General features: G+C 60.4%; 42 protein-coding genes (1 of these 42 only partly in view). 32 read left to right on the top strand and 10 right to left on the bottom strand.

The window, feature by feature from the left end; genetic code table 11:
- Positions 1–556: 556 nt before the first annotated feature.
- Both AC1D10_RS31205 and AC1D10_RS31200 read left to right on the top strand, forming a co-directional pair.
- Positions 557–856: a DUF1236 domain-containing protein gene (locus tag AC1D10_RS31205; protein ID WP_477278645.1), complete on the top strand. Its 300-nt coding sequence runs from the start codon at positions 557–559 to the stop codon at positions 854–856.
- 171 nt (positions 857–1,027) lie between these two features.
- The gene (locus tag AC1D10_RS31200) at positions 1,028–1,231 is read left to right on the top strand and encodes a hypothetical protein (RefSeq protein ID WP_477278644.1); all 204 of its coding nucleotides are present in this window, start codon (positions 1,028–1,030) and stop codon (positions 1,229–1,231) included.
- 1,506 nt (positions 1,232–2,737) lie between these two features.
- Here AC1D10_RS31200 and AC1D10_RS31195 read toward each other — a convergent pair.
- Both AC1D10_RS31195 and AC1D10_RS31190 read right to left on the bottom strand, forming a co-directional pair.
- A complete protein-coding gene (locus tag AC1D10_RS31195; protein ID WP_477278643.1) occupies positions 2,738–2,938 on the bottom strand; it encodes a hypothetical protein in 201 nt (66 codons plus the stop codon).
- Positions 2,939–3,490: 552 nt separating this feature from the next.
- Positions 3,491–5,395, bottom strand: a complete 1,905-nt coding sequence (locus AC1D10_RS31190) for an EAL domain-containing protein (RefSeq protein ID WP_477278642.1) — start codon at positions 5,393–5,395, stop codon at positions 3,491–3,493.
- A 21-nt stretch (positions 5,396–5,416) separates the two neighbouring features.
- Here AC1D10_RS31190 and AC1D10_RS31185 point away from each other — a divergent pair, with 21 nt between their 5' ends.
- Positions 5,417–5,608 carry a hypothetical protein gene (locus AC1D10_RS31185; protein WP_477278641.1) on the top strand — a complete coding sequence of 64 codons (192 nt, stop codon included), beginning with the start codon at positions 5,417–5,419 and terminating at the stop codon, positions 5,606–5,608.
- Here AC1D10_RS31185 and AC1D10_RS31180 read toward each other — a convergent pair.
- The 3 genes from AC1D10_RS31180 to AC1D10_RS31170 all read right to left on the bottom strand — a co-directional run bounded on the left by AC1D10_RS31180 (position 5,605) and on the right by AC1D10_RS31170 (position 9,004).
- The gene (locus AC1D10_RS31180) at positions 5,605–5,778 is read right to left on the bottom strand and encodes a hypothetical protein (RefSeq protein ID WP_477278640.1); all 174 of its coding nucleotides are present in this window, start codon (positions 5,776–5,778) and stop codon (positions 5,605–5,607) included. The two genes, AC1D10_RS31185 and AC1D10_RS31180, sit on opposite strands and share 4 nt — an antisense overlap.
- Positions 5,779–8,269: 2,491 nt before the next feature.
- Positions 8,270–8,434: a hypothetical protein gene (locus tag AC1D10_RS31175; protein ID WP_477278639.1), complete on the bottom strand. Its 165-nt coding sequence runs from the start codon at positions 8,432–8,434 to the stop codon at positions 8,270–8,272.
- A 285-nt stretch (positions 8,435–8,719) separates the two neighbouring features.
- Positions 8,720–9,004: a hypothetical protein gene (locus tag AC1D10_RS31170; RefSeq protein WP_477278638.1), complete on the bottom strand. Its 285-nt coding sequence runs from the start codon at positions 9,002–9,004 to the stop codon at positions 8,720–8,722.
- Positions 9,005–9,366: 362 nt separating this feature from the next.
- Between AC1D10_RS31170 and AC1D10_RS31165 the strand changes: the two genes are divergently transcribed.
- Positions 9,367–9,588, top strand: coding sequence for a hypothetical protein (locus AC1D10_RS31165; protein WP_477278637.1), 222 nt, complete (start codon positions 9,367–9,369; stop codon positions 9,586–9,588).
- Between the two features lie 39 nt (positions 9,589–9,627).
- Complete coding sequence (locus AC1D10_RS31160; protein WP_477278636.1) at positions 9,628–9,816, top strand: hypothetical protein; 189 nt, start codon at positions 9,628–9,630, stop codon at positions 9,814–9,816.
- A 1,331-nt stretch (positions 9,817–11,147) separates the two neighbouring features.
- Here the strand turns inward: AC1D10_RS31160 and AC1D10_RS31155 are convergent.
- On the bottom strand, positions 11,148–11,456 hold the full coding sequence (locus AC1D10_RS31155; protein WP_477278635.1) for a DUF1236 domain-containing protein: 309 nt from the start codon (positions 11,454–11,456) through the stop codon (positions 11,148–11,150).
- Between the two features lie 1,023 nt (positions 11,457–12,479).
- Here AC1D10_RS31155 and AC1D10_RS31150 point away from each other — a divergent pair.
- The 10 genes from AC1D10_RS31150 (at position 12,480) to AC1D10_RS31105 (ending at position 22,235) form a co-directional block, all read left to right on the top strand.
- Entirely contained in the window at positions 12,480–13,235 is a 756-nt protein-coding gene (locus AC1D10_RS31150; protein WP_477278634.1) for a DUF4142 domain-containing protein, read from the top strand.
- A gap of 27 nt (positions 13,236–13,262) precedes the next feature.
- Complete coding sequence (locus tag AC1D10_RS31145) at positions 13,263–13,865, top strand: general stress protein (RefSeq protein ID WP_477278633.1); 603 nt, start codon at positions 13,263–13,265, stop codon at positions 13,863–13,865.
- Positions 13,866–14,060: 195 nt separating this feature from the next.
- Complete coding sequence (locus AC1D10_RS31140; RefSeq protein ID WP_477278632.1) at positions 14,061–14,291, top strand: hypothetical protein; 231 nt, start codon at positions 14,061–14,063, stop codon at positions 14,289–14,291.
- A 175-nt stretch (positions 14,292–14,466) separates the two neighbouring features.
- Entirely contained in the window at positions 14,467–15,471 is a 1,005-nt protein-coding gene (locus tag AC1D10_RS31135; RefSeq protein ID WP_477278631.1) for an aldo/keto reductase, read from the top strand.
- 149 nt (positions 15,472–15,620) lie between these two features.
- A complete protein-coding gene (locus AC1D10_RS31130; RefSeq protein ID WP_477278630.1) occupies positions 15,621–16,481 on the top strand; it encodes an FAD binding domain-containing protein in 861 nt (286 codons plus the stop codon).
- Positions 16,481–16,957 (top strand): (2Fe-2S)-binding protein, encoded by a 477-nt coding sequence (locus AC1D10_RS31125; RefSeq protein ID WP_379098996.1) that lies wholly within the window; start codon positions 16,481–16,483, stop codon positions 16,955–16,957. Before AC1D10_RS31130 ends, AC1D10_RS31125 begins: the two co-directional genes overlap by 1 nt.
- A gap of 1 nt (position 16,958) precedes the next feature.
- The gene (locus tag AC1D10_RS31120; RefSeq protein WP_477278629.1) at positions 16,959–19,223 is read left to right on the top strand and encodes a xanthine dehydrogenase family protein molybdopterin-binding subunit; all 2,265 of its coding nucleotides are present in this window, start codon (positions 16,959–16,961) and stop codon (positions 19,221–19,223) included.
- Positions 19,223–19,468 carry a MoaD/ThiS family protein gene (locus tag AC1D10_RS31115; protein WP_379099002.1) on the top strand — a complete coding sequence of 82 codons (246 nt, stop codon included), beginning with the start codon at positions 19,223–19,225 and terminating at the stop codon, positions 19,466–19,468. The genes AC1D10_RS31120 and AC1D10_RS31115 overlap by 1 nt, the downstream gene beginning before the upstream one ends.
- A 620-nt stretch (positions 19,469–20,088) precedes the next feature.
- A complete protein-coding gene (locus AC1D10_RS31110) occupies positions 20,089–20,991 on the top strand; it encodes a GGDEF domain-containing protein (protein WP_477278628.1) in 903 nt (300 codons plus the stop codon).
- Between the two features lie 353 nt (positions 20,992–21,344).
- The gene (locus AC1D10_RS31105; RefSeq protein ID WP_477278627.1) at positions 21,345–22,235 is read left to right on the top strand and encodes a LysR substrate-binding domain-containing protein; all 891 of its coding nucleotides are present in this window, start codon (positions 21,345–21,347) and stop codon (positions 22,233–22,235) included.
- Positions 22,236–22,372: 137 nt separating this feature from the next.
- Here the strand turns inward: AC1D10_RS31105 and AC1D10_RS31100 are convergent, their stop codons facing one another.
- Entirely contained in the window at positions 22,373–22,813 is a 441-nt protein-coding gene (locus tag AC1D10_RS31100; RefSeq protein ID WP_477278626.1) for a hypothetical protein, read from the bottom strand.
- A 544-nt stretch (positions 22,814–23,357) separates the two neighbouring features.
- Between AC1D10_RS31100 and AC1D10_RS31095 the strand changes: the two genes are divergently transcribed.
- The 10 genes from AC1D10_RS31095 (at position 23,358) to AC1D10_RS31050 (ending at position 34,329) form a co-directional block, all read left to right on the top strand.
- The gene (locus AC1D10_RS31095) at positions 23,358–24,371 is read left to right on the top strand and encodes an ABC transporter substrate-binding protein (protein ID WP_477278625.1); all 1,014 of its coding nucleotides are present in this window, start codon (positions 23,358–23,360) and stop codon (positions 24,369–24,371) included.
- A gap of 29 nt (positions 24,372–24,400) precedes the next feature.
- Positions 24,401–25,405 carry an ABC transporter substrate-binding protein gene (locus tag AC1D10_RS31090; protein WP_477278624.1) on the top strand — a complete coding sequence of 335 codons (1,005 nt, stop codon included), beginning with the start codon at positions 24,401–24,403 and terminating at the stop codon, positions 25,403–25,405.
- Between the two features lie 45 nt (positions 25,406–25,450).
- Positions 25,451–26,458 carry an ABC transporter substrate-binding protein gene (locus tag AC1D10_RS31085; RefSeq protein ID WP_477278623.1) on the top strand — a complete coding sequence of 336 codons (1,008 nt, stop codon included), beginning with the start codon at positions 25,451–25,453 and terminating at the stop codon, positions 26,456–26,458.
- A gap of 44 nt (positions 26,459–26,502) precedes the next feature.
- The gene (locus AC1D10_RS31080; RefSeq protein ID WP_477278622.1) at positions 26,503–27,510 is read left to right on the top strand and encodes an ABC transporter substrate-binding protein; all 1,008 of its coding nucleotides are present in this window, start codon (positions 26,503–26,505) and stop codon (positions 27,508–27,510) included.
- A gap of 45 nt (positions 27,511–27,555) precedes the next feature.
- Complete coding sequence (locus AC1D10_RS31075; protein WP_477278621.1) at positions 27,556–28,563, top strand: ABC transporter substrate-binding protein; 1,008 nt, start codon at positions 27,556–27,558, stop codon at positions 28,561–28,563.
- Positions 28,564–28,593: 30 nt separating this feature from the next.
- Entirely contained in the window at positions 28,594–29,604 is a 1,011-nt protein-coding gene (locus AC1D10_RS31070; protein ID WP_477278620.1) for an ABC transporter substrate-binding protein, read from the top strand.
- Positions 29,601–30,185, top strand: coding sequence for an SCO family protein (locus AC1D10_RS31065; protein ID WP_477278619.1), 585 nt, complete (start codon positions 29,601–29,603; stop codon positions 30,183–30,185). Before AC1D10_RS31070 ends, AC1D10_RS31065 begins: the two co-directional genes overlap by 4 nt.
- Positions 30,186–30,246: 61 nt before the next feature.
- A complete protein-coding gene (locus AC1D10_RS31060; RefSeq protein WP_477278618.1) occupies positions 30,247–32,805 on the top strand; it encodes a GAF domain-containing protein in 2,559 nt (852 codons plus the stop codon).
- 14 nt (positions 32,806–32,819) lie between these two features.
- Positions 32,820–33,167: a response regulator gene (locus tag AC1D10_RS31055; protein ID WP_245445640.1), complete on the top strand. Its 348-nt coding sequence runs from the start codon at positions 32,820–32,822 to the stop codon at positions 33,165–33,167.
- A 13-nt stretch (positions 33,168–33,180) separates the two neighbouring features.
- Complete coding sequence (locus AC1D10_RS31050; protein ID WP_477278617.1) at positions 33,181–34,329, top strand: response regulator; 1,149 nt, start codon at positions 33,181–33,183, stop codon at positions 34,327–34,329.
- Between the two features lie 157 nt (positions 34,330–34,486).
- Here AC1D10_RS31050 and AC1D10_RS31045 read toward each other — a convergent pair whose 3' ends face one another.
- The gene (locus AC1D10_RS31045; protein ID WP_477278616.1) at positions 34,487–34,861 is read right to left on the bottom strand and encodes a hypothetical protein; all 375 of its coding nucleotides are present in this window, start codon (positions 34,859–34,861) and stop codon (positions 34,487–34,489) included.
- 183 nt (positions 34,862–35,044) lie between these two features.
- Here AC1D10_RS31045 and AC1D10_RS31040 point away from each other — a divergent pair, with 183 nt between their 5' ends.
- The gene (locus AC1D10_RS31040; RefSeq protein ID WP_477278615.1) at positions 35,045–36,487 is read left to right on the top strand and encodes a LuxR C-terminal-related transcriptional regulator; all 1,443 of its coding nucleotides are present in this window, start codon (positions 35,045–35,047) and stop codon (positions 36,485–36,487) included.
- 28 nt (positions 36,488–36,515) lie between these two features.
- Here the strand turns inward: AC1D10_RS31040 and AC1D10_RS31035 are convergent, their stop codons facing one another.
- Together AC1D10_RS31035 and gloA2 are read right to left on the bottom strand one after the other, a co-directional pair.
- Positions 36,516–36,749 carry a hypothetical protein gene (locus AC1D10_RS31035; protein ID WP_477278614.1) on the bottom strand — a complete coding sequence of 78 codons (234 nt, stop codon included), beginning with the start codon at positions 36,747–36,749 and terminating at the stop codon, positions 36,516–36,518.
- A gap of 212 nt (positions 36,750–36,961) precedes the next feature.
- On the bottom strand, positions 36,962–37,345 hold the full coding sequence (gloA2, locus tag AC1D10_RS31030) for an SMU1112c/YaeR family gloxylase I-like metalloprotein (protein WP_477278613.1): 384 nt from the start codon (positions 37,343–37,345) through the stop codon (positions 36,962–36,964).
- Positions 37,346–37,512: 167 nt separating this feature from the next.
- Between gloA2 and AC1D10_RS31025 the strand changes: the two genes are divergently transcribed.
- From AC1D10_RS31025 to AC1D10_RS31000, 6 genes are all read left to right on the top strand, one after another.
- Positions 37,513–39,312, top strand: coding sequence for a winged helix-turn-helix domain-containing protein (locus AC1D10_RS31025; RefSeq protein WP_477278612.1), 1,800 nt, complete (start codon positions 37,513–37,515; stop codon positions 39,310–39,312).
- A 190-nt stretch (positions 39,313–39,502) separates the two neighbouring features.
- The gene (locus tag AC1D10_RS31020) at positions 39,503–39,802 is read left to right on the top strand and encodes a nickel-binding protein (protein WP_477278611.1); all 300 of its coding nucleotides are present in this window, start codon (positions 39,503–39,505) and stop codon (positions 39,800–39,802) included.
- A 133-nt stretch (positions 39,803–39,935) separates the two neighbouring features.
- Positions 39,936–40,094, top strand: coding sequence for a YjiS-like domain-containing protein (locus AC1D10_RS31015; RefSeq protein WP_477278610.1), 159 nt, complete (start codon positions 39,936–39,938; stop codon positions 40,092–40,094).
- 28 nt (positions 40,095–40,122) lie between these two features.
- Entirely contained in the window at positions 40,123–40,344 is a 222-nt protein-coding gene (locus tag AC1D10_RS31010; RefSeq protein WP_477278609.1) for a hypothetical protein, read from the top strand.
- Positions 40,345–40,750: 406 nt separating this feature from the next.
- Positions 40,751–41,422, top strand: coding sequence for an ankyrin repeat domain-containing protein (locus AC1D10_RS31005; protein WP_477278608.1), 672 nt, complete (start codon positions 40,751–40,753; stop codon positions 41,420–41,422).
- Positions 41,423–41,449: 27 nt separating this feature from the next.
- A protein-coding gene (locus tag AC1D10_RS31000; protein ID WP_477278607.1) for a YHS domain-containing (seleno)protein crosses the window boundary here: on the top strand, positions 41,450–41,685 show its beginning. 277 nt of this gene lie beyond the right edge of the window; only the first 236 of its 513 coding nucleotides appear in the window; the start codon lies at positions 41,450–41,452; the stop codon falls past the right edge of the window.

Below are 41,685 nucleotides of genomic sequence, written 5' to 3'. Positions count from 1 at the left end.
GCGTTGATAGGCCGAACCGCGCTTGCAAAGGCCGCGGCCCCTGCAATGCCAAACATTGCTGTCAAGAAGGATCGCCGATCCATAGAAAGCCTCCCAGTGTTACACAACTCTAATGTTACCAACTCTTAAGGCGCGCGGCCGGGAAAGGCAGGCTTTGCGCCCGGTACAATTGGGTTCGCCAACCGCCGTGCGGCTCGCGAACCCTATCAGCACAGGAAGGGACGTAGCTGCGCCGATCTGCAAAAAATGTCAGCCAAGCACTATTGCGACCACGAGAAAGATGACGGCGGTCCCGAATAGCGGTGCGAGCAACCAGCGCGCCTGGCTAACACTTCTATCCATCTGATTCCTCCGAGCTTTCCGGAGAAACAATAACCGTCGACGCATGCTGTTCCACGCAAGGGCACGCATAAGACCATTGCGTTTTGCGATCAGACTTAAGCCCTACGCGCCGCCAGACCGAAGCCCCAACCCCGGAACGTTTGAGGTTATCCCAAGTTCGGCTTGGAGGTCGGCTTAGGATGTCGTGGTGCGCCGGCCGCAAGAGGAGAAAGTCATGAAAATGCATCTTACGGGCGCTGCTGCGGCGTTGTTGCTCTTCGCTGGTGTCGGCGCGGTCGCTGCTGAGGAGGTGATCATCACGCCTGAGCAGGATACGGTCATCCATGAGTATGTGAAGAAGCAGCCTTTGGCATCGGTAAAGGTTCCCGGCGTTGAACTCAATATCGGCACAGCGCTGCCCGACACTGTCGAGCTGCATGAAGTGCCCGACGTCAAATACCGCTATGTCGTAATCGACAATCGGACGGTTCTCGTGGAACCGGGCACTCGCAAGATTATCAAGGTTTATGACTGACCACACCTATGGCTGCAGCCCGCCGCCTATGTGGTGGCGGGCTCCCCGCCGACGCCAGTTCAAGGGTGAAAGCCAGCTAGGCGCGCGCCGGCCATGCTTTCGCCACCCGGTCGAAGTCTAGTTGATATCGTCTGACCCATCGAGGCTCCCGAGCGGAAGAATGAATATCCCATGACTTCGACCGCAGCGTTGATCTGGTATCTGGTAATCTCCGGTCCGCAAGGCGGAATAGTCGTGCTGCCCAGCACCTTCGACAAGCGTGAACAATGCGCTGCCGCCATCGCCGAATATCAAAAGCAGCCAACACCGCCCGGTTGGTCGCTGCAGTGCATCCCGAGCGCCTCACCCTTTGCCGACAATGGGTCGGCGGAGTAAGTCGGCGGAGTAAGGAGCATCGGGGCCCCTTAGGGTGACCTTGTAGGGATACCCCACCGAGTGGAGTCTCCATCGCTATGTCCCACCCGCAATTCCTCGACCATCGATTGGAATGCCCCTACTGTCTCACAATAAGGCTGAGAATCCCGCACGACGCTCGCCCGGAGACGCCAATCGTTTGCGATGATTGCGGACAGTACCTCGGCACGTGGGATGAACTGCAGACCGACTTCGAGAAGCAAGGCGGCAACTCCGGGGTCTTCCGCCTCGAAAAGGGCCGTATTAGGCGGATCGATTAGTGACCGTTGCCAGCCCATTGCGGTGCGGCTTCTCAAAGACGCTCACGACGTGTCGCGTTCCTTCATTCGATGCTTCACTTTAGATTAGCAGGAGCGCATAAAGTTTCCAGCCGGCTGCGATGTTCGCGAGCATCCGGTCGGTTAGGCCCGGTGCCCCCGCCCCACCCAACAAGGTGCCGGGCCGCTCCGTCGAAACCCTCAAAAGGCCCCATTTGGGAAGCGACGGGTCCTCGCCCCAGCCCAATCTGTGGCTATTTAAGCTATTCTCATATTAGAGATAGCTCAACTAAGACTGAAGTCCCTAGTCCGGCTACTCAGCCGCAGCGGCAACACCCCCGTGCCACATAGTGAAGGGGGTAGCCGCCACGCAAAAGCCCGCGCTCTCGGCTTAAGCGCGGGCCGATCGGAGACCCGATCTTCAGCAGGCGATGGAGGGCACCACCTGCCGCAAGCGAAAAACCTTTAGAAGTCGCTAATGTTCCATCATCAAGGTCCGATCGAAAGTCGGCTTCCAACCACTGCCAGGTCGAAGGCCCGCCGACCATTTGCGAAGCGACGGCGAGATGGACGGGCGCGCGCAGGGCGGGATTGTACGAAACTTACAGCCTGAACGAGGCGCTTTGCCGCCGATCGGGGCCAGTCATCAGTCCCACAAGCGTCTGTATCAGAAAATCTTGGATTGACGGCTCTTGGCAGTGGCGCTGCTTTGGCGCGATCTGAGGAAAGGACAAGGCTTGCGCTTAGATCGAGGGTGCCAAGCGTAGTGACCCATTGCGGGCACATGGGCCTTATGCGATCGAGAGTCGGCTTAACATTTTTTCAACATGCCTATCTTAGCATCCTCTAATGCGCTTCTCGGTTCTGCTTTTTGGCTGGGCTGCATTCTTCGGTTGGGACTTTGCCACTAATCAAGGCGAGTTCACCATTGGTCTCGGTATGCGAGTTGCCCACCTAATCCACCTGTCCGGGCTTATGTAACGGTAGATCGAGCGGGCGCTGGATGCTCTGAGGTTCTACCAACAAAACCCACCGCTCGGCTTGTCGGTCTCCCCTGGTCAATGAAAGCCCGCGCCTCTGGCGGAGAACGCGGGCCGATCAGGGCAGTGCGTACCTGATCTACGGCAGGGATGGGGTGAAGCACCCTGCCGTAAGCGAGAAACTTTTAGAGGTTGCTTATGTTCCGTTAAGCCCGCTTCCTGGGCGCTAGCTAGTTGGGCGACATGTCGTTGCCGTCCTCATCCAGATCGTCATCCAGATCGAAAGTGAATGGCAGTACCTCTTCGTAAAGACTGTGGTACTCGATCACAGCGTGGTACTTCCGCAGTAGCAAGCGCGTTTCATCGCTGATGCCGGCGCGCTTCAACTCGTCCTGCGCATCGAGATACGCCTGCCTCAAACTCTTGGCCATGCCGCACTCCATGATCGCGCGTCGCACAGGAGATCCCTGCGGGTGAGGTCGGCGCCCCACCTTCCCGTAGAAAGCCCGCGCCACGGAGGGGACCAGATGACGCGGGCCTCTGCTGATGTATGCCCACCAGCCTTGCGACGGAGCCAAGCAGCGGCATCCGCAGCATCAAATCAACTACTCGAGACGGCTAATGTTCCATCAAGCGTGGCCTGCACCGGACCGAACCGAGCATCCTTGCCGGTAATCATCGCTGCTAGGGGATAGAAGCGATTGGACGATGCTCTTGTGAAGCCGTTCCGCCACCCTCAGAAAGCGGCCGATTTTACCTTGTGAAAGCTGCTTGTGAAGTTTGCTTCTGGCCATAGGCGAACTCCGTTGAAGGTCGCCGCAACGAGAGGATCATCTTCCTGGTATCGAGGGACCTGGCAAGGCGCGGTGCTATGGAAAAGCCCGCCGCCAAGGGCGGTGTTCCCCAAGATCTCCTATTGCCCGGCCCGACCGGGCTTTCTCTGCTCTCAGCCACAAGCCTTTACCTAGCTGAGGGCCTGCGATCTAGGCCGCTGAATGGACCAATGTCGCCACGGCAGTGCGACGAGGCTTCCTGCGGTTGAAGTAGTCCATAAAATCGAGGGCAGAAACTGGTTTCGAAAAGAGCCAGCCCTGTCCGAAGCCAACCTGGTGCTCGACCAGATAGTCGAGTTGTTCCTTGGTCTCTATGCCTTCGGCCACAATCAGCAGGTTGAGCGCTTTCGCCATTTCGATAATGTGTAGGGTGACCGCGCTCGTAGCCGTGTCTTTGCCGATCGTATCAACGAACGATTTGTCGATCTTAAGGGCGTCGAGGGGCAGCTTGGCAAGGTACTGGAGGCTCGAATAGCCCGTGCCGAAATCGTCGATCGCGACTGCGTGACCAAGCGCTCTGGCGCGAGTGATCGTCTGAACTGTAGGCTCCAAATCGAGGCATCCCCTCTCGGTTGCCTCAAGCCAAATCTGCTGCGGTTCGATACCGGTTCCATCCAATGCGGACTGCAGCACGTCAAGAACGCGGCCCGTCTTCATGTCCACAGCGGCAAAGTTGATCGCGATATGGAGGTCACGGTTCTCTATCAGTGCGGCGCCAAGATCGGCGATGACATTGGCGATGACCTGATCTGTGATCGGCAGGATCAGGCCTGTTTCTTCGGCGAGTGGAATGAACAGGTCTGGCCGCACCATTGAGCCGTCGGGACGTCGCCACCGCACCAATGCTTCGGCACCGGTGCAGGCACCAGTCTTGAGCTCCAGAATTGGCTGGTATTGGACCACAAATTCCCTATTCGCGACTGCGAGTGCAAGTTCACCTTCAGGGGACAAACGCTTGCGTGAGAAATAGACGACAATCCCCACTATGATCGCCGCCATTCCTGCACCGATGGGCAGCATAAACAGGAGTTCGCGCCAGAGATGCCGGCGGGTCTGTGCGCGGGGCAGCGCCGCTGCAGCCTGCCATTCGCCGTGCTTTGCGTGGGCTACGATAAAGTCATCGCTGAATGAAGATCGGCGCGCCTGATCGAAAAGGGTCCTACCCGCGTCATCATCAGCAACAACAAGGTTTCCGCTCTCATGAGCCACGGCCAGCTTCACCTCTGGGTCGCCGATGACATCGAACATACGCATCGGGTCGACCAGCACGTTGTAGCTGCCGAGTTGGACAGCCATCATCCGTTTGCCACGGGTGACACGTGGACTCATGTCTGTCGTAACCTCGATATCACCTTTGGTTCTGAAGGTTCCTGGCTCCAGGGCGACGTCGACGGTCGTCAGCCCCCAGGACGTGCAGCGAAGTTTGCCCGCTTCGAAATATCCGATTTCGTCGACGGCTCGTGCGTTCATGGTAAGGCGGCGCATCTCGGCGATGTGGTCGGAGGAGCACGGGATGTATCCGGAGGCACTTATGGTACGAAGCACCTGGGTCGCCTGATTGAACATGAAAACTGTTCTATCGATCGCCTGATCGGCGAGTTGGCTCAGCCGTTCCGTGTCATCTGCCACGGCTGCTTGCCACGAGAGGTAGACCGCGCCTGCTATCGGGACCGCGGTACCGAGTAATCCAAGTCCCACGGCGACAAAAATGACGCTTCTTGGGTGCATCGATACCGACCTCCCGCCGTAAGTCTGCGCCAACAAGCTTAAGAATACAGAAAACAAATAGCTAAATTCAGCGAGCCAGCCCCTTTGCGAATGTTCCGTCAAGCCGGTGGCTTCCGCTCGAAAGTCGGTTCCAGTCGCGGTACCGCTCCCGTAGCTGGCCTTCGGAGTCAGGAATGACGGTGAAGAACACGACCGGCTGGCGGTCACGCCCAGCGGTCTTGCAATCCGGCGAGCAGCCAGCGAGGGCACGGCAAAAATGTAGGGGCGTATGTCTTTTTTAATTGAAAGACCGATTTCGGCGGACTTATAAAAATCGACGTTTCCCATTGCTCTTGGAGGAGAATTGCGATGGACAGCGTAACCATGAATGGCAAGGTCCACCCTTGCGTTGAAGTGGTCGAAGCCTGCGGCGAATGGCACGTCCGCGTGGTGGGGCAAGACCAAGAAAGAACCCTGACATTCGAGCTGGAATCCTACGCCCTAGCCTTTGCGGAAGGCCAGCGGATACGCCTAGGGCTGGAAAAGTTCGTGCGGCTCTAGTGCCTCGGGTTCAACAGTTTGGCCTCACGCACCAGCGATGGCCAGTTGAGCCCCAGGAAGGCGATTAGCTCGATAGCTTGTGCTTCGGTAATGCCAGTTTCGGCCATGAGGCGTTGCACCACTGTAAAGCCTTGAACCGCGCTCGGCGGCGTTGCCACGGTTTGAATCATATTGGATGTCCCTTCCTATTGACCCAACGGCAACCGACAGGGATTGGTTCCGGCGCTACCCAGGCGTAGGGCCTACCCTTCGTCTGAATTCAAAGTAGCCGGAACCGGGTCGGCTTTGTGACCACGAGGTCCGTAACACGGACCCATCTGCTGCATCGCCGCGCAGGGTTACTCCGTGCCCAAGCGCCTTCTCTGCCGCCTCGAAATGCGTACGTGCCGTGGAGGGAACACGGTACCAAAACGCGCGGCTTTGAATATTAGCCATTTCTGATATAAGGCTTCCCCGTAGAGTGTGGAGTAAGGCGTATGTCTGACAAGTCTGTGTTCCCGGATAAGGAAGTTCAGGACTATCTCAAGAGCCGCCACGCGGCGACGAACGAGCGGTATGGGCCCGTTGCCAAGATCGAATGCATCCATTGCGGCCAGCCATTCGACCCTATGTCGGCAACTGCTAGCCACCTTGGCCTTTGCAACCACTGCTTCGACAATAGGACTACCCTTTCACTGGCCCTGTCCCGTTCCGCCGGATGAATGGCGCATCCTTGCCGGTGATATCCTTGACCGTCTTCAACAGCGCTTCATGCGTGCGTTGCAGCGCCCGGTAATGATCGCTGCTAGGGGATAGAAGCGGTTGGACAATGCTTCTGTGAAGCCGTTCCGCCTCCGTCAGTGCGCCAGCTTTGACTAGGGTCAGCAGCGGTTTGCTTGGCCCGGCCCCGCGCCCCTTAATTGTGGTTGTCCAACAAGAGGGCGAGCTTTCTGGTCGCGGCGCTTTCTACAATCAGCTCCTCCAGCCACCCATCGCCGGGACAAGTTGTGGGCGCCCGACGTCTAACGACGCGTATCGCGTCCGATATCGAAACTGGTGTGGTTTTCGCGTGATCATCCAGGTAACGGCCGACTTCAATCACGGCATCCGCATCGACGTTAGACGGCAATTCTCGCATGGCACCCCTCCCTGCAACGAACCCTCTGTCTCGGCCCTAAATGAAAAAGCCCGCCGCTCCATTTGCGAAGCGGCGAGGCCCCAATTGCCCCCTGCCGAGTGCGCACCTGATTGAGCTACGAGCGCGAACATCTTGGTAGGCTAAGGGAACAAGTGTCGTTTGATCAACTTGGAGATTGGGGGTAAGCGGCACCTGCAATGGAAGTAGGGCCGCGCATGCCGCATCTGCAGCAGCAATGCCTGTCCGGCCTACAGTCCCAACCTGCGGCCAGTTGGTTGATAGGGGAGACCTTCGGCAAATCATTTGGCATGAGAGGCCCGGACACAAACCGCTCGATCTCGGCCCATGAACGCAAAAAGCCCGCCACCTTGGGTTAGAGGGTGACGGGCTTCCAAAGACGCCAGCAGAGGGACATTAGCTGGCCGAGAACTAACTTTCTGCAGAAACATTAGTTTCATCTAAAATGCCAAAAGCCCGCCACCTTTCGGCAGCGGCAAAGATCTGGGAGTGCTGGGATCAACCAGCGCAAGGTCAACGAGCGGTGGAGGGGTCTATCGCGCTCGGTGTTCACTGGCATGTTACTTGGCGAACATATCTCACACCGCAATGGCATGCTAAGCGGGCTTTAAGGACGCGGTGCGGTGCGGACGGGAGATGGGGGCATCACCCGCACGTGCCAGGCTCAGGCGGGCTACCGCGTCCGATCCATTTCTCCGGAGCAGCGACAGGTAGCTCGAATTGAACGCTTGTCCCGCAGCGCCGGCCAAATAGAGGATTGTTGCCCTGCCGGGAGGATGTTCGAAGCCTTAGGACGAAGCTGTCAGGGACTTGGACCGCCGATAACAGGCACCCCACACTGGCTAAACGCGTGGTGACGCTGAGACCCTTCAGAATCACACCCGCAACGGTATCGACCGCACCGCGCGGGCGAGTTGCGCCATGAGGAACGTCAGATGTCAGAGAAGTCACAATGCAGCCTCGCGTTTTCCCGGACGGCTATGAACTTACCCCGAGGCAGACATGGATCGATGCTCGTTATGAGAACCGCGATTGCTCTGCTCTGCTGCCTGGCCATTTCGGGCTGCGGCATGGCCAAAGCTGCGCGGGAAACCGGGCAGACGTTCGACAAGTATGGATGCCTTGCTCGTGACTTCAAAGGCCAGCCGCCTTGCGAACCTGACAATGCCGCGGCGCCCTGACGGGGGAGGCAGAGCACGGGCCACAGTGGTGTCCCCGGTAATGTTTGCCGCACGATCAAGCTCGGACGATAAGACGGCATGCAAAGGCGGATGATAGGGACGCGATGTGGTCGGACGGGAGGGCCGTTCATAAAACGGCACGGACGGCGAGGAAAGCCCCTGAAAGGATGATGGCCACCCGCACTTAGCCTTAGTTGAGTGACTGCTGATGTTGGATGTAAATTCACCAGCGCGGGACCTCCCGCAGTGGCCGGTGCAAGCTTCGAATCCGGCACCCGCCGTCGACTGCGGATGTACCAGCGACGGCGGGAGCAGGCGTTGGCCCTTACTCTTCTTCACGCGTGCCTATGGGTTTGAGCGATCCTTCGCCATGGCGTTGAAAAGCAGCATGCACGCCACCATCGACACGACCCCACCTAACAGGTCGTCCCCCGTCAGGCCGAAAAGATAGACCGTCTCAAACGCCAATACTGCCATTGCCGTGCCCATGATGCTTTCGGAAATCGCCAACACATAGAACCGTTAGAGACCCCTAATGTTCCACTGTAGAGTGCACCGGCCGGACGCTTTAGAGCGCAAAAAGCCCGCCACCTTGGGTCAAAGGTGGCGGGCTCCCTTGGTTGCCAGCCCGGGGACGTTATGCTGGCCGGAGGGGTAACTTGAGAAGGCAGCATTAGTTTCATCTAACATACAAAAAGCCTGCCGCCGTTTGGCAGTGCGCCGGACCTGTGCAGCGGCACATGCGAAATGGCGCGCCTCAAAGCACGCCACTTCATCGATCCGCATTGAGCGCGGCTAGTTGGCGCCGCCGAGTTGCTTGGTCATTTTGCAGAAATTGTCATGCTCTTTGGCAATGGCTTCGTCGCCGCATTCCTTCATCATGGCTGCGCGGTCTTCTTCCGTCATGGCCATCCAGGCGGTTTTGAATTCCGCCTCCGACTTCATGGTCTTCATACCGGCATCGGTGAAGAAGGGAGACATCTTAGCTGGGTCATCGAGCGCCGATGTGTTGCCAGCAAGAGCCGAGCCAGTCATTATCGCAAGCGCCATCGCGCCCATCGTGAGCGTTTTCAGGTTCATGGAAAAATCCTCCGTTTGAGGCTGCCAAAGCGGCAGCTTATTGAACAAACTTCGCTCTTCTGAAAAAGTTTCCCGGCCAAAACGAAATCGGCCTGCCTGTGGGCGGCCAGGTCAGCCGCCCCGCAAAGCGCGCCAGATCTCTGACCAATAGGCGGTAACGAGTGATGCTGAGGCGCTGTTCTATTGGTCAAGGCGAGCGCAGTTCGCGCGTCACCGTCCTTGATGTCGCGCCGGATTTCGGTGACGTCCCCCTGGACGCGTTCCATAGCGGCGACGAGGCCGCCTACCATCGTCTCAAGGCTTTTCGTCACAGACGTTGTGGCGAATTCCGTTGAAGGGGTCGCTGATGGCAACTCGCTTAAATGACCGACGCGGTTGCGGTGAAAGCATTGCCTAAAAAACCGCGTCGGTCACTGCGGCTTCTTGAGGGGTTGCCGCATGCGGGAGCTAGAGCGCGCCAGCTAGCCGACAACGTGCCCGGCCGCTTGGTTAAAAACGTACAATCGAATCCCATTGAACACGTGAGCGAAGGGGATATGAATCACATCGTCACCGGGCGAGTAGTGGGCTGCATCGGTGCTTGAGAGTTCATTGTGCTCCCGCCCTTCATGGGAGTTGGCATCATGGACCAGCCAGGTATTCAGATATCGGCTTTTGACTGCGACATCATTCGCAGCGCCTTCATAAAATCCGTCCTCGAACAGAACATTCCCGACGACCAATGGCGGGCGAAAGCCACGCTTTTGATCACCGAGTTTATGGGTAGCGCCGACATTGAACCCGAGTTGCTCGAATGGATTGTGCGGAAGTAGCTGGCGCTACCAAGCCGTTGACCCGCGCAGTTCATACCCAAAAAGTCAGGCTCCGTCCTTGAAGGCCTAAACTTGCGGAGCCTGTCGTCATTTTAATGGGGATGGGCGACGCGAAATCGGAACGAAAAGCTGTGGGCTATTGACCTTGACGCTCTGCGCAAGGCTTTCAGGAGATCTGTTCAAGAAAACAAAATCGCGGCTGCGGAATGGGGCGAACACGCCGAGCAGTTCCTCGAAAAACAAAAAGCGAGCGCGCGCAACCCGTCTTGATACGATGGCCGGTGCGGCCTTGGGGCTATCTTGGGGATGCGAAAGCCGCACCGGTCACTGCGGGAAGGGGTTGCGTTCCCCGCGCTGCTTAAATTATGGAATATTAGAAACTGCGCAACTAATCCTATTGGCGGGACTAAGACTGAAGTCCCAACCATGCCGTCGGGGCTAGTTCACCGGCGATGTCCCGTTCCATCGAATGGGAGCTAGATACCGCTGCCGTCCGTGGGCAGCGGCGACAATCGCGCAACCGGGAAGATATCAAGCTGACCAAATGGCGCTACCCAGCCGTAGCGGAATGGCCGGTGCAGTGGGGGCTCCACCGTGGGGGCAACGGACCACACCGGCCACTGCGGGAAGCGTTAGACGTCCCCCGCGCTGCTTGATTATGAGCATATTAGCAATCGCGCAATTGGCCTAAAGGCGCTACCCAGCCATAGGGGACCCGCCTCGGTCCTGTGGTGTTCCACTGGATGAACTCGACGTTGCCTGTCACTACCCGCAAATCCGCATGGCCCGCTAGGGCTCATAGGTGTCAGATATAAACAGGCGGATAAGCTCCAGCGCTTGCGCTGCCACCAAAAAGCGTTCGATTTCTGCCTGTGAAAGCCTGCCTTGAGGGTCGGCCGCGACGAAAAGGAAGCGGTTCTTTCTAACAGTCCTCGTGGCCGGCTTGCCAAGCCTCGACACCGCACCGGCAGCCCATCCAGCTATTGCCCATCATACCCAGGGCAAGGCGAAGACAGCGATCAGCGCGGTGACCGCCACGCAGACAGGCACGGCCAGGAGCAGGCCCGCCTCCAGAAACCTTGTCTCCTTGTCGGTGAACATTAGGCATCCTCATAAAATTGTGAAAATTGTAACGGAGAAATCTCCGAATGCTGTTTGAGTTCCATTTGCTGGCCAGCGCCCTTATGGTTCTAACGAGCGCGTCGCGCCGCACACGAGGTGGGGCGCGAGAAAGATGTTCCGGCACGGCAACCGGGATCGATCCGTGTGAAAGCCTCGATTTGCCCGCTTCCCGAAACAGATCGGGAAGCGGGCTGGCCTGCCACAGCAGGTTACTCGATGATCTGCACGACCTTGCGTGTATCCGGATCCACGAGAACTGCATGATCTCCGACGACAGTATACTTGTATTTGACGTCGGGGACGTCGATTTGGTGAAGCTCGACCGTGTCCGGGAGCGCGGTGCCGACGTTGAGTTCGACACCAAGCAGGCTGACTGATGCGAGCTTCTGTTTGTGGATGTATTCGCGAACCACCGTCTGCTGCTCCGGCTTGAGAATCACGACGTCTCCCGCAAAGGAAGCACCAACTCCAGCGACGAGCGCGAGGCCTGCGACTGTACTGACAAGATATTTCTTCATGGCAAAATCTTTCTCCGTTGCGTCACCTGGCAGCCAGGTTTTGACTGCCCATCACAGGTGAGCAACGACCCCTGCGGCATTGCGTTCCGCGGGTAAGGCCAAGGTCCGAGGGTGGTACGACTGAAGTCCTAACAGGCAACCTATGCCTGGCAAATGCGTTACAACGGCGCCGCCGAGCATGAGTCCTTGGTCGGCACCCAAACGAGTGTCCATCCACCATTCCCCATAGCGGGGCACCAGATCCAGCGTCCCCGCAGCGGCGGCGAGGCGTTCCCGGCAGCGAGGCGAAACCGTGACCTTTATCCAACCGAGCACGCGCGATGGCGAAAACCGACCCGCGAATGACAACAAGGCTCGTGTCCCGGAGGTTTTGTCCGTCCTTGACCTCATCCCTTCCACTGACGACGCCAAGGTCGATGACATTGTCAGGCGCACAGAGCGCCTAGGCATTGCGTTGGTTATCGGAATGGGGATTTGCCTGATCGTTGGACCGGCGGTCTATGTTGCCGTGACCTACTATAACTACTGAGACTTGAGGGTTCGCCCGCCGCACGGGAGCGGCGAGCGAACCCTACCAGCGCAGGAAGGGACATAGCTGCGCCGATGGCAAAACGCGGGGTCGGTCGGGTCAGCCGAGGGTAATCCCAATCACCAGATAGGTGATGGCCACCGCGAAGATCGGCGCGAGCAACCAGCGCGCTTGATCAACACTCCTGTCCACAGCTTTCCTCCAGCAAATCTGCAGCAGACAACGACCGTGAGAGCTGGCCGTTCCCGAGGCGCGCCTGGCAAGACCAATGCGTTTCATGAGCGGACTTAAGTCGCAGGTCTTTCCCTCCTTGAGTGACACGGTGAGCACGCAAGAGCGGGTTGCGTTCATCCGCCAGACAGGGCCCTGCCCGCCGATCTGCCAAAGCGCGATAACCGAACGGGTCCTGGGAGCTTATTGCCGATCGTCCGGAACAAAGGCCGCGGACGCAGATTAGCTCCACGGCACATGTGTGCAGAAACAAGGACATCCCCATGAAAACCCGCCTACTAATGGCCTCACTGGCCACCGCTACAGCTATGGCTTTCGCCCTGCCCGCCCTCGCCGCCGACAGCGCACAAGACTTTGTCGACAAGGCAGCAGCCGGCGGAATGTTCGAAGTGAATTCGAGCAAGATTGCCGAAACCAAAGCGCAGGACCAAAGCGTGAAGGATTTCGCGCACAAGATGATCGACGACCACGGCGCGGCCAACGCCAAGCTCGAGTCGATCGCCGGCGAGCAGAAGCTGACAGTCCCCAAGGAACTGGACGCCAAGCACAAGAGTGATGTCGACACGCTGCAGAATGCCACGGACCCGATCGATGGGCCCTATGTCCAGATGCAGCGCGATGCGCATTCCGATGCGGTCAAGCTGTTCGAAAGCTATGCCAGGGACGGCGACAACCCCGAGTTGAAGACCTTCGCCCAGGAAACCGTTCCGACACTGAAGATGCATCAGGAGATGATCGAAAAGATCGCTTCCACGGTGGGTGACAAGTCAGCGGCAACCACCTCCACGACGCCGGCGGTGACCACGACCGACACCGCGAACCCGTCGGCGCCCGTTCCCGGTGCCAACAGCTTCACCGAGGATCAGGCCAAGGACCGCATCCAGGATGCCGGCTTCTCGGATGTGTCCAAGCTGGCCAAGGACGATCAGGGCATCTGGCGAGGCCAGGCAACGAAGGGCGGCAAGGCCATTGCAGTGTCGCTGGACTATCAGGGCAACGTCGTTGCCGGCACCAATTAATCAACCGACATCAAGGAGATCCAACAGATGAAAACCGTAACCGGCCTGTTTGACAACTATGACGACGCTTCCGATGCCGTTGGCGAACTGGAAGCCACCGGCATTCCGCATTCCGATATCAGCATTGTCGCCAACAACGCCGACAACTGGCACGACAACGACGGATCCAAGGCCGCAGACGATGCCGCGGATGGCGCCGGCCTCGGTGCCGTTGTCGGCGGAGCCGGCGGACTGTTGACCGGGCTTGGCCTCATGGCCATTCCGGGCGTCGGCCCCGTAGTCGCCGCTGGTTGGCTGGCTGCCACGGCAGTCGGCGCCGTGGGCGGTGCCGTGGTGGGTGGCGCTGCAGGCGGCATCGTCGGGGCGCTGACCGATTCCGGCGTGCCTGAGAACGACGCCCACGTTTATGCAGAGGGCGTCCGCCGAGGCGGCACTTTGGTCACCGCCAAGGTCGACGACCAGTTCGAGGACGTGGCCGAAAGGATTCTGGGACAGACGAAGTCCGTGAATCTGGAGGAGCGTCGCAGCCAATATCGGGCCGACGGCTGGACCGGGTTTGACGCCGATGCCGAGAACTACACCTCAAATGAAATCGGCCGCGACGGCGTTCGCAACGTGAACCGACTCTAATACGAGACCTCCCGGCGGCACACCTTCGAGCCATGCCGGGAGGTCCCTTTTCTAGATCCAGCGCTTCGACGCCGGACCGGTGCATTTGCTCAGCAGCGACGCGCTCCCGCCGGCACCGTCAGCGTCCTTCATACTCACGCGGGAACAAGTGCGGCCTTTGGAAATTATCCGGTCGCCCAACAGGAGGAGCATGTTGTGAAAGACCTGCGCAGTCTCCTTGCCGACCTGTCTGCCAGCTGGCTCAAGCGCCGCAAGGCGCAAGCGCCCCAGAGCCCGAATCCCAAGACCGGGAACCCCCAGACCGTGAGCCCCAACACCGAGAAGACGGTCAAAGCCGCTCCCCGCGCCGCCGAGCACCCGACAAGGCAGCGTCCGGCCCACAAGCCCAAGCCACTGTCTTCCCGCGACGTCGCCTCGAACATGTGAGGCTCCCCTCTCGAAATCACTGCGAGACTGGACGTGGCGACGTCGGCGGCGAAAGAGCCTGATTTCACCCCACCGCCCTGACCGTGCCCTCGATCGCGATGCGGCAGAACGGGCTGTGGGAATTGAGCGGGCGGCTGCTATAAGTCTGGCATCCCCCCACCGGAGAACGCCAGCCATGACCCTGAAAACACGCAAGCTCGGCAGCCAGGGGCTGCACGTCTCGGCGATCGGCCTCGGCTGCATGGGCATGAGCCAGTCCTACGGCCCGGCCGATGAGGCCGAATCCATCGCAACGCTGCACCGCGCCATCGAACTCGGCTGCACCTTTCTCGACACCGCCGAGGTCTATGGCCCTCATACCAATGAGGCGCTGCTGGGCCGGGCGCTGAAGGGCAAGCGCGACCAGGTGACCATCGCCACCAAATTCGGCTTCCGCATCGAAAACGGCAAACAGCTCGACGGGACCGATAGCCGGCCCGAGCATATCCGCGCGGTTGTGGACGCTTCGCTGAGCCGGCTCGCCACCGACCATATCGACCTGCTCTACCAGCACCGCGTCGACCCGGCCGTGCCGATCGAGGATGTCGCCGGCACGGTCGGCGAGCTGGTCGCGCAAGGCAAGGTTCGCTTCTTCGGCCTGTCCGAGGCGGGTGCGGCCAACATCCGCCGGGCGCATGCCGTCTATCCGGTGTCGGCGGTGCAGAGCGAATATTCGCTGTGGGAGCGAAATCTGGAGCCGGAGATCATCCCGCTGCTCGGCGAACTCGGTATCGGCCTGGTGCCGTTCTCGCCGCTCGGCCGCGGTTTCCTCACCGGTGAGGTCAAGCGCGCGGAGGACTATTCCGAGGGCGATTACCGTCGCAATGACCCGCGCTACCAGGGCGAAAACTACGACGCCAATGTCGAGGCGGCCGCCAAGGTGCGCGACATCGCGGCGAGCAAGGGCGCCAGGCCCGGCCAGATCGCGCTGGCCTGGCTGCTCCACAAGGGCACGGATTTCGCCATCGACATCGTGCCCATCCCCGGCACCAAGCGGAGGAAGTATCTGGAGGAGAACATCGCCGCCGCCGCGACCACGCTCGACGCCGCCGAGATGGCCGCGCTCGACGAGGCGCTCGCGCCGGGAAAAATCTCCGGCCCGCGCTATGGCGAGCGCGGTCTGGCGATGGTCGACCGGTAGAGGGGCTCTGCCATTCAGCGGGGCACGCCAGGTCATTGGGACTCGTTTTTGCGCCGCCTGGCCCAATCGACGCAAATGACGAACCGGATAGCCATTATGGGGAGACTGTTTATAACGGTCGCTGAGATCGTGATGACCAAGGGGAGACGATGCGCTACATACGTCCGCTTTCAATCGAAGATGCCGTCGGCCAGCTGGCCGGGTCGGCCGGTACGGCCGCCATTCTCGCCGGGGGCAGCGACCTGCTGGTGAGAATGAAGGGCGGCTTTGTCGAACCAGACCTGATCGTCGACATCAAGGCGATCGAGGGCTTCAGCGAGATCAGGGAAACGGCCGACGGCTTCAGCATCGGTGCCACGGTCCCCTGCGCCGTCCTGGGAGAGAGCGCTGTCCTGAAGAAGGCATGGCCCGGCGTCGTCGAAGCGGCCAAGCTGATCGGCTCGAAGCAGGTGCAGGGGCGCTGCACAATCACCGGCAATCTCTGCAACGCCTCGCCGGCTGCCGACAGCGTGCCGGCGCTGGTCGCGGCCGGCGCCAGGGCATCGGTCGTCGGCCCGGCGGGCAGGCGCACGATTCCCGTCGAAAGCGTGCCGACCGGGCCGGGCAAGACGTCCTTGGCCAAAGGCGAGATCATCGAGGCGATCCTGCTCGACAAGCGCCCGCCGCGCTCGGGCGATGCCTATCTGCGTTTCATTCCGCGCACCGAGATGGATATCGCGGTGGTCAGCGCCGGCGTGAATTTGACGCTCGATGAGGGCGGCGTCGTCATAGCGGCCCGCGTGGCTATCGGCGCCGCGGCGCCAACGGTGCTTCTGGTTGAGGAGGCCGCGCAGGTTCTCATCGGCTCCAAGCTGGACGAAGCCGCGCTCGAGAGGCTCGCCAAGGTCTGCTCGGGAGCTTGCCGTCCCATCGACGACAAGCGCGGCACCATCGAATTCAGAAGGAAGGTTGCAGGTGTGCTGGCCAAGCGGGCCGCCATTTCCGCCTATGCGCGCGCAGGAGGCAAATGATGGCTGGTGTAGCAGTCTCAACCACAATCAACGGCGACACTGTCGAGTATCTTTGCCAGCCGGACGAGACACTGCTCGATGTCCTGCGCGATCGCCTGGGGCTGACGGGCGCCAAGGAAGGCTGCGGAACCGGCGACTGCGGCGCCTGCAGCATCGTCCTCGACGACCGCCTGGTGTGCTCGTGCCTGGTGCTCGGCGCGGAAGCTGAAGGCCGGCACATCGAGACCGTCGAGGGCATGGCGCATGGCGATCAGTTGCATCCGCTGCAGCAGAAGTTCCTCGAGCACGCGGCACTGCAATGCGGCATCTGCACGCCAGGCTTCCTGATCGCGGCGAAGGACCTTTTGGCCAAGAACCCCGATCCGACCGAGGAGGAAATCCGCTTCGGCCTCGCCGGGAACCTGTGCCGCTGCACCGGCTATGACAAGATCGTGCGCGCCGTCCAGGACGCGGCCACCGTGATGAAGGGAGCCTGAGATGAATTTCGATCCACGTTTTTCGGGGCGCAAATTCACATCCGTTGGCACGCGCCCGATCCGTCCCGACGGCGTCGACAAGGTCACGGGCCGCGCCCGCTACGGCGCCGACTTCAACATGGCCGGCCAACTGGTCGGGCGTGTTCTGCGCAGCCCGCATGCGCACGCGAAAATCAGGAAGATCGACACCTCGAAGGCGGAGAAGCTCCCCGGCGTCAAGGCGGTGATCACCGCTGCCGATCTGCCGGACCTCACCGATGGCGACGCCGCCATGTACGACGTCCTCGACAACTGCATGGCGCGCGGCAAGGCGCTCTATGACGGCCATGCGGTCGCCGCGGTCGCCGCGGTCGACGCCCGCACGGCCAGGCAGGCGCTGAAGCTGATCGAGGTCGACTACGAGCTGTTGCCGCATGTCACCGACGTCGACGAGGCGATGAAGCACTCCGCGCCTCTCATCAACGACGCAATCTTCACCGAAGGCCTTGAGGAAAAGCCGGTAAAACCCTCCAACGTCACCAAGCGCAGCCAGTTTGGCCATGGCGATGTCCATCAGGGTTTCGGCCACGCCGATTTCATCGTCGAGCGCTCCTTCAAGACCGAGCAGACGCACCAGGGCTATATCGAGCCGCATGCCTGCGTGGCGAGCGTCAGCTCCGACGGCACCGCCGACCTCTGGGTCTGCACCCAAGGTCATTTCGTCTACCGCCAGCACTGCGCGCAGCTGCTTGGCATGGAAGCCTCGAAGCTGCGCGTCACCTCCTCGGAGATCGGCGGCGGCTTCGGCGGCAAGACCCATGTCTGGGCCGAGCCGGTGGCGCTGGCGCTGTCGCGCAAGGCCGGCCGACCGGTCAAGCTGGTGATGACCCGCGACGAGGTGTTCCGCGCCTCGGGCCCGACCAGCGCCACCTCGATCGACATCAAGATCGGCGCCCGCACGGACGGCACCATCACCGCGGCCGAAGCGACGCTGCGCTATAGCTGCGGCCCGTATGCCGGCTCCTGGGCCGAGATCGGCGCCATGACCGCGTTTGCCTGCTACAAGCTCGATAACGTCAAGACGGTCGGCTACGAAGTGCTGGTCAACCGGCCGAAAACCGCGGCCTATCGCGCGCCGTCGGCGCCGATGGCGGCGTTCGCGGTGGAAAGCGCCGTCGACGAGCTGGCCAAGGAGATCGGCATGGATCCGGTCGAGTTCCGGATCCGGAACGCCGCGCAGGAAGGCACCAGATCGTCCTACGGCCCGGTCTACGGCCCGATCGGCATCGGCCCGACGCTCGAAGCGGTGAAGAACCATCCGCACATGAAGGCGCCGCTGGGCAAGAACCAGGGCCGCGGCATGGCTTGCGGCTTCTGGTTCAACTTCGGCGGCCAGACCTGCACCGACCTCAACATCGGCATGGACGGTTCGGTCTCGCTTGCCGTCGGTACCGTCGATGTGGGTGGTTCCCGCGCATCGCTGTCGCTGGTGGCGGCGGAGGAACTCGGCATCGCCTATGAGCAGGTCAAGGCGATCGTCGCCGACACCTCCAGCCTCGGCTACAACGACATGACGGACGGCAGCCGGGGCACCTTCTCGTCCTCCATGGCGACCATCTCGGCCGCGCGCAACGCGATCAAAATCCTGCGCGAACGCGCCGCGCAGATGTGGGACATTTCGGTCGACGACGTCGTCTGGGAAAAAGGCCACGCGATTGCCAAGGGCGAGAAGCACGGCAATCTTGGGCAGCTGTCGCTGAAGGAGATCGCGCTCGCGTCGGGCACGACCGGCGGACCGATCGCCGGCCACAGCGAGCTCGTCGCCGATGGCGCCGGCGTCTCCTTCGCCACCCATATCTGCGATATCGAGGTCGATCCCGAGACCGGCGCCACCAGGGTCATTCGCTACACTGTGGTGCAGGATGCCGGCAAGGCGGTGCACCCGACCTATGTCGAGGGCCAGTACCAGGGCGGTGCCGCGCAAGGCATCGGCTGGGCGCTCAACGAGGAGTATATCTACGGCAAGGACGGGCGGCTGCAGAACCCCGGCTTCCTCGACTACCGCATCCCGGTCTGCTCGGACCTGCCGATGATCGACACGCAGATCCTCGAGATCCCCAACCCCAACCACCCCTACGGGGTGCGCGGCGTCGGCGAGACATCGATCGTGCCGCCGCTGGCGGCGATCGCCAATGCGGTGTCGAACGCCGCCGGCGTGCGGATGACGCATATCCCGATGTCGCCGCCACGCATCCTGGCGGCGATCGAGACGAAACGGGCAGGCTGATGGTCGAAGTGACGCTCTGGGGATCGCTTGGCGCGGCCGCCGGAGGCAAGAACAAGGTCGAGATCGAGGCCAAGGACATAAGGGAGCTGTTCAGGAAGCTGGCTGAACAGTATCCCGGCATAGAGCCCTTGATCGACCGCGGCATCGCCGTAGCCATCGACGGGACGATCTATCGCGACACCTGGTCGAAGGAATTGCCAAAAGGCGCTGAGATTTTCCTGCTGCCGCGTCTTGCCGGGGGATAATCGGACAAGCGTCTCGCTGCCATCGACGGCAAAGACATGGCCTGCCAAAATCACAGCTGCTGGGAGAGCAACCGACGGGTGACCCGCCGCCGCGGTCATGTCGGTTGCGGCCATCGCCCACAGTGGCCGGTACATTTCTTTAGCGTGCGGTAATTACCTTGGCCTGGGGAGAAGCAGAGAGATCTTGACGCGGGGTGCGAAAAAGCAACGCAGATACAGCTGATTGGTTACGACGTAGGTATTCTCGCAGATGTGGAATTGATCATCTTGGGATTCCTGTACACGGTCCCGTGGGATGATGAAATTGTGCGGCAAGTAAATATAGCCGCCATCGACCCTTAACCGCACCGAAGAACGAGGTATGGCGCGGCAATCAGAGCCACCGCAACACTTGAATTTCGTCTGCGGGTCAATCTTGTCTTCGTACCAATCATGGGCGCTGGCAGCTGTTGCGGCGGCGATACATATTGCCGTGAAGATGAATCTTCGCATGGCATTCCTCAGTATCTGGCAGGCGCTGCTCCTTCGACCGTCTATGTATATTAGCGTTCCATTGAAAATACCATTGGCCTCCCCCGCCGGGTAATTTCCCCTTAAGCCTGAGCCTGTAAGAAGGCGGGATGGATGAGATTTCCAGCAAGCTTCTCCATCTCTACCATCACACGCCGGTGTTGGTGGCGGCGTATGACAGTTTCGATCGCCTACGCTACGCAAATGAAGCATTTCGTTCGGCATTTTTCGTTGATCCCGACGAGACGCCGTTGTGGCCGGATCTCATGCGCCGCAATTTTTATGCGGGCAGAGGAACCGTCATAAAGGAGCGGGATTTCGAAGCCTGGTTGATCCCCACGCTGTCGAGACGCGGCAAGATCGGGTTCAGGGCATTCGAGACGGATCTTGTCGAAGGACGCTGGCTCTGGATGACGGAGACTGTTGACCGTGAAGGCTGGATGCTTTGCATCGCCAACGACATCACCAAATTGCGGGCCAGCGGACGATCGGTTCGGCAAGACCGGGACGTAGCTATAAAGGCCTCTAATACGGATGAGCTCACCGGGGTTGCCAATCGACGCTTTGTGACCGCCCGTTTGGAAGAAATGCTCCGGCGATCGGAATCGCGCAATGAACTTGGCTGCGTCTGCGTGCTCGACCTCGACAACTTCAAATATGTCAACGACAGGTTCGGACATCAGGCGGGTGACACTATCTTGCGGGACTTCGCAACGCGGATCCAGCGGGAAGTAAGACGGAGCGATTGTTTTGGCCGCGTCGGAGGTGAGGAATTTCTGTTGGTGCTGCCGAACACATCAACGGACGCGGCTGAGCTGATCGTGGCGCGCATGCTAGCCGCTATTCGCAGCTCAAGACCCCTCAGAGATCGCCCTGATTTTGGATACACTTTCTCGGCAGGTATCGCGACGGCCCAGGTGAGCGACATCGTTGCCGACGTGCTGGCGCGGGCCGACACTGCCCTCTATTCCGCAAAAATAGCCGGCCGAAATCGCATCCACTTGGCAGCTTGATAGGTCTGTCGCACAGGACCCGATCATCGCCAGAATGGCTTTGCAAGTTCAGACTCCACTTCGTCCTTCGTCAAGCCAATATCGTCGATCATGTGTGGCGCTACGCTGGATAGTCGCGCGAGGTCACGGCGGTAGAAATGCCGCTCCCGCCATCTTGAGACATAGCCAGCTAATTTGATTGCTCGAACCGCCCAGACCGAATGCTGTAACGTCGACGCCAGAAGATTGTTGCCCACCGTCAGGCCTCCGTGCCAAGCTCGCGCTTGCAGATGGCAGCTTAGGCAGGCTGCGTACCGGCTACAAACCAGTCTTTCTCCGGGGTAGGCTCAGAATTCCTGAGGCAGTGACAGTCGATGCGTCTCCCTTCACTCAATGCTCTTCGGGCGTTTGAAGCAGCCGCGCGCCATGAAAGCTTTGCGCGCGCGGCCGAGGAGCTATGCGTGACTGAAGGAGCGATCAGCAGGCACGTCAAGCTCTTGGAAGAAGCATTGCAAGTGGAATTGTTTCGACGATTGCCGCGCCGGTTGGTATTGACCGATGCGGGCCGCAATTTCCAACCCATCCTGGCGGCCGCGTTCGAGAGCATTGCCGCGGGTGCTCAAGACCTTCAACGCCAGCCTCGGCATCTCAAGGTCATCTGCCCGCCCACCTTCTCCATTCGGTGGTTGCTGCCGCGACTTGACCGTTTCAAGCAGCAATGGCCTGCAATCGGTGTCCGGTTAACGACCGCTCCCTATGACTGGGAAATTTTCTTCGGAGGTGAGTTCGATCTGGCCTTTGACTGCGGTAATCCAAATCGGCCCAAAGATATCGAGGCGGTGCTGGTGTTGCAATCGTTATGCACCCCAGTTTGCTCTCCAAAGCTGCTGGAGAGAGGCGTGCCGCTGACCTCTCCTGCCGACCTGGTTCACCATAACCTGCTGCATGAAACGCCTGACCGGCACGATTGGAAAGTCTGGGCCGGGCGATTTGCGCCGAACCTTCTTGACTTGAACTCGGGTGAGGTCTTGCCCAGTGCCGACATGGCCTATCGCGCCGCGGCCATGGGCCAGGGCGTCGCGATCGGAGACCTCTCGGTGCTCCACGAAGAGATCAGCAAGGGAGAACTGGTCCTGCCGTTCAAGGATATGCAGATCTGTGACGACACGGAGGCCTACTACTTGTGTTGCAGAAGAGATTGCTGGACCGACCCTCGTATCGCCGCGTTCCATAAGTGGGTTTCGGCCGAGGCGACGGGGTCCTGAAGGCCGCTGCACCGGCCGCTTACACGCAGACACGCTTGGCGCCCACCATCTCGCCTGCGCCACCTTTGGCCAAAAGGAAGATGGCCAAAGCCGACTTTGTATTGAGCACAGTGGGCCGACTGCAGGCACGACGACCCTTACTTCACCGTGATGGCCATACCGCTGAGATCCGCGTTGACTTGCATGCCTACCTGCTTGCCCGTGAGTTCGAGTTGGGCGCCCTTGTCATTGGTCATGACAATCACCTGGGCCCCTTTGCCCAGCGCACCGCCACCGCCCGCCGCACCGTAGACCCCCGTCACATCCCGGACGCGGCTGATATGGCGCACGGTACCTTTGAAATAGGTCTTGGAGACCCCGAAGGCGAGGCCGCCCGAGATGCCGCCGACAGAGATGGGATAGCGGCGACCATGGAAGGTCAGCGTGCCCTCGCCTCCAGAGCCACCCACAAAGAACGCAGCCTTGTAGACGGCGAAGCGGATCGTACCGCTGTCGGCATGCGCGGCGCTGGCAACGCTGGCTGCCCCTGCGGCGACGACGGCAAACGCGATTGAACGAAATGTGGACGAAATCTTCATGATGAGAACTCCTCAAGAGCGCCGCTTACCCAGCCGGCACGGCGGGTCAGCGTCGTGTCAAAGTTACAACTGAACAGTCTCGCCCGTCATTGGTTCCAAGCACGCGGACTGAATCCGGCTGCGAGAAAGCAGCCACGAAACGTGGCGGAGGCAAACATAGTCCCGGTGCCAGGGCGGCCGGTGGCAGCCAACGCTCGGCTGACCCAGGATCGCCTGCACGCAATCTAGAGCCCCGAAAGCGGGGGGATGCGCAAGCTGTGAACATTCAACAACCCAAACAGTCCCCTGACAGCGAGGTGCTGGCGGGACGTTTGGCGTGGCAAAGTTTTGCGCTCGCAACCAATGCAAATTGGGCGTATCGTCGAAATATCGTCGGCTGCTAATACATGAGCCGGCGACTGAGAGCGCAAGACTCCCGCAGCGGACTGGGCGCGATAGAATCCACAACTACTCGTCGCACCCACGAGACCATCTGCCTCCGCCGAAACCTCTTTTGCTCGGTTCCGGCCAATTGCCCTTTGCGATTCGGAAGAGGAGCGTACGGATGCAGATCATGCAAACCCGCCGCCGATTCCTGGCCGGCGCTGCGATGGCAGGCGCTGCCGGTATCGTCGGTCTTCCCGAGTCACTCCACGCGGAGCCGCCGCTGGAAACAACGACGGTTCGTCTGCCGCTGAAGATTGGTGGTTCCTACTGCTGGGCAGGCGCGTACATCGCCGGAGAACTGATGCGCGCAGAGGGCTTCACCGACATTCGCTATGTGGAAGCCGACAAAAGCGTCGACCAATCGGAATGGATTGCACGCGGTGAGACGGATTTCTCTGTGAACTTTCCGCCCAATCAGATCGTGTCGATCGACGCCGGCGTGCCGATCAAGGTGCTGACCGGGTTGCACTCGGGATGCCTCGAACTGATCGCCAAGGAGAGCATCCGCAGCGTCGCGGAACTGCGGGGCAAGAGGGTGGGCGTGGATGGCTTCAACAACTCGCGACACATGTGGCTGACCCTCATGTCCGCGTATGTCGGGCTCGATCCCGTGAACGATATCCACTGGGTCCTGACCAAGGACGTCACGCCGACGGAACTCTTCATCCAAGGAAAGATCGACGCATTCCTCGGCACGCCGCCCCAGCCGCAGGAGCTGCGCGCCAAGAAGATCGGTCACACGATCCTCAACAATGCCGTCGACCGCCCATGGTCACAGTATTTCTGCTGCATGATCTCCGCCACCACGGACTACGTGAACAGGTACCCGGTGGCGACCAAGCGGGTCTTGCGATCCATCCTCAAAGCCGCCGACCTATGCGTGTCGGATCCGCAACGGGTGGCGCAGCAGATGGTCGATCGCGATTTCGTCCCGTCGTACGACTACGCGCTCCAGACGCTCAAGGACATCCGGTACGACCGCTGGCGGGAATTCGATCCTGAAGACTCCCTGCGGTTCTACGCACTGCGCATGCAGGAGACGGGCATGATCAAATCGAGCCCGCAACAGATCATCGCCAACGGAACGGACTGGCGCGTCCTCGACGAGTTGAAGCGTGAGCTGAAAACCTGATCCCATTTGTCTCAAGGGGAGACGTGGAGATGCAAATCATCCAGAGCCGCCGGCGCTTCCTGGCCGGCCTTTCGGCAACCGGCGCCGCGAGTCTCGTTGGGGTCGGGCAATCGTTCTCCGCAGAGCCACCGCCAGAGACGACGCGGATCCGGCTCATCCGGATTCCCAGCATCTGTCAGGCCCCCCAATATGTAGCCGAAGAACTGCTGCGCAGCGAAGGGTTCACCGAGGTGCACTACCTCCAAAAGAGGGGGACCGCAGACATCGCGCCGGCTCTCGCCTCTGGTGAAGCCGACCTCAGTGCGCATTTCGCCGCCCCGCTCCTTCTCCACCTGGAGGCTGGGGATCCCATCGTCATCCTGGCTGGACTCCACGTCGGCTGCTTTGAGCTGTTCGGCACCGATGGCGTGCAATCGATCCGCGACCTCAAGGGGAAGACCGTGGCTGTGCCGTCGCTGGATTCCAGCCGATACGTCTTTCTCGCCGCTATGACGGCGTATGTGGGCCTGGACCTCCATAAGGACATACACTTCGTCACGCATCCGGGCCCCGAGTCCATCCGGCTCCTCAGTGAGAGGAAGATCGACGCCTACCTGGGCTTTCCCCCCGAACCGCAGGAGATGCGGGAGCAGCAGATCGGCCATGTGGTGATTAGCAGCACCGTGGACCGGCCCTGGTCGCAATACTTCTGCTGCATGCTGGCTGGGAACCGGGAGTTCGTCCGCACGAATCCGGTGGCCACCAAACGTGCCCTCCGCGCCATCTTGAAAGCGGCGGATTTCTGCACCAGCGAGCCCGAGCAGTCCGCCCAGTTCTTGGTGGAGCAGGGCTATACCAGGCGCTATGACCATGCCCTCCAGGTCATAAAGGGGCTCCCCTACGGTTGGCGTGAGTATAGCGCTGAGGACACCCTGCGCTTCTACGCCTTGCGCCTGCACGAGGTCGGGATGCTCAAGAGCACCCCCCAGAAGCTCTTGGCCCAGGGCACCGACTGGCGGTTCCTCAACGAACTGAAGAACGAGTTGAAGACGTAGGCAATCGCCAACACGCCGTGCGCCCTATCGAGGAAGGAGATGCTTATGCAGATCATCCAGAACCGCCGGCGCTTCCTGGCCGGCGCTGCGTCAGTCGGCGCCGCGAGCCTCGTTGGGGTCCAGCAATCGCTCTCCGCAGAGCCACCGCCGGAAACCACCAGCGTCCGCCTTGCAAAGATCAGGGGCATCTGCATCGCGCCTCAATATGTTGCCGAGGAGTTGTTGCATGCGGAGGGCTTCACCGAAGTTCGCTATGTAATGACTGAGTCAGCCGCGGGGACATCTGACGCTGTCGCGAGTGGCGAGGTGGACTTTACTTTGAATTTCGCCGCGCCGCTTGTGGTGGTGATGGATGCAGGGGGGCCGATCTCGGTGCTGGCCGGGGTGCACCCTGGCTGCTTTGAGCTATTCGGAAACGAGAATATCCACGGGATTACGGACCTGAAGGGCAAGAGTGTCGGCGTCCAAGGCTTGGGCTCGAGTCCGCATGTATTTTTGACGGGCATGGCGGCCTATGTCGGGCTGGATCCAGTCAAGGACATAAATTGGGTCACCAGCCCGACCATCAAGCCAATAACGCTCTTCAAGCGAGGGCAAATCGATGCGTTCCTCGGCTTTCCGCCCGAACCTCAGGAACTGCGCGCCCAAAACGTCGGCCACGTAGTCGTCAACAGCGCCGTCGATCGTCCCTGGTCGCAGTATTTTTGCTGCATGCTGGCCGGCAACGCCGACTTCGTTCACACCAACCCGATCGCGACCAAGCGCGTCGTCCGCGCCATTTTGAAAGCCGCCGACCTTTGCGTCTCTGAGCCACAGCGCGTCGCACGACAGATCGTCGATGACGGCTACACGGCCAACTATGACTACGCACTGCAGACGATGACCGACGTGCCTTACAACAAGTGGAGAGAATACGATCCGGAAGACACGATCCGGTTTTACGCGCTGCGACTTCAAGAGGCAGGCATGATCAGGTCGGCCCCCCAGAAGATCATCGCGGACGGTACCGATTGGCGGTTCCTCAACGAGTTGAAACGCGAGTTGAAGACGTGAGGGGCAGGCAGCCTCGTGCCATTTTCAATGGGAGGGAGAACCCCATGCAGATCATCCAGAACCGCCGCCGCTTCCTGGCCGGTGCTGCGGCAGCAGGCGCTGCAGGTCTCATCGGCGCAACGACTGACGCTTGGGCCGAGGCACCCCCTGAAACGACCTCCGTCCGCTTGCCGCGGTGGATCGATGGTGCCTACTGCTGGGCGGGGATGTACCTGGCCGGAGAGCTCCTCAAAGCGGAGGGCTTCACCGACGTCCGCTACGTGCAGGGCGACGAGAAAGTCGATCAGGCGGTGTGGATTGCACGCGGCGACACGGATTTCAGCATGAATTACGCGCCGGTCCATGTCGCCTCGATCGACGCCGGCGTGCCAATCAGGGTGCTTGGCGGTCTGCACTCCGGGTGCCTCGAGCTGATCGCCAACGACAGCATCCAAGGCATCCCGGACCTCAAGGGCAAGCGGGTGGGCATGCACGACATCGATGCGCCGTCGCGCGTGCTGGTCGCCCTGATGGCCGCCTATATCGGACTGGACCCCGTCCAGGACATCGAATGGGTCCAGGAAAGCAAGCCGGTGGAAGCCTTCGCCGACGGGAAGTTCGATGCCTATCTCTTCACGCCGCCGGAGACGCAGCAACTGCGCGCCAAGAAAATCGGCCACACGATCCTCAACACGACCCTCGACCGCCCTTGGTCGCAGCACTTCTGCTGCATGACCTCGGCCGCTGCGGACTACGTGAACAGATACCCGGTGGCGACCAAGCGCGTGCTCAGGGCCATCCTCAAGGGCGCCGACCTATGCATTTCGGATCCCGCATGGAGTGCAGCGCAAATGGTCGATCGAGGTTTCGTCCCCAGCTACGAAATCGCGCTGCAAACGCTGAGCGACACGCGGTACGACGTATGGCGAGACTACGATGCCGAAGCCTCGATGCGCTTCTACGCGCTGCGCATGCAGGAGACGGGCATGATCAAGTCGAGCCCGCAGCAGATCATCGCGGACGGTACCGATTGGCGGTTCCTCAACGAGCTGAAGCGAGAGCTGAAGACGTAGACCTATCGCCGACACGCTGTGTCTTTTTCAAGGAAGGAGAGACTCGTGCAGATTATCCAGAACCGTCGCCGGTTCCTCACAGGCCTGTCGGCGCTCGCAGCAGCGGGCCTTGCCAACGGCCGCAATGCGGCAGCAACCGAGGCCCCACCTGAAACCATCACCGCTCGCATGGCGGCGGGACCAGCCATCTGCATCGCTCCACAATATGTCGCCGAGGAGTTGATCCGGGCGGAGGGCCTATCGGATTTTCGCTATGTCGCAATGGAGCCCGGTATCGCACAGACCGAGATGCTGGCGCGCGGCGATATCGACTTCGCCATCAACTTTGCAACCGCGCTCGTCATTCCGATCGGCACCGGCGCCCCGATCAAGGTGATCTCCGGCGTGCATGTCGGCTGCTACGAATTGTTTGGGCGCGAGGACATCAAAAGCATCACGGATCTCAAGGGCCGCAAGGTCGGCGTCGGCTATAACCTGACATCGGATCCGCACATCTTCGTGAGCGCCATGGCGACTTACGTCGGGCTCGATCCGCAACGCGACATCGAATGGATCGTCGGCGCGGCAAAGCCGGCGGAGCTCTTCGCCGAAGGCAAGGTCGACGCCTTCCTGGCTTTTTCGCCTGAGGCTCAAGACCTCCGCGCCCGCAAAGTCGGCCACGTCATACTCGACAGCGCGAAGGACCGGCCGTGGTCGCAGTATTACTGCTGCATGCTGGCGGTCAACGCTGGCTATGCGGAGAAGAATCCGGCTGCCACCAAGCGGGTCGTCCGTTCCATACTAAAATCGGCCGACATCTGCGCGGCCGAGCCGGAGCGGGTTGCGCGCCTTCTGGTAGATGGCGGACGCACCAAACACTATGACTACGCTGTGCAGTCGCTCCGCGAGCTCCCGTACTCCAGTTGGCGCGACTTCGATCCCGAGGACACGATGAGGTTCTTCTCGTTGCGGCTGCATGAAGCCGGGATTGTCAAGTCGAGCCCAAACGAGATCATCGCGAATGGCACCGATTGGCAGTTCTTCAACGAGATCAAGCGCGAGTTGAAAATCTGAGCCTGCTTTGTCCTGGGGAGGAAGCGTGACATGCGGATCATTCAGAATCGACGCCGTTTCATGGTGGGCCTATCGGCGGCCGGCGCCGCAGGGCTCGTCAGCGTGCCAACATCGGCTCTTGCCGAGCCGGCACCAGAGACCACGACAGTGCGTTTGCCAAGGTCGTTCCGCGCCCTTTGCGAAGCACCCAAGAATATCGCCGGGGAGCTATTGCGCGCCGAAGGGTTCACCGATGTACGCTACATTGACTTGGCCGCCGACTCCGACCCGTCCGCGATGCTGGCAAGCGGCGAACTGGATTTCACCACCGACTTTCCGCCAGCGCACATCATGGCGATCGAAGCCGGCATGCCGATAAAGGTGGTCGCCGGCCTGCACTCCGGCTGCCTCGAACTGATCGTCAAGGAAAGCATCAGCAGCATCGCCGACCTCAAGGGCAAGAGGGTGGGCGTGTTCGCTCTGACGTCAGCTCCGCACGTGCTCGTGACCCTCATGGCCGCCTATGTCGGTCTTGATCCTGCCACCGATCTCGAATGGGTCGCGAACCCGGACGTCAGCTCTATGCAACTCTTTAACGAGGGAAAGGTCGATGCCTTTCTGGCGGTGCCACCCGAGCCGCAGGAGCAGCGCGTCCGGAACTTCGGCCACACGATCCTCAATACGACCGCCGACCGGCCATGGTCGCAACACTACTGCTGCATGCTTGCCGGCAGCGCGGACTATGTCGACAGACACCCGGCCGCGACCAAACGCGTGCTGCGAGCCATTCTCAAGGCCGCCGACATCTGCGCATCGGATCCGGAACTGGCTGCGCAACTATCGGTCGATGGCAAGTTCACAGATCGATACGACTATGCGTTGGAAGGCTTGCGCGAAGCGCGCTACGACGTGTGGCGGGAGTTCGACCCCGAAGACACAATGCGCTTCTACGCACTGCGGATGAACGAAGTCGGCTTCATCAAGGCCGGCCCTAACAAGATCATCGCCAACGGCACGGATTGGCGTTTCCTCAACGAGATCAAGCGCGAGATGAAAACGTGAGCGAGTGGCCGGCGCGCATCTTGCTGCTGGCGTTGATTTCCGGGCCGGCATACGCGCACGACGCGCCTCACGACGAGCGCCTGCCGATGATGGGCGCTGCACCGAATTTCACGCTGATATCTCAGGACCACAAGCCGGTCTCGCTGCACGACTTTCGCGGCAAGGTGGTCGCCGTCTCATTCATCTATACGTACTGTACCGACGTCTGCCCCATGCTGACCGCCCATATGGCCAGCGTGCAGGAAAAGTTGGGTAGTGCGTTCGGATCCCAAATCGCCTTTGTTTCGATCACTGTCGACCCGGAGCGCGACACGCCCGACGTTTTGAAGGAATATGCGCAGAATTTTGGTGCCGATCTGAAGGGCTGGTCGTTTCTCACCGGTGATCCGGCGACTGTCCATGAGGTTGGACAGAAATACGGGGTCATCGCGAAGAAGGCGGCGAACGGAGATGTCGACCATACATTGTTGACGTCGCTCGTAGACCCCAATGGCATCTTGCGAGTACAGTATCTTGGCGTCCGGTTCGACTTGGAGGAGTTCCGGGATGACCTTGTCAGCCTCTTGGACGAATCCAAATAGCATAACGAACCGGCTCGTTGGCTGGGTTGCCCGGCTGCCGGCGCGCGTCCAGACCAAGCTCTTGATCGCGTTCCTGTCGATCGTCGGCCTGCTGATCGTGCTCGGGGCCGTCGGGTTGCAGGTGCTGAGTGGGGTCAACGATCAAACCAACGAGCTGATCAAGCTGCAGCGCAGGATCGCGGCCTACCGCCAGGTACAGCACGACACGACCACCCAGCTCTACGGCATCTCCACCGGTCTGTTGCTTCAGGACGACCGGATGCTGGATGCTGCGCTGCGCCAGCTCAATCAGTTCGGCTACGACCTCGACCGCATGGAGTTCGTCGCCAAAGCCGAGGTGGAAGTGCTTGGCCAGGTCAGGCAAGAGTACGAACGGCTGACAGCCGGGGTGACGCACGTGGCAGAGCTCGTCCACGCCGGCCGCACTGAGGAGGCGCGCAAGGTTCAGCTTGATGAAATCATACCGTCGGCTGATCGCCTCGAGCGGCTGACAAACCAGCTGGTCAACATGGCCGAAGCCGACATGGTCGCGGCCATCGAAACCACCGAGGGTGCGTACGGCACGTCCAGACTGATCGTGGTCTCGTTTGCGGTGGGCAGTATCCTGCTGGCGTTGGGGCTCGGCTACATCATCTCCTGGTCGTTGATCGAACCGGTCAAGAAGATCGAAGCGCGTCTCAGCCAGATAGCGGCGGGCGACTTCGCCCAACAGGTTGCCGTCGCCAATCGCGACGAGCTTGGAGTGCTTGCCGCCAACGTCAACCAGACCTCCGACCAGCTGGGGCGCCTGTATCAGGAGATTGAGACGCGCACCCAGCAGCTCGACGAAGCCCTTCAGCAGCAGACAGCCACTGCAGACGTTCTGAAGGTCATCAGCCGCTCTACCTTCGATCTGCAGGTCGTGCTCGATACGTTGGTGGAATCGGCTGTCAGGCTCTGCCGTGCCGACAAGGGTGGCATCGTGCAGTTGCTGGATGGCGTGTTCCGCTATGTGTCGACGCATGGCTACCCGCCCAGTTTCCGTGCTTATGTCGACGCCAATCCGGTTCCAGCGCTTGCCGCAGGCCGAGGCTCCGCCGTAGGGCGCGTAATCGAAGAACGGCGGATTGTACAAATCGAAGACGTGACCGCCGATCCGGACTACCGCGTTGCCTTGATCGCTGAGGCCGGCGGTTTCCGCACCGTCCTCGCTGCCCCGCTGTTGCGGGAAGGTGATCTCGTTGGCGTATTCGTCATGACGAGGGTTGAGCCGCAAGCTTTCAATCCCAAGGAGATCGCGCTCGTCGAGACATTCGCCGACCAGGCCGTGATCGCCATCGAGAATGCGCGGCTCTTCGAGGCGGTGCAGTCACGCACGCGCGAGCTTGCCGCGTCTGTTGGTGAGCTCGAGGCGCTTGGCGAGGTGAGCAAGGCGGTCAATTCGACGCTGGATCTCGACACGGTGCTGAAAACGATCGTCGCCAAAGCGGTCCAGTTGTCGGAGACGGATGCTGGAACCATCTACGTGTTCAGCAGCACGCGGCAGCAATTCCGCCCGCGCGCAAACTTCGGTATGAGCGATGAGCTTATCGCCGCCGTCTCAAACCAGACGATCGGCCTGGCCGACATGGGGATCGGCGACGCACCCGGGCGCTGCATGCCGGTGCAGTTTCCCGACCTCAGCGAGGCGACCTCATCCTTCCTTGTAAGAAAGACGATCGTCGACGCGGGATATCGCGGTATCCTGATCGTTCCGCTGCTGAGGCCCAACAAGATCGTCGGTGCACTGGTCGTCAGGCGCCACAAGCCAGGTGCCTTCCCTGAGCAAGTTGTCCACCTGCTGGAGACCTTCGCAGCCCAATCGGTGCTCGCGATCCAGAATGCCAAGCTGTTCCGCGAGATCGAGGAGAAAGGCCTGGAGCTGGAGGCCGCTAGCCGCCACAAGTCCCAGTTCCTCGCGAATATGAGCCACGAGCTCAGGACACCGCTCAATTCGGTCTTGGGCTTCACAGAACTGCTGGTCGACGGCATCTACGGCGAACTCCCGGACAGGGCAAAGACGACCGTCGCGCGCGTGCAGGCAAACGGCCGTCACCTCCTCGGGCTCATCAACGACGTACTCGACCTTTCCAAGATCGAAGCCGGCCAGCTCACGCTGGCGATCGAGGACTACTCGGTCGCGCAGATTGTTCGATCGACCGTTGCGGCCATCGAGCCACTGGCACGAGCGAAGGGTCTTGAGCTTTCAACGACTGTTGCCGCGAACCTTCCAATCGGCCGTGGGGACGAACGCCGTTTGACGCAGGTCCTGCTCAATCTTGCAGGCAATGCAGTCAAGTTCACCGAAACGGGTGCAGTCGACATTCTTGCCGATGCGGTCGACGGGCACTTCGAGATCACCGTCCGAGACACCGGTCCCGGCATCGCGTCCAAGGATCAGGCTCTCATCTTCGAAGAATTCCAGCAGGTCGACAACAGCAGCACCAGGCAGAAGGGTGGCACAGGTCTTGGCCTGGCGATCTCGAAGCGCATCGTCGAAATGCATGGCGGAACCATAGACGTCGAGTCCGTGATCGGGTCAGGGTCGACATTCCGTTTCAAGGTACCAATCCGGGTGAATAAGGACGTGAGGGCCGCATGAGCAAACGAATCCTGATGGTGGAAGACACCGAGGACAACCGCCAGATCATCCGCGATCTCATTGCCACCACCGAATACGAACTGATCGAGGCGGCGGACGGCGCCGCCGGCATCGCTGCAGCCGCAGCGCACAGGCCAGACCTGATCCTTATGGACATTCAGCTCCCGCTGATCGACGGGTATGAAGCGGCCCGCCGCATCAAGGCCGATCCGGCGCTCCGGCACATTCCGATTATCGCCGTCACCTCCTACGCGTTGTCGGGCGACGAGGCGAAAGCCCTTGCTGCCGGGTGCGATGGTTACATTGCCAAGCCATTCAGTCCGCGCCAGTTGCTTTCCGAGATTCGCGGGTTCCTTTCCTAGGGGAGGCAGCGCCTTGCACGATCCGCCACGCATTCTCGCGGTCGACGATACTCCGGAAAACCTCGAGATCCTGCGCATGCGCCTCGAGGCGAACGGCTACGAAGTTGCAACCGCCGCCGATGGTGAAGAGGGGCTTGCGAAAGCCCGCGAACTCGCGCCGGATCTGATCCTGCTCGACATCATGATGCCGAAGCTCGACGGCATCAGTGTGGTACGCATGCTCAAGCAGGACACCTCCCTGCAGGCGATTCCGGTCATCCTCGTCACCGCGAAGGCCGACACGCGCGATGTGGTCGAGGGGCTGGACGCCGGGGGCGACGACTATTTGACAAAGCCCTTCGAGCACCAGGCGCTGTTGGCGCGGGTGCGCTCGATGCTGCGCCAGAAGGCGCTTCACGACACTGTCGCGAGCCAGGCCAAGCGCCTTGAGGACCAAGCCGCGCAACTTTCCGACTGGAACCGCGCGCTCGAGCAAACGGTGGCCGGCCAGGTGACGGAGCTCGAGCGAATGGCGCGGCTCAGGCGGTTCCTGCCCGAACAGGTCGCCGACCTCATTGTTGCGGCGGGCAATGGAGACGCGCTCTTGCAGAGCCACCGTCGCGAGGTGACCGTAGTCTTTTGCGATTTGCGCGGCTTTACGGCCTTCGCGGAGACCGCCGAACCCGAAGAAGTCATGACAGTTCTTGCCGAGTATCATTCCTGTCTTGGTGAACAAATCGTCAGCCACGAGGGAACTCTCGAGCGGTTCGTGGGCGACGGTATCGTCGTGGTTTTCAACGATCCACTGCTATGCGCCGACCACAGCGAGAGAGCCGTTTCGATGGCTGCTGCGATGCGCGACGCAATTGCCGAGCATTCCGAGCGATGGCGCAAACGGGACTATTTGCTGGGCTTCGGGATCGGCATTGCGAGGGGCCACGCAACCATAGGGCGCATCGGTTTTGATCAGCGCTCGGACTATGCCGTCATCGGCACTGTGTCGAACCATGCTGCCCGATTGTGCGAGGAGGCCAAATCCCGCCAGATTCTCGTTAGCCAACGGGTCCTCGGCGCTGTCGAGTCGCTGGTCGAATCCGTTCTTGTTGGCGAACTGACGCTGAAAGGTTTTCGCCGCCCGATGCCGGCCTATGAAATCATGCGGTGGATCGGTCGGCCAAGCTAGCGTTGGACGCAGGCTGGTTTCTTTCGAACGGCGGCACAAAGCAGCCCAGCCACCGACCGATCTCAAGATCGCCGCACGGGGAGAAAGCGGTCATTCCGTGATTAACAACCAATGACAGCCCCTGACACCGCGCCTTCTCGCCTGTTCGCTCGGAAGGTCATTCGTTGCGCCAGTATGGGTGGGAACAGCTGAACCGGCGCGAGCCGATCAGCTGGCGTTCAGTCCCCGATATCGTTCCTTCGACATGCAGATCATTCGCGGTCATGTCGGGTAAGACAGTGTAACCCTGGTCGACAAGCTGCAGTTTCAGCTCTGCGAGGTGGCGCTTGAATCCGCTTTCGATGTGGCTGTGAGGATACCGCCATCCGTTCCTGCATGCACGCACGAGGATGTCGGAATACAGTAGAGCGCTGGCGGCTTTCACCGCATCTTCGGGAATCAGCTTGCCGTTGGTTTGGGCGCCTTCAGACAAGCATGGCCCCGCCGATACGGACAGCACCAGTATTGCGGCCAAGACAGACAATTTTGTCATGGATCCCTCCGTGTTTCCGAGTCTGCCAAGCGACCAGACCCTGCCGGCCTGCGGAGGCTAGAATGCTGACCCGTCGGATGGAATCGTGCAAATGCAGTGTTTTCGATGACGCATCTGTAGTATTTTCGCCCTGACGCTAGAGTTCTTGGCCACAGGTCGGCAGCGGATGGGAAATTTGAAACGATGCTTGGCGCCGTAGGCAATCGTCTCGCCGGCCTGTCGGATCGGGAGCTGGTGGTCGCGGCAAAGTTCGCCGAGGGGATGACCTATCGCGAAATCGGCGAGACACTCTTCATAGCGCCTACCACCGTTCGGACCCATCTTTCGGCCATCTACCGGAAACTCGATGTTCGCAGCAAAGTGGCACTTGCTGCGTTGCTTGCCGATCACCGCCAGCAGGACCTCGGCCAAGCACCACCCGACAGCCTTTCGATGGACGAGTCGGGGCCGCCAGTCGTCGCGGTTCTCCCGTTCGACAATCTAAGCGGAGAAGAACGCTGGACTCGTATCGCTGATGGTTTGTCGGCGGACCTCATAGTTGATCTCGCCCGTTACCGCGACCTAGCGGTGATCGCCCGTCAGACAATGCTTTCCTACAAGGGACGGCATGCTGACGTCCGAGACCTCGGACGAGAGTTGAATGCTGACTATGTGATCGAGGGAAGTTTTCAAGTGGACGGGCAGCGGGTGCGCATTCGCGTGCAACTCGTCGACGCCCACACAGGGGTTGATGTCTGGACGGTGCGTTACGATCGGTCCGCGAACAACCTGTTTGCGATGCTGGACAGCGTGACCGAGAACATCATCAATGTCCTCGCGACTGGCCACGGTCAGCTCGCCAATCTGCGACGCGATGCGGCTCGTCGGAAGCCTCCGGCAAGTTTGCAGGCCTATGACTGCTACCTGCTTGGGCTTGAGCAGAAGCACCTTTTCAGCCGTGCGTCGAACAAGGAGGCGATACGGCTGCTGACGCGTGCAATCGAACTCGATCCGGGTCTTGCAAGAGCCTGGACCGCGTTGGCACTTGCGCATGCTGTGGATGCTATCAACGGGTTTACTGACGACGTTTCCGGCTCGATCGAGAGCTGGAGCAAATGTGTCAAGCAAGCGCTGGCACTCGATCCGGCCGATAGTTACGCCCGCATAATGCTTGCTGATCTTCGGGCATTGCAGGGCGATATCGACGCTGCTGTCGAAGAACATGACCGAGTGTTGGCGGCGGCTCCAAATGACGCTGACGCACTTGCCTTTCTTGCGGGTAGCCTTGCTCTCGTTGGAAGAGACCCGAAGCGGGGCTACGAATTGGCCAAGCGAGCGGTCCGGCTAAATCCGTATGTTCCCTGGTACTATGGAATGCTTGCGCGATGCAGCTTCGTTCTTGGCCTTCACCGGGAATCGTTGGTCGCGCTACGTCAAGCTGCGCCAGACTCGCCCGCCACACTTCTATTTCTAGCAATGGCTCATGCGATGCTCAATGAAACGCCTCAGGTCGCCAGGATCAATGCGCGACTGAAGGACGAATTCCCGGACTTCACGGCCGAAGTGTTCATCAGCACCTATCCGGTAACCAATCCTGTCGCCATTGCTGCGATCAGGGAAGGCGCCCGTCGTGCGGGTTTGGCATAGCTTCAATCCCAGTCGCCCGCGCGCGGCTCTACTGGTCCGAAAACCTCACGCTCACGCCGCGCTGCCGAAAATATGCCTGCATCAACTTCCTGCCCGAGCGGTTGTTCTGTGCCAACTTGGTCGGGTCGAACACCGCCTGTTTTATCCCTTCTCGTGTCAGAGCCGCCTTAAGCGTCGCGATATGTGCGTCGATGTCGGCATTGTCCGCCCGGAGGGAGGCATAGATACTTTCGGTAGCCTGGGCCACGGTCGGTTCGCTCACAGGTGTCGTCCTTTGGTTGGTTGAGCGGCGGCTTACCACAGATTCGCGGCTCCGCCGATACCGATGAGACCGTTAGTCGTCTACCGGCATAGCAGGTTCCTGGCGCGAGCCGACCCCCAGTTGGTCGCTGGAGGTGTCTGCTTTCGGATAACCGCAAAATTGCCGACTTCCGCTCCCACCTGCGATGCGTGGTCGCGAAAGCGAACCGTTTCTTATGGGGCTTCGTAGAGCTCCAGCGGCAATCCATCCGGGTCGCTGAAAAAGGTAAACCGTTGGTTTGTATATGGGTCGATCCGGATTGGCTCAACGGCAACGCCGGCGGCTTCCAGGCGCATGATTGCGGGATCAAGATTCGCCACGGCAAATGCCAGATGTCTCAGGCCTGCCGCCTCCGGATAGGACGGCCGCATCACGGGTGCAGGGAAGGAGAACAATTCCAGCTGGACGGAGCCGATCCGCAGATCCGCCTTCCATGACTGCCGCTCCTCCCGATAGACCTCCCGGATCAGATCGAGGCCGAGGAGTTCGACATAGAACCGTCGCGACCGGTCGTAGTCGGTGCAGATGAGCGCGACGTGGTGAATGGCGTTCAGCATGCTACGAACTCTAGCCAAGCTGGGATCTGAGGCCAAGGTCATACGGATTTCATCTGCGCCTGATCGGCGACATGATGTTGCCGCCAGAGCGCAACCAGGCAACACATGTCTTGAGCCTCTCCCATGTTTTAGCTTGATAGGGTAGATTGTTGCACCGGAAGGGGGCGATGCACCACTCATTTGGACAATTCGAACTCGATGAAGCTGCTCGCAAACTGTCGCTGAGAGGCGTTGGGCAGAAAATCCAGCCGCTTGTTTTTGACTTGCTGGTGTACCTGGTCCGCAACGCGGGCAGAGTCGTCCCCAAAGACGAACTGATGGACGCTCTTTGGCCCGATGTCATTGTGACTGAAGCTTCGCTTCAGCGCGTGGTCAGCCTCACCCGCAAGGCGCTTGCAGCAGGCGGGTTGCAGGACGCGATACACAGCTACGTTCGCCACGGTTATCGCTTCGCCATCGATGAGCCGGGGCTGGGATATGCACAGCCTGCCTCGTTCCAAGGGGCCGACGATCTCGCTGAGGCTCGCAGGCTGGCCGCCGCACGCGATTGGAGCGCGGCTGCAAAACTCTTCGCCAATCTTGCAGAGATTGAAGCTCTCTCTTCGGCGGACATCGACCTTTGGGCTCTGGTCGTCGAATGTGGCGGGCGGCCAACCGAGGCGATCCCTGTGCTGGCTCGCGCTGTAGCGGCTCATATCGAAGCTGGCGATTTCGCGCGCGCCGCGAGATCTGCCGTCACGCTCGCCAAGATCCAGGCCGAACGCGGATCGAGTGCCGTTGCGGAGGGATGGCTGGAACGTGCTGCTTCGCTTCTGTCTCAGTCGCCAGACGACAGTACGCAGTCATATCTGCTCTGGATGAGATCGCGCCTTGCATCCTCGGGCGGTCGCCCGGAGGAAGCGCTTCAACTGGCGTCAGCCGCCCACGCGATAGCTGAAAATTGCGAAGATCCTGGCCTGCGAGCGCTGACCCTGACGTACAAGGGATTTTTCAATCTGGCCCTCGGCAAGATCGATGAGGGCAGCGAGCAGCAAAACCATGCGGCGGCGATCGCGTTGTCGAGTCAAGTCGACCCCATCACCGGTAGCCTGGTGTACTGCAATATCCTCTGGAGTTGCAGGACCTTTGCCGACTGGCCGCGGGCTCGCCAGTGGAGCGAAGGCTTTGAAAGCTGGTGCACCGCAAGTTTTGCGCAAACATCAGGAGCCTGTGACCTTCATCGCGCGGAAGTCGTCGCAGCGCAGCAGATATTGCCTGAGGCCCTCACCTGCATAAACGAGGCGCTTCCCAAACTCTCCGCGGAGGAATCCTGGTCGCTTGGCGAAGGCTTTCGCGTCCGTGGTGATATCTTCGCCATGATCGGCGATCTCGCAGCGGCGCGCGCCGACTACGATCAGGCCTATGCACTCGGCTGGGATGCGGAGCCGGGCAACGCCCAGCTGTTGTTCGAAACCGGCGATCTGGACGGTGCGCTGGCCGCACTTGATCGGGCTTTACAGGGGATGTCGTGGTTCCATCTTCAGCGACGCGGAAACCTGTTGGTGAACGCGGCCTGCATAGCGGCGCGCGGTGGGCGCTCAGCCCAAGCATCAATCTATCTCGCTGAAATCGATGCACAGCCAGAGCGCTGGCGACAGCCGGCTACGCAGGCTTTGATAGCCGAAACCAAGGCTGCGCTTTGCGAGCCCGGCGACCCGAACGGAAATCGGCTTCTGCTACTGGCCCGGCAACTCTGGACCAGCACAGGCGTCGATTATCATGCGGCGAGGGTTCGGCTACAGCTAGCAAAGGCATTGCTGAACTCGGGCGACATCAGTGGGGCGAAGGTGGAAATCACCGCGGCGGAGAGATCGGCTCGCCACCTGGGATCGCAGCGTTTGGCAGAGGAAGCCGCGATGCTTCGCCATAGCCTTTCGCAAGATAGCCAGTCGCCTGGCGACGGCTCTATGCAAGCGCTGACTGCTTGACCCCTGCCCTCCTGCTTGCCTGGATGATCTGCTGATACGGTTGTCAGCCGGCGATCGGAAAGATCAGCCAGAGATCAGCCCTGGATAAGGACGATCAGTCCCCCAAGACGTATTTTTTCCCAGCCATGCAGACACGCGTGGCCATCAGCGGCGCCGGCGAAGGGTCGGCGCGAAAGTGAAAGGGAAAATCATGAACCTCTTTGTCATCCGTCGCCCGAGCGCGTGGGCATCTCTGCAGGAACTCGAAGCCGCCGGCGCGAAATCGGCAAAGGTCGCCAAGGAGCAGATGTCGGGCACGGTCAACTGGATCCGCAGTTACGTTGTGCATGAACCCGATGGGCGCATCGGCACCTTCTGCATCTACGAGGCCAAGGACGGTGAGGCCATCCGGGATCACGCCAAGCGCGTCGGCATGCCTGGCGAGGAATTCTACCCGGTTGCCGACACCGTCATCCTTCGGAACGATCCGATTTCGACGGCGGCCGCCTGACGACCTCCAGTCGCTGCCTCGCGTGGTCAACGTGAGGCAGCGTCATCCAACCAGCAAGCAATGATCAGAACGGCGCCTGGAGCGGCCTGCCCGCATTCTCTGGCGCCACGATTCCTGACCAGTGGAGAAAACGATGTTTCACTACCTAAAGCGCATTTCGATCGGGCTGAGGGCGCGCAGAGCCGAAAGGGCTTTGCGCGAACTACCTGACCATATCCTGAAGGACATTGGCATTCGCCGCGCTGCGATCTCCTACGCCGTTCGAGAGCATCTCAAGGAAGATTGCGTCTGAGTGCTCGCCCTCAAATGGAACCAAAGACATGGAAATTCTCATAAACATGGCGAATATCATGTATGTGGTCGCCTACTTCACCTTGGATATTCTGCGGTTGAGAATCCTCACCACAGCGGCCGCAATCTGCCTCGCCGTGTATTTCTACAGCCAGCCGACGCCGCTCATGAACGTCGTCGGCTGGAATGTCTTCTTTGTGCTGCTGAACCTGGTCCAGATTGGCCGAATCTTGAAGTCTCGCTACAGCTGAAGCAAGGCTCGCCGACACGCTGAATGTCGGGTCGAATGCAGCCGCAGCCTGCTCCAAGTTGCCAGAGCAATTCCAGGAAAAGTGTGAAACGGCTTTCCGTCCGGAGTTGCGTCCAAACAAGGGGTAAGGCAGTTTGCCACGGACATTTTGGGGGGCGTAGGCATCGTCGTGACCTGACCCAATCCGAACATTGCTTTGGCGCATGGAAGCGGCGCGCGGACGCAATGCCCTGGGTTCAGAAACAGAACCGCGCGAGGCTGCCTTTCCCATCTAGAGCAAAGAATCTCCTGGAGCGCATCGCCGATTACCCTTTGGTGAAATGACGGAATCCGTAGCCCCCGCGCGCCGAATGGAGTAGAGTATCCCATAAATCGGTCTGCGAGCGAACGTCGCCCGGAGGTTTGTCGTGACCGTCACCAAGCGAATACGGTTGCTGATGGCCTCACTGAGGGTCACGCCCCTCGGAATAGGCCCGGATCGGCTTGTCTGCATTGCTGCGCTCGTTGCGTGCATTTCCTGGCTCGGAATTGCTGGTGGTGCGGCGACCGCAGGGCCGCTTCATGACGCTGCGCGGGAGGGCGACGCCGGAAAGGTTGCCGAACTCCTGGCACAAGGCGCCAATGTGAACGATCGCGACGAGAGCCGTCAGACCCCGCTGATCGATGCGGCGCTTGCCGGCAAGACCGAGGTCGCCATTGCGTTGATCGAGGCCAAGGCCGACATCGAAGCCCGCAACGATCGCGGCTTCACCGCGCTACATGCGGCAGCCTACTCAGGAAGCCTGGACATTGCAAAATTGCTGCTCGACCACGGGGCCGAGGTCGACGCGTTGAGCACGCACAAGATCACGCCGCTGCATGTGGCAGCAGAAGAGAACCAGACGGCCATCGCGGAGCTGTTGATCGCGCGCGGCGCACAGGTCGAGGCAATCCAGGAATACGGGTACACGCCTCTCAGCCGCGCGACATTCTATCAGAGCACCGACGTGATGGTTTTGCTCAAGAAGCACGGCGCAAAATGCCAACCCAAGGAAACGATGGGGTCGTCGTACAAGGTGTGCATCGCCCTCGGCAACTGACATCGAGAAAGGTTACTGGAGGAGAACATGACAGAGAACCGTTCCAGAAGGTTTGACAGTTTGCTTTGCGCGGGAGTAGCCGCCGCCTCCCTCCTCCTCTTCGGCACCGGTGGATCCCACGCCGGCGACGGAGTGAACACCGGATACTTCGGCAACGTCGCCATCCTGGGTTATGATCCGGTAGCATACTTCACCGACGGTCGCGCGACGATGGGTTCGCCCAACATCTCGAGGAAGTGGCTCGGAGCGACGTGGTACTTCGC

The organism is Mesorhizobium sp. P2_A8 (genome assembly GCF_056404935.1).
This window is presented reverse-complemented; position numbering and strand designations above follow the sequence as displayed.

Bases quoted from the DNA above. Each gene is read 5' to 3' on its own strand.
- AC1D10_RS31205 (WP_477278645.1), top strand. From the start codon at position 557: ATGAAAATGCATCTTACGGGCGCTGCTGCGGCGTTGTTGCTCTTCGCT.
- AC1D10_RS31200 (WP_477278644.1), top strand. From the start codon at position 1,028: ATGACTTCGACCGCAGCGTTGATCTGGTATCTGGTAATCTCCGGTCCG.
- AC1D10_RS31195 (WP_477278643.1), bottom strand. From the start codon at position 2,938: ATGGCCAAGAGTTTGAGGCAGGCGTATCTCGATGCGCAGGACGAGTTG.
- AC1D10_RS31190 (WP_477278642.1), bottom strand. From the start codon at position 5,395: ATGGGAAACGTCGATTTTTATAAGTCCGCCGAAATCGGTCTTTCAATT.
- AC1D10_RS31185 (WP_477278641.1), top strand. From the start codon at position 5,417: ATGGACAGCGTAACCATGAATGGCAAGGTCCACCCTTGCGTTGAAGTG.
- AC1D10_RS31180 (WP_477278640.1), bottom strand. From the start codon at position 5,778: ATGATTCAAACCGTGGCAACGCCGCCGAGCGCGGTTCAAGGCTTTACA.
- AC1D10_RS31170 (WP_477278638.1), bottom strand. From the start codon at position 9,004: ATGAACCTGAAAACGCTCACGATGGGCGCGATGGCGCTTGCGATAATG.
- AC1D10_RS31165 (WP_477278637.1), top strand. From the start codon at position 9,367: ATGACCGACGCGGTTGCGGTGAAAGCATTGCCTAAAAAACCGCGTCGG.
- AC1D10_RS31160 (WP_477278636.1), top strand. From the start codon at position 9,628: ATGGACCAGCCAGGTATTCAGATATCGGCTTTTGACTGCGACATCATT.
- AC1D10_RS31155 (WP_477278635.1), bottom strand. From the start codon at position 11,456: ATGAAGAAATATCTTGTCAGTACAGTCGCAGGCCTCGCGCTCGTCGCT.
- AC1D10_RS31150 (WP_477278634.1), top strand. From the start codon at position 12,480: ATGAAAACCCGCCTACTAATGGCCTCACTGGCCACCGCTACAGCTATG.
- AC1D10_RS31145 (WP_477278633.1), top strand. From the start codon at position 13,263: ATGAAAACCGTAACCGGCCTGTTTGACAACTATGACGACGCTTCCGAT.
- AC1D10_RS31135 (WP_477278631.1), top strand. From the start codon at position 14,467: ATGACCCTGAAAACACGCAAGCTCGGCAGCCAGGGGCTGCACGTCTCG.
- AC1D10_RS31130 (WP_477278630.1), top strand. From the start codon at position 15,621: ATGCGCTACATACGTCCGCTTTCAATCGAAGATGCCGTCGGCCAGCTG.
- AC1D10_RS31125 (WP_379098996.1), top strand. From the start codon at position 16,481: ATGGCTGGTGTAGCAGTCTCAACCACAATCAACGGCGACACTGTCGAG.
- AC1D10_RS31120 (WP_477278629.1), top strand. From the start codon at position 16,959: ATGAATTTCGATCCACGTTTTTCGGGGCGCAAATTCACATCCGTTGGC.
- AC1D10_RS31115 (WP_379099002.1), top strand. From the start codon at position 19,223: ATGGTCGAAGTGACGCTCTGGGGATCGCTTGGCGCGGCCGCCGGAGGC.
- AC1D10_RS31110 (WP_477278628.1), top strand. From the start codon at position 20,089: ATGGATGAGATTTCCAGCAAGCTTCTCCATCTCTACCATCACACGCCG.
- AC1D10_RS31105 (WP_477278627.1), top strand. From the start codon at position 21,345: ATGCGTCTCCCTTCACTCAATGCTCTTCGGGCGTTTGAAGCAGCCGCG.
- AC1D10_RS31100 (WP_477278626.1), bottom strand. From the start codon at position 22,813: ATGAAGATTTCGTCCACATTTCGTTCAATCGCGTTTGCCGTCGTCGCC.
- AC1D10_RS31095 (WP_477278625.1), top strand. From the start codon at position 23,358: ATGCAGATCATGCAAACCCGCCGCCGATTCCTGGCCGGCGCTGCGATG.
- AC1D10_RS31090 (WP_477278624.1), top strand. From the start codon at position 24,401: ATGCAAATCATCCAGAGCCGCCGGCGCTTCCTGGCCGGCCTTTCGGCA.
- AC1D10_RS31085 (WP_477278623.1), top strand. From the start codon at position 25,451: ATGCAGATCATCCAGAACCGCCGGCGCTTCCTGGCCGGCGCTGCGTCA.
- AC1D10_RS31080 (WP_477278622.1), top strand. From the start codon at position 26,503: ATGCAGATCATCCAGAACCGCCGCCGCTTCCTGGCCGGTGCTGCGGCA.
- AC1D10_RS31070 (WP_477278620.1), top strand. From the start codon at position 28,594: ATGCGGATCATTCAGAATCGACGCCGTTTCATGGTGGGCCTATCGGCG.
- AC1D10_RS31055 (WP_245445640.1), top strand. From the start codon at position 32,820: ATGGTGGAAGACACCGAGGACAACCGCCAGATCATCCGCGATCTCATT.
- AC1D10_RS31045 (WP_477278616.1), bottom strand. From the start codon at position 34,861: ATGACAAAATTGTCTGTCTTGGCCGCAATACTGGTGCTGTCCGTATCG.
- AC1D10_RS31040 (WP_477278615.1), top strand. From the start codon at position 35,045: ATGCTTGGCGCCGTAGGCAATCGTCTCGCCGGCCTGTCGGATCGGGAG.
- gloA2 (WP_477278613.1), bottom strand. From the start codon at position 37,345: ATGCTGAACGCCATTCACCACGTCGCGCTCATCTGCACCGACTACGAC.
- AC1D10_RS31025 (WP_477278612.1), top strand. From the start codon at position 37,513: ATGCACCACTCATTTGGACAATTCGAACTCGATGAAGCTGCTCGCAAA.
- AC1D10_RS31020 (WP_477278611.1), top strand. From the start codon at position 39,503: ATGAACCTCTTTGTCATCCGTCGCCCGAGCGCGTGGGCATCTCTGCAG.
- AC1D10_RS31015 (WP_477278610.1), top strand. From the start codon at position 39,936: ATGTTTCACTACCTAAAGCGCATTTCGATCGGGCTGAGGGCGCGCAGA.
- AC1D10_RS31010 (WP_477278609.1), top strand. From the start codon at position 40,123: ATGGAAATTCTCATAAACATGGCGAATATCATGTATGTGGTCGCCTAC.